Annotated in this window: 45 protein-coding genes, 1 pseudogene and 1 riboswitch (1 of these 47 cut by a window edge); of the genes and pseudogenes, 37 read left to right on the top strand and 9 right to left on the bottom strand. The window is 70.5% G+C overall.

What is annotated here, in order from left to right; all coding sequences use genetic code 11:
* The 14 genes from FHW73_RS01420 to FHW73_RS01355 all read left to right on the top strand — a co-directional run.
* A protein-coding gene (locus FHW73_RS01420; protein ID WP_183424923.1) for a TonB-dependent receptor crosses the window boundary here: on the top strand, positions 1-1,377 show its 3' portion. The gene continues 846 nt to the left of window position 1, outside the view; the window shows 1,377 of its 2,223 coding nt (coding positions 847-2,223); the start codon falls outside the window, past its left edge; its stop codon occupies positions 1,375-1,377.
* Positions 1,378-1,417: 40 nt separating this feature from the next.
* The gene (locus tag FHW73_RS01415) at positions 1,418-2,695 is read left to right on the top strand and encodes a serine hydrolase domain-containing protein (protein WP_183424922.1); all 1,278 of its coding nucleotides are present in this window, start codon (positions 1,418-1,420) and stop codon (positions 2,693-2,695) included.
* Positions 2,688-3,641: a ribokinase gene (locus FHW73_RS01410; RefSeq protein WP_183424921.1), complete on the top strand. Its 954-nt coding sequence runs from the start codon at positions 2,688-2,690 to the stop codon at positions 3,639-3,641. The genes FHW73_RS01415 and FHW73_RS01410 overlap by 8 nt, the downstream gene beginning before the upstream one ends.
* 28 nt (positions 3,642-3,669) lie before the next feature.
* Positions 3,670-5,871: a formylglycine-generating enzyme family protein gene (locus FHW73_RS01405; RefSeq protein WP_183424920.1), complete on the top strand. Its 2,202-nt coding sequence runs from the start codon at positions 3,670-3,672 to the stop codon at positions 5,869-5,871.
* On the top strand, positions 5,864-7,780 hold the full coding sequence (locus FHW73_RS01400; protein WP_183424919.1) for a beta-L-arabinofuranosidase domain-containing protein: 1,917 nt from the start codon (positions 5,864-5,866) through the stop codon (positions 7,778-7,780). The genes FHW73_RS01405 and FHW73_RS01400 overlap by 8 nt, the downstream gene beginning before the upstream one ends.
* Positions 7,781-7,908: 128 nt before the next feature.
* Complete coding sequence (locus tag FHW73_RS01395) at positions 7,909-9,099, top strand: CoA transferase (RefSeq protein WP_183424918.1); 1,191 nt, start codon at positions 7,909-7,911, stop codon at positions 9,097-9,099.
* A gap of 31 nt (positions 9,100-9,130) precedes the next feature.
* Positions 9,131-10,099, top strand: coding sequence for a transaldolase (locus FHW73_RS01390; protein ID WP_183424917.1), 969 nt, complete (start codon positions 9,131-9,133; stop codon positions 10,097-10,099).
* Position 10,100: 1 nt separating this feature from the next.
* The gene (locus FHW73_RS01385) at positions 10,101-10,940 is read left to right on the top strand and encodes a phosphatase PAP2 family protein (RefSeq protein ID WP_183424916.1); all 840 of its coding nucleotides are present in this window, start codon (positions 10,101-10,103) and stop codon (positions 10,938-10,940) included.
* A 31-nt stretch (positions 10,941-10,971) separates the two neighbouring features.
* Entirely contained in the window at positions 10,972-11,151 is a 180-nt protein-coding gene (locus FHW73_RS01380; protein ID WP_183424915.1) for an oxidoreductase-like domain-containing protein, read from the top strand.
* Between the two features lie 107 nt (positions 11,152-11,258).
* Entirely contained in the window at positions 11,259-12,146 is an 888-nt protein-coding gene (locus FHW73_RS01375; protein ID WP_183424914.1) for a LysR family transcriptional regulator, read from the top strand.
* 115 nt (positions 12,147-12,261) lie between these two features.
* Positions 12,262-13,041: an aldolase gene (locus FHW73_RS01370; protein ID WP_183424913.1), complete on the top strand. Its 780-nt coding sequence runs from the start codon at positions 12,262-12,264 to the stop codon at positions 13,039-13,041.
* A gap of 105 nt (positions 13,042-13,146) precedes the next feature.
* Positions 13,147-14,406 (top strand): MFS transporter, encoded by a 1,260-nt coding sequence (locus tag FHW73_RS01365; RefSeq protein ID WP_221187387.1) that lies wholly within the window; start codon positions 13,147-13,149, stop codon positions 14,404-14,406.
* Positions 14,403-15,008 (top strand): 2-hydroxychromene-2-carboxylate isomerase, encoded by a 606-nt coding sequence (locus FHW73_RS01360; RefSeq protein WP_183424911.1) that lies wholly within the window; start codon positions 14,403-14,405, stop codon positions 15,006-15,008. The genes FHW73_RS01365 and FHW73_RS01360 overlap by 4 nt, the downstream gene beginning before the upstream one ends.
* A 149-nt stretch (positions 15,009-15,157) precedes the next feature.
* Positions 15,158-16,561, top strand: a complete 1,404-nt coding sequence (locus FHW73_RS01355) for a DcaP family trimeric outer membrane transporter (protein WP_183424910.1) — start codon at positions 15,158-15,160, stop codon at positions 16,559-16,561.
* On the opposite strand, the gene FHW73_RS01350 is transcribed toward FHW73_RS01355, so the two are convergent.
* Complete coding sequence (locus FHW73_RS01350; RefSeq protein ID WP_183424909.1) at positions 16,558-17,505, bottom strand: LysR substrate-binding domain-containing protein; 948 nt, start codon at positions 17,503-17,505, stop codon at positions 16,558-16,560. The two genes, FHW73_RS01355 and FHW73_RS01350, sit on opposite strands and share 4 nt — an antisense overlap.
* A gap of 112 nt (positions 17,506-17,617) precedes the next feature.
* Between FHW73_RS01350 and FHW73_RS01345 the strand changes: the two genes are divergently transcribed.
* Positions 17,618-18,325 (top strand): NAD(P)H-dependent oxidoreductase, encoded by a 708-nt coding sequence (locus tag FHW73_RS01345; protein WP_183424908.1) that lies wholly within the window; start codon positions 17,618-17,620, stop codon positions 18,323-18,325.
* Positions 18,326-18,343: 18 nt separating this feature from the next.
* Positions 18,344-18,576: riboswitch (cobalamin riboswitch) on the top strand.
* A 209-nt stretch (positions 18,577-18,785) separates the two neighbouring features.
* Positions 18,786-21,104: a 5-methyltetrahydropteroyltriglutamate--homocysteine S-methyltransferase gene (gene metE, locus FHW73_RS01340; protein WP_183424907.1), complete on the top strand. Its 2,319-nt coding sequence runs from the start codon at positions 18,786-18,788 to the stop codon at positions 21,102-21,104.
* A 36-nt stretch (positions 21,105-21,140) separates the two neighbouring features.
* Here metE and FHW73_RS01335 read toward each other — a convergent pair whose 3' ends face one another.
* Together FHW73_RS01335 and FHW73_RS01330 are read right to left on the bottom strand one after the other, a co-directional pair.
* Complete coding sequence (locus FHW73_RS01335; RefSeq protein WP_183424906.1) at positions 21,141-22,211, bottom strand: FecR domain-containing protein; 1,071 nt, start codon at positions 22,209-22,211, stop codon at positions 21,141-21,143.
* Positions 22,208-22,768: an RNA polymerase sigma factor gene (locus FHW73_RS01330; protein WP_183424905.1), complete on the bottom strand. Its 561-nt coding sequence runs from the start codon at positions 22,766-22,768 to the stop codon at positions 22,208-22,210. Before FHW73_RS01330 ends, FHW73_RS01335 begins: the two co-directional genes overlap by 4 nt.
* A gap of 169 nt (positions 22,769-22,937) precedes the next feature.
* Here FHW73_RS01330 and FHW73_RS01325 point away from each other — a divergent pair, with 169 nt between their 5' ends.
* Positions 22,938-25,967 carry a TonB-dependent receptor gene (locus FHW73_RS01325; RefSeq protein ID WP_221187386.1) on the top strand — a complete coding sequence of 1,010 codons (3,030 nt, stop codon included), beginning with the start codon at positions 22,938-22,940 and terminating at the stop codon, positions 25,965-25,967.
* A gap of 34 nt (positions 25,968-26,001) precedes the next feature.
* The gene (locus FHW73_RS01320) at positions 26,002-27,945 is read left to right on the top strand and encodes a prolyl oligopeptidase family serine peptidase (protein ID WP_183424904.1); all 1,944 of its coding nucleotides are present in this window, start codon (positions 26,002-26,004) and stop codon (positions 27,943-27,945) included.
* A 141-nt stretch (positions 27,946-28,086) separates the two neighbouring features.
* Here FHW73_RS01320 and FHW73_RS01315 read toward each other — a convergent pair whose 3' ends face one another.
* Positions 28,087-29,442: a short-chain fatty acyl-CoA regulator family protein gene (locus tag FHW73_RS01315; RefSeq protein WP_183424903.1), complete on the bottom strand. Its 1,356-nt coding sequence runs from the start codon at positions 29,440-29,442 to the stop codon at positions 28,087-28,089.
* Positions 29,443-29,562: 120 nt separating this feature from the next.
* Between FHW73_RS01315 and FHW73_RS01310 the strand changes: the two genes are divergently transcribed.
* The 8 genes from FHW73_RS01310 to FHW73_RS01275 all read left to right on the top strand — a co-directional run bounded on the left by FHW73_RS01310 (position 29,563) and on the right by FHW73_RS01275 (position 42,415).
* On the top strand, positions 29,563-31,071 hold the full coding sequence (locus tag FHW73_RS01310) for a CoA-acylating methylmalonate-semialdehyde dehydrogenase (RefSeq protein ID WP_183424902.1): 1,509 nt from the start codon (positions 29,563-29,565) through the stop codon (positions 31,069-31,071).
* Between the two features lies 1 nt (position 31,072).
* Positions 31,073-32,260, top strand: a complete 1,188-nt coding sequence (locus FHW73_RS01305; RefSeq protein WP_183424901.1) for an acyl-CoA dehydrogenase family protein — start codon at positions 31,073-31,075, stop codon at positions 32,258-32,260.
* The gene (locus FHW73_RS01300; RefSeq protein WP_183424900.1) at positions 32,257-33,066 is read left to right on the top strand and encodes an enoyl-CoA hydratase; all 810 of its coding nucleotides are present in this window, start codon (positions 32,257-32,259) and stop codon (positions 33,064-33,066) included. Before FHW73_RS01305 ends, FHW73_RS01300 begins: the two co-directional genes overlap by 4 nt.
* Positions 33,063-34,223 carry an enoyl-CoA hydratase/isomerase family protein gene (locus FHW73_RS01295; protein ID WP_183424899.1) on the top strand — a complete coding sequence of 387 codons (1,161 nt, stop codon included), beginning with the start codon at positions 33,063-33,065 and terminating at the stop codon, positions 34,221-34,223. Before FHW73_RS01300 ends, FHW73_RS01295 begins: the two co-directional genes overlap by 4 nt.
* Positions 34,224-34,275: 52 nt before the next feature.
* The gene (gene mmsB / locus FHW73_RS01290; RefSeq protein WP_183424898.1) at positions 34,276-35,163 is read left to right on the top strand and encodes a 3-hydroxyisobutyrate dehydrogenase; all 888 of its coding nucleotides are present in this window, start codon (positions 34,276-34,278) and stop codon (positions 35,161-35,163) included.
* A 310-nt stretch (positions 35,164-35,473) separates the two neighbouring features.
* Entirely contained in the window at positions 35,474-38,845 is a 3,372-nt protein-coding gene (locus tag FHW73_RS01285) for a S41 family peptidase (RefSeq protein WP_183424897.1), read from the top strand.
* Between the two features lie 161 nt (positions 38,846-39,006).
* Positions 39,007-40,707: a gamma-glutamyltransferase gene (gene ggt / locus FHW73_RS01280; RefSeq protein ID WP_183424896.1), complete on the top strand. Its 1,701-nt coding sequence runs from the start codon at positions 39,007-39,009 to the stop codon at positions 40,705-40,707.
* A 643-nt stretch (positions 40,708-41,350) separates the two neighbouring features.
* A complete protein-coding gene (locus tag FHW73_RS01275; RefSeq protein ID WP_183424895.1) occupies positions 41,351-42,415 on the top strand; it encodes a hypothetical protein in 1,065 nt (354 codons plus the stop codon).
* Between the two features lie 21 nt (positions 42,416-42,436).
* On the opposite strand, the gene FHW73_RS01270 is transcribed toward FHW73_RS01275, so the two are convergent.
* From FHW73_RS01270 to FHW73_RS01260, 3 genes are all read right to left on the bottom strand, one after another.
* Complete coding sequence (locus tag FHW73_RS01270; protein ID WP_183424894.1) at positions 42,437-42,967, bottom strand: hypothetical protein; 531 nt, start codon at positions 42,965-42,967, stop codon at positions 42,437-42,439.
* A gap of 230 nt (positions 42,968-43,197) precedes the next feature.
* Positions 43,198-45,039 (bottom strand): M56 family metallopeptidase, encoded by a 1,842-nt coding sequence (locus tag FHW73_RS01265; protein ID WP_183424893.1) that lies wholly within the window; start codon positions 45,037-45,039, stop codon positions 43,198-43,200.
* Positions 45,040-45,041: 2 nt separating this feature from the next.
* Positions 45,042-45,428 (bottom strand): BlaI/MecI/CopY family transcriptional regulator, encoded by a 387-nt coding sequence (locus FHW73_RS01260; RefSeq protein ID WP_183424892.1) that lies wholly within the window; start codon positions 45,426-45,428, stop codon positions 45,042-45,044.
* Between the two features lie 192 nt (positions 45,429-45,620).
* Between FHW73_RS01260 and FHW73_RS01255 the strand changes: the two genes are divergently transcribed.
* The 11 genes and pseudogenes from FHW73_RS01255 (at position 45,621) to FHW73_RS01205 (ending at position 55,634) form a co-directional block, all read left to right on the top strand.
* The gene (locus FHW73_RS01255; RefSeq protein ID WP_183424891.1) at positions 45,621-46,253 is read left to right on the top strand and encodes a ParA family protein; all 633 of its coding nucleotides are present in this window, start codon (positions 45,621-45,623) and stop codon (positions 46,251-46,253) included.
* A 42-nt stretch (positions 46,254-46,295) separates the two neighbouring features.
* Complete coding sequence (locus tag FHW73_RS01250) at positions 46,296-46,772, top strand: histidine phosphatase family protein (protein ID WP_183424890.1); 477 nt, start codon at positions 46,296-46,298, stop codon at positions 46,770-46,772.
* Positions 46,773-46,789: 17 nt separating this feature from the next.
* Positions 46,790-47,413: a YceI family protein gene (locus tag FHW73_RS01245; RefSeq protein WP_255492537.1), complete on the top strand. Its 624-nt coding sequence runs from the start codon at positions 46,790-46,792 to the stop codon at positions 47,411-47,413.
* On the top strand, positions 47,413-49,359 hold the full coding sequence (locus FHW73_RS01240) for a phospholipase D family protein (RefSeq protein WP_183424888.1): 1,947 nt from the start codon (positions 47,413-47,415) through the stop codon (positions 49,357-49,359). Before FHW73_RS01245 ends, FHW73_RS01240 begins: the two co-directional genes overlap by 1 nt.
* Positions 49,360-49,891: 532 nt before the next feature.
* A complete protein-coding gene (locus FHW73_RS01235; protein WP_183424887.1) occupies positions 49,892-50,038 on the top strand; it encodes a hypothetical protein in 147 nt (48 codons plus the stop codon).
* A gap of 34 nt (positions 50,039-50,072) precedes the next feature.
* Complete coding sequence (locus tag FHW73_RS01230) at positions 50,073-50,231, top strand: hypothetical protein (protein WP_183424886.1); 159 nt, start codon at positions 50,073-50,075, stop codon at positions 50,229-50,231.
* 141 nt (positions 50,232-50,372) lie between these two features.
* A complete protein-coding gene (locus FHW73_RS01225; RefSeq protein WP_183424885.1) occupies positions 50,373-50,789 on the top strand; it encodes a hotdog fold thioesterase in 417 nt (138 codons plus the stop codon).
* Between the two features lie 55 nt (positions 50,790-50,844).
* Positions 50,845-51,648, top strand: coding sequence for a lysophospholipid acyltransferase family protein (locus tag FHW73_RS01220; protein ID WP_183424884.1), 804 nt, complete (start codon positions 50,845-50,847; stop codon positions 51,646-51,648).
* A gap of 59 nt (positions 51,649-51,707) precedes the next feature.
* A pseudogene (locus FHW73_RS01215) lies at positions 51,708-52,682 on the top strand (alpha/beta fold hydrolase); the annotation flags it as partial.
* A gap of 226 nt (positions 52,683-52,908) precedes the next feature.
* Positions 52,909-54,978: a tetratricopeptide repeat protein gene (locus FHW73_RS01210; protein ID WP_183424883.1), complete on the top strand. Its 2,070-nt coding sequence runs from the start codon at positions 52,909-52,911 to the stop codon at positions 54,976-54,978.
* 38 nt (positions 54,979-55,016) lie between these two features.
* Positions 55,017-55,634, top strand: coding sequence for a YbhB/YbcL family Raf kinase inhibitor-like protein (locus FHW73_RS01205; RefSeq protein WP_183424882.1), 618 nt, complete (start codon positions 55,017-55,019; stop codon positions 55,632-55,634).
* 57 nt (positions 55,635-55,691) lie between these two features.
* Here FHW73_RS01205 and FHW73_RS01200 read toward each other — a convergent pair whose 3' ends face one another.
* On the bottom strand, positions 55,692-56,519 hold the full coding sequence (locus FHW73_RS01200) for an META and DUF4377 domain-containing protein (RefSeq protein ID WP_183424881.1): 828 nt from the start codon (positions 56,517-56,519) through the stop codon (positions 55,692-55,694).
* Between the two features lie 281 nt (positions 56,520-56,800).
* A complete protein-coding gene (locus FHW73_RS01195) occupies positions 56,801-57,595 on the bottom strand; it encodes an undecaprenyl-diphosphate phosphatase (RefSeq protein WP_183424880.1) in 795 nt (264 codons plus the stop codon).
* Positions 57,596-57,671: the final 76 nt, after the last annotated feature.

The raw sequence follows: 57,671 nt of genomic DNA, 5'->3' as shown, positions 1-57,671 counted from the left end.
GAGTGCCCGATTCCGAGCACCAACACCTCCGAGCGCGGCCAGATCGCAGGCTCGCTGACCGAGTTCAACGACTTCCAGCAGGCCGCGCTCAACTACAGCCACGGCGACCTGTTCGGCGGCACGTTCACTGCCGACGTCTACTGGGCCGACCAGGCGATGCGCTATCTGCCCGAGGACGGCGACGACCGCCAGCTGGTGAAGGTCGATGACAACTTCGACGAGAGCAAGCGCATCTACGACCAGTCGGAGATCGTGTCCAAGAAGCGCGGTCTGCGCACCAGCTGGACCCGCGGTGATCTGTTCGGCGTGCCGGGGCTGCAGCTGCGCACCGGCGTCGACGTGGTCGAGGACGAGGCCGCCCAGCGGCTGGCGCTGACCAACCGTGTGTGGGTGCCGCCGATGGAGTACAGCAGCGTTGCGCCGTACGCGCAGCTGACCTGGGACGTGGGCCCGGTGACGCTCAGCGGCGGCCTGCGCCGCGAGGATGGCGAGTTGCATGTCGACAGCTACACCACCACCGCCTATCGCAACAGCGTGTTCGTGCAGGGCGGCGGGCTGGAGTACACCGAGACGATGAAGAACCTCGGTGCGATCTGGCGCATCACCGACACCTGGTCGGTGTTCGCGTCCTACGGCGAGGGCTTCGGCCTGGCCAACATCGGCATCCCGCTGCGCAACATCAACGTGCCGGGCCAGTCGGTCGATCGCATCGCCGATCTGGATCCGATCATCGTCACCAACAAGGAAGTCGGCTTCAACTGGCGCGGCGACTCGGCGGCGTTCGGCGCGTCCTACTACGACTCCAAGTCGCCGTTCGGTTCGACGCTGTCGGTCGATCCGGTCAGCAACGACTTCGTGATGGCGCGCGCCCCGGTGCGCATCCGCGGCTTCGAGGCCAACGGCGAGTACCGTTTCAACCCGCAGTGGAAGGTGTCCGGCATCTATTCGCGGATCCGCGGCAAGACCGCGTTCTGGGCCGAGGCGGCCGACGGCAGCTACGGCGCCGGTGGTCTCAACAAGCCGATGGGCGTGCTCGATGCCAACCCCGACAAGCTCGCGGTCTCGGTGACCTGGAACTTCGCCCCCGATGCCGACCTGACGCTGGGTGCGACCAAGTTGTTCGACCGTCATCTGTCGGGCAGCGACGTGCGCGAGTACGACGGCAGGGCCTTCACCTACGAAGAGAACACCAAGGGCTACACCCTGGTCGACCTCGGCGTGAACTACGACACCGGCCGCTACGGCAAGCTCACGCTCGGCATCGAGAACCTGTTCGACAAGCAGTACATCCTCAGCTGGTCGCAGGTTCCCGGTTGGCAGAACTACTGGGCCGGTCGCGGGCGCATGGTGTCGCTCACCCATACGATCGCGTTCTGATCGAAACGAGGGCGGGGCGTAGGTCATGCGGGAAGTGCGGGTGCAGCGGGACACTGGGCGGCGGCCCATCGCCGGCGCGCGACGCGGTGTCGCCTGGGCGGCCGCACTGGCGCTGCTGGCGGCGATCGCGCCGGTCTGGGCCGGCGGCGATGCCGCCGCGTCCCAGGCCACGCGCTGGCAGCCGCTCGACCGGTTCCTCGATGCCGCCGTGGCCGATGCCGGCTACGTCGGCGTCGTGGCGACGGTGTGGCAGGACGGCCGGCCGCCGCATACCCACGTCGCCGGCCATCTGGATCTCGCGCAGCGCAGGCCGATACGCGCCGATGCGATCTTCCGCATCTACTCGATGACCAAGCCAGTGGTGTCGGTGGCGGTGCTGATGCTCTGCGACGACGGCAGGATCGGCCTGGACGACGACATCGCCCGGCATCTGCCCGAGTTCGCCGATCTGCGCGTGCTCCAGGCCGACGGCACGCGGCGCGCGCCGGCGCGTGCGCTGACCATCCGCCATCTGTTGACCCACACCAGCGGCATTGCGATCGGCGACGGCCCGGTGCTGCAGCTGCGCGAGGCCGCCGACCTGCACGGCGCGCCCGACCTGGCCGGCTATGTGCAGCGGCTGGCGGCGTTGCCGCTGCAGCACGATCCGGGCACGACGTTCGCCTATGACGGCGCCGCGACCGAGGTGCTGGCGCGGCTGGTCGAGGTGGTGTCGGGGCAATCGCTGGACACCTTCCTGCGCACGCGCCTGTTCCAGCCGCTGGACATGCCCGACACCGGCTTTTCGGTGCCGGCCGAGGCGCGCGGCCGCGTGGTCGACATCACCACGCTGGGCGACGACGGCCGCCTGCGCCTGGCCGATGGCCCCAGCGCGACGACGCCGGGCGCATCGCTCAATCCCTACACCAGTGGTGCCGGCGGCCTGTACTCGACCGCGGCCGATTACCTGCGGTTGTGCCGCATGCTGCTCGGCGGCGGCGTGCTCGACGGCCGCCGTTATCTGCGCGAAGAGACGGTCGCGGCGATGCTGCGGAACCAACTCGGCCATCTGGCGCAGCCGCATACGCAGTTCAGTCCGGCCGAGGGCTTCGGCCTGGGGCTGGCGGTGCAGCTCGACCCGGCCGCACGCGGACGCCTCGGCGCGCCGGGCCAGGTCGGCTGGTCGGGCGCGGCGTCGACGCACTTCGTCATCGACCCGTCCCAGCACGCGATCGCGATCCTGCTCGCCCAGCACCTGCCGCGCGAGGTCCCCGGCGACCTGCCGCGGCTGGCCACCCCGTTCTACAACCTCGTCCAGCAAGGGCTTTCGCATGACTGAGTCGCCGGCCGCCGCTGCGGTCCTCGTCGCCGGTTCGGCCAACCTCGATTTCGTCGTACGCGCCGCGCACATTCCGGCGCCTGGCGAGACCGTGCTCGGCCGCGACTTCCGCACCTTCCCGGGCGGCAAGGGTGCCAACCAGGCGGTCGCGGCCGCACGCGCCGGCGGTGCGCCGACCCGGATGCTGCTGGCGCTCGGCGACGATGCGCACGCCCGCCCATTGGAGGATTCGCTGCGCGCGGCCGGCGTGTCGCTGGACATCCGCCGCCAGGCCGCACTGCCGACCGGCGTGGCCTTCATCTGCCTGGCCGATGGTGCCGAGAACGCGATCACCGTCGCGCCGGGCGCGAATGCCGCGCTGGCGCCGGACGACCTGCCTGCGCTGGACGGCGTGGGCTATCTGCTGCTGCAGCTCGAAACGCCGCTCGACAGCGTGGCCGCCTACGCCGCGCGCGCGCAGGCGGCCGGCGTGCGGGTCGTGCTCAACGCCGCGCCGGCGCAGGCGTTGCCCGAGGCCTTGCTGCGCCTAATCGACGTGCTGGTGGTCAACGAGGGCGAACTGGCAATGCTGGTCGGCGACGATGGCGACCTCATCGCCGCGCTCGCGCGGCTGCCGGTGCCCTGCGCGGTGGTGACCCTGGGCGCGGCCGGTTGCATGGCGCGTGAGGGCGAGGCCTTGCATCTGCAGCCGGCGTTTCCGGTCGAGGCGGTGGACACCACCGGCGCCGGCGACACTTTCTGCGGCGCGCTGGTCGCCGCGCTCGCCCGCGGCGATGCCTTGCCGGTCGCGCTGCGCGATGCGGCGGCCGCCTCGGCGCTGGCCTGCAGCGCGCTCGGCGCGCAGTCGAGCGTGCCGGCCCGCGCGCAGGTGCAGGCGCTGCTGGCCGGCGCCGGCGATGCGCCCGGCCGCGCCGCACTGGCGGCACGCTGCGGCCTGGCCGCCTGATCCCCCATTCTTTGACGAGACGCCCCCCATGACCGCCTCCCCTTACGAGACGCTCGACGACGCCGACAGCGCCGACCACGGTCCGGCACCGCTGCGCAGCGAGTACAAGTTCTCGCACGTCACCACCGGCCGCTACCTGCCCACGCCGGGCAAGGCACCGGGCTGGCCGTTCGCCGACATCGGCGGCTGGATGATCGATGCCAACGAGAGCGCGGCCGACTGGCTGGCCGAGCTGCGCGATTGGCGCCGCGAGCATCTGGTGCGCATCGGCTATGACGACGCCAACTACCGCCGGCCCGAACTGCTGTGGGCGCAGCGCAACTTCGTGCACGCGCAGATGATGGTCGAGGACCGCTACTTCTATGACGCCGAGCGCGCCGAGTACACGGTCGACCGCTATCTCGACGATCTGATCGCGCGCTTTGGCGGCATCGATTCGGTGCTGATCTGGTACGTCTATCCCAACATCGGCATCGACGACCGCAACCAGTTCGATCTCGCGCACGATCTGCCCGGCGGACTCGACGGTCTGCGCCGTGCGGTGCAGGCGTTCCAGGCCCGCGGGGTGCGGGTGTTCCTGCCGGCCAAGCCCTGGGATCACGGCACCCGCGATCCGGGCACCAGCCACTGGGAGGGCCTGGCGGAGATCGTCGCGGCGGTCGGTGCCGACGGCATCAACGGCGACACGTTCAACGGCGTGCCGCGCGCGTTCCTCGATGCCTGCGAGCGCCATGGCCGGCCGGTCGTGCTGCAGCCCGAATCGACGATCAGCTCCGAAGAGCAGCTGATCTGGAACGTGCAGAGCTGGGGCAAGAAGGCGCCCGACGGTCCGGTGCCGCCGGTGTCGAAGTGGAAGTGGCTCGAGCCGCGGCACATGGTCAATTACGAGAACCGCTGGGGCCGCGACCGCACGCACGACCTCCAGTACTGCTTCTTCAACGGCATCGGCTACAACGCCTGGGAAAACATCTGGGGCATCTGGAACCAGTTCACCCCGCGCAATGCCGAGGTCCTGCGGCGCATCGCGACGATCTACCGTGCGTTCCCCGAGCTGGTGGTGAGCCTGGACTGGGCGCCGTACCAGCCCTGCCTGCAGCGCGGCGTGTTCGCCAGCCGCTTCCCGGGTGCAGACCGCGCGCTGTGGACGCTGATCAACCGCCACGAGTATCCGATCGACGGCGAGCAGCTCGCGCTGCCGCACGTCGACGGCACCCGCTACTACGACCTGTGGCGCGGCCAGCCGATTGCGCCGCGCGTGATCGACGGCGAGGCGGTGATCGAGCTGCCGCTCGAGGGGCGCGGTTTTGGCGCGTTGCTGGCACTGGCGCCGGGGGCCGACACCGATGGTCTCGACGCGATCCTGGCCACGCTCGCCGCGCAGGCCAGGACGCCGATCGGCGCGCACTCGGCCGCCTGGCAGCCGTTGCCGCAGGCCATCGTCGAGGTGGCGCCGACCGCGCCGCAGACCGCCGCGCCCGAGGGCATGGTGACGATCCCCGGCGGCGAATTCCTGTTCCGCGTCGGCGGCGTCGAGATCGAGGGCTTCGACTGGGCGGGCCTGGACGTGCAGTACCCGTGGGAATCGTGCCCGCGTCGGCACCATCGCCGCCGGATGATGCTGGCCACGTTCCACATCGACCGCCATCCGGTAACCAATGCGCAGTTCGCGCGGTTCCTGGCCGACAGCGGCTACGCGCCGCGCGATGCGCACAACTTCCTGCGGCACTGGGTCGACGGCGCGCCGCGCCCGGGCTGGGCCCACAAGCCGGTGACCTGGGTGTCGCTGGAGGATGCGCGCGCCTACGCGCAGTGGGCAGGCAAGCGCCTGCCGCGCGAATGGGAATGGCAGTACGCAGCGCAAGGCCACGACGGCCGCCGCTATCCCTGGGGCGACACCTGGCACGACACCTGCGTGCCGCGGGTCAACCGCGGCCGTCGCCTGCTGCCGCCGGCCGATGTCGGCGCGCATCCGCAGGGCGCCTCGCCGTTCGGGGTCGAGGACCTGATCGGTCACGTCTGGCAATGGACCGACGAGTACATCGATACACATACGCGCGCGGCGATCCTGCGCGGCGGCAGCAGCTACCAGCCGCAGACCTCGCACTGGTATTTCCCGCAGGCCTACCGGCTCGATCAGCACGGCAAGTACCTGCTGATGGCGCCGGGCAAGGACCGCTCGGGGACGGTGGGCTTCCGCTGCGTGGTCGATGCGGAGCGTGGGCATGGCTGAGCCGCTGGACATCGCCGCTGGCGACGCGCAGCGCCCGACCGCGCCTGCGCAGGTACGCCTGCGCGGGCTGCTGGGCGAGGCGCTGGACGCCAATCGCCGTGGGCGCCTGTCGCACTTCGTCACCGCGCCCGACAGTCCGGCGATCGCGATCTTCGCTCCGACGCACCGCGCCGGTAACGAGGAGGGCGACTGGTACGGCGAGCACGCCGGCAAGTGGCTGGCGGCCGCAGCCAAGGCCGCCGCGCGCAGTGGCGACACCGCGCTGGAAGACAGCGTGCGCGCCGTCGCGGCGTACCTGGCCCAGGTGCAGGAAGACGACGGCTACCTGGGGACCTACGCGCCGCATCGGCGCTTCATGGTGCCGCAGCCGCCCAAGCCGGAGAGCTGGAACGGCGAGCCGGCGCTGCGCACCTGGGACGTGTGGACCCATGCCTATCTGCTGCTGGGCCTGCTCGAAGTGCACCGGCGGTTCCCGGAGGCCGGTGCGCTGGAGACCGCGCGCCGGATCGGCCTGCTGTGCTGGCGCACGTTCTGCATCGAAGGTCTGGACATCACCACGGTCGGCAACCACCACGGCATGTCGGCGACGGTGCTGCTCGATCCGGTCATGGACCTGCACGCCGCGACCGGCGATGCGCGCTTCCTCGAACTGGCCCGGCGCATCCTCGCCCAGGCCGATGCCAACCCGCGGCTGGCATTGCTTGAGCGCGCGCTGGCCGGCGCCGATCCGTCGGAGATCGCCACCGGCAAGGCCTACCAGCTGTGCTGGAACCTGGTCGGGCTGGCGAAGCTGGCGCGGGCCAGCGGCGATCCGCGCCATCGTCAGGCGCTCGATGCGCAGTGGCAGGCGATCCGCGATCACCACCTGAGCCTGGGCGGGGGCCCGTTCGGTGGCATCGGCCACCGCTCGCGCGAAGTGTTCAATCCCGCGTTCGTGTTCGACCCGCACGCGTACGTGGAGACCTGCTCGATCCTCGCTTGGCTGCAGCTCAACCGCGAACTGCTGGCGATCACCGGGCAGGCGCGGTATGCCGAGGAGATCGAACGCACCGCCTACAACGACCTGCTCGGCGCGCAGGCGCCCGACGGCGAGGGCTGGTGCTATTACTCCTACGCCAACGGCCGCCGTATCCACACCAACTACTGGCGCTGCTGCAAGTCCAGCGGCGCGATGGCGATCGAGGAACTGCCGGCGCTCGCGTACGCGACCGATGACGAGGGCATCGTCGTCAACCTGCTGGGGCCCGGCGAGGCGACGTGCACGCTGCCCGCTGCGGGCGATGTGACCGTGATCCAGGACACGCGCTATCCGTTCGACGGCGACATCGGCCTGCAACTGCGTCTGGCGCAGCCGGCGCATTTCGCGCTGCGCGTGCGCATTCCTGCCTGGGCACAGGAGGCCACGCTCACCGTCGCCGGCACGCCGTGGCCGGGGCCCGTGGTTGCTGGCGACTATGTGCGCATCGAGCGGACCTGGGCCGATGGCGACGAGGTCGCGCTGACCCTGCCACTGCGTCCGCGCATCCACCGACGCGTCTACCGCAACGTGCAGGAATCGCGTGCGCCCGACGGCTCGCCGGTGCGCCAGCAGGTGCTGCGTCAGGACTACATCGCCTTCGGCCGTGGCCCGCTGGTCTACGCGACCGGGTTGATCGACGGCTATCGCACTGCCGAGACCGTGCGCTTGCCCGACGACGATGCGCAGATCCGGATCGAGGAGCTGCCGCCTGCGGGCGACGGCGATGCGGCGGCGGTGGGCCTGCGCCTGCACCTGGACGAGCGCGCGCCGATCGATTTCGCGCCCTACTACGGCATCGGCGCGCGTCGCGACCGCATCTGGCGCACCACCTGGCTCGGCCTGGCGCCGTCGGCCGACGGTGCCGATGCTGGCGATTGCGGCGCCCTTTGAATGCAGCGACGGATGCGCAAGCAAGTTTCTGTGGCGGGAGAACATAGGCCGAGCGCATGGCTCGCGGCGTACGCGTCGCGCAGACTGCCCCGGACCTGCGCTGTCGCGTTGAATGGATATCGGACGAGATGACGGATTCCCCCTTCGCCCATGACCGCGGCGGCGCGCCCGGCCCGCTGAGCGGCATCCGCGTGCTGGACCTGAGTGCCTACATCGCCGGCCCCTACGGCTGTGCGCTGCTGGCCGACCAGGGCGCGGATGTGATCAAGGTCGAGCCGCCCGACGGCGACAACCTGCGCAACTACCCCTCCACGCTGGCCGCCGAGAGCCGTGCGTTTCTCGGCATCAACCGCAGCAAGCGCGGCGTCACTCTCAACCTCAAGGCCGAGGACGACCGCGCGGTGCTCTACCGGCTGGTGCGCGAGGCCGACGTGCTGGTGCACAACTTCCGGCCCGGTGTGCCCGAGCGGCTGGCGATCGACTTTCCGACGCTGTCGGCGATGAACCCGCGGCTGATCTATTGCGCGGTCACCGGCTACGGCGAAACTGGCCCGTTGAAGGACAAGGCCGGTTACGACCAGGTGCTGCAGACGATGACCGGCATCTGCACGCTGCAGGGCAAGCGCGGCGGCCCGCCGGAGCTGGTCTACGGCTCGGTGGTGGACTACTACGCGGCTGCGCTGCTGGCGGCCGGCGTGTCGTCAGCACTGTACGAGCGCGAACGCAGTGGGGAAGGCCAGTTTGTCGGCGTCTCGCTGCTGCGCAGTGCGCTGGCGATGCAGTCCGCGCGGATGGTCTGGGCCGAGGGCGAGGCGCTCGATATCGGCCGCGACATGCGCTCGGGCGGGGTGACCGGGCTGCATCCCACGCGTGCGGGCTGGCTCTACATCTCGGCCAACACGCCGCGGTTCTGGCAGGCGCTGTGTGCGCTGACCGGGCTCGAGGCGCTGGCCGCTGACCCGCGCTACGACACGGTGCGCAAGCGCGCCGAGCATGCCGATGAGATCCTGCCGCAGTTGCACGCGGCGCTAGCCGCGCGCGATGCGCTGGACTGGGAGACGCGCTTCGGCGATGCGGTGCCGTGCGCGGCCGCGCGCGCGGTCGAGGACATGTTCGAACATCCCCAGGTGCTGGCCGAGGGCATCGTCACCACGATCCCGCATCCGACCCTGGGCAGCTACCGCGGCGTCGCCCAGGCGATCCGCTTCGGCCGTACGCCGGGACCCGCTCCGTTCGCCGCGCCCACGCTGGGCCAGCACTCCGATGCGGTCAGGGTGGCCCTGGACGCCGACGGACGCGACAATGGCAGTTCCGCCTGAGCGGCGGTCCACGTCCCAACCCGAGGTGTCCATGTCCGCTGCCGCATCCAAGCTCGACCAACTGCGCACGATGTCCGTCGTCGTCGCCGACACCGGCGATGCCGACGCGATCGCGCGGCTCAAGCCGGTCGATTGCACGACCAACCCGACCCTGGTGCGCAAGGCGCTGGACCTGCCGATCTATGCCGAGCTGATCGAGCATGAGCTCGAGCGCGCACGCGGGCTCGATGGCGATGCCGACGCGGTGGTCCGGCAGGTCGTCGACCGGCTGACGATCGGTGTCGGCCGCAAGCTCGCCGGCCTGGTGCCGGGCCGGGTCTCGACCGAGGTCGATGCCGACCTGTCGCACGACACCGAGGCCACGCTCGCCAAGGCGCGCCAGTTCATCGACATGTACGAGGATGCCGGCGTCGGCCGCGAGCGCGTGCTGATCAAGATCGCTGCGACCTGGGAAGGCATCCGCGCCGCGCAGCAGCTGCAGCGCGAGGACATCGACTGCAACCTCACGCTGATCTTCAACCGCAGCCAGGCGATCGCCTGCGCCGAGGCGGGCGTGTTCCTGATCTCGCCGTTCGTCGGCCGCATTCTCGACTGGCACGTCGCCCGCGGCGAGGTGCCGGCGACGATCGACGACGATCCGGGCGTGCGCTTCGTGCGCGACGTCTACACCGAGTTCAAGCGTCGCGGCTCGCCGACTGTGGTCATGGGCGCTTCGTTCCGCTCGACCGCGCAGATCGAAGCGCTGGCCGGCTGCGACCGGCTGACGATCTCGCCCGACCTGCTCGAAGCGCTGGATGCCGAGCACGGCCCGCTGGTGCGCGCGCTGACGCCGGGCAAGGGCGATGGCCGGATCGACCCGCCGGTCGACGCCGCGCAGTTCGCGCGTGACCTCAAGGCCGATGCGATGGCCGACGAAAAGCTGCGCGACGGCATCGCCGCGTTTGCCAAGGATCTCGCTGCGCTGCGCCAGACGATCGCCCAGCGCCTGCAGGCCGGCTGAGATGCGCGTCCGGCACGCCGTGGGCGTGCTGGCGGCGCTGCTGGTCGTCGGGTGCGCCGGCGGCCCGCGCTCCACCGCGGCCGCACCGGTCCTCGTGCCCGAGCAGCGCCCGGGTGTCAGTGTCGGCTACCTCGATGCGCCCGGCTTCGACAGCCGGGCCCTGTTGCCCGCACCGCCCGCGCCAGAGTCGGCCGCGCGGGCCCTCGATGAGGCCATCGCCGCTCGCGCGCTGGCCCTGCGCGAAACCCCGCGTTGGCAGCAGGCGGCGATCGATGCCGACCTCGACTTCCCGCAGGCCGCTGACCTCTACGCCTGCGCGCTCGGCGTGCCGATCGATACGACCCACACCCCGCACCTGGTGCGGCTGCTGCGCCGCAGCCTCGCCGACGCCGCGATCGACAGCCGCGCCGCCAAGCTGCACTGGCAGCGCCGCCGACCATTCCTGGCCAACGGCGCGCCGGTCTGCACGCCGGACGATGTCGAACAGCTGCGCGACAGCGGCTCGTACCCGTCGGGCCACGCCGCGATCGGCTGGACCTGGGCGCTGGCGTTGACCGCCATCGCGCCCGACCGCGCCGATCCGCTGCTGCAGCGCGGGCGCAGCTTCGGCGAGAGCCGACTGGTCTGCAATGTGCACTGGTACAGCGACATCGTGCAGGGCCAAGTCGTGGGCGCGGGGACGTTCGCACGGCTGCAGGCCGAACCGGCGTACCTCGCCGATCTGGCGGCGGCGCGCGACGAAGTCGCCGCCCAGCGCGCGCGCGGCGCGCAGCCCGAGGGCTGCGACGCACAGACCGCCGCGCTGCGCCTGTCGCCGCTACCGGCCGCCGACGACCGCTGAGCCCGGCGTGCTGCGCGACAATGGCCGCGCAATGACCACGACGCCTGTCCCCGACCCCGATCCGCGGCCCGAGCCGCCCGAAGCACCGCTGCCGAGCGACTGCTGCGACAGCGGCTGCCCGATCTGCGTCTACGACCTGCATGCCGACGCGATGGCCGACTACCGTGCCCGGCTGTCCGCATGGCGCGCGCGGCATCCTGGTGCAGATTGAGTTGAAGCGTCTGCGCGGCGGGGGCGCCGGATCCTCACCTGCCATGCCTACAATTTCGACGTGTCTTGCAGTTGCAGGACAGCCCCTGGCAGATGGGAGCATCGGGCATGTTGAGCGGAACCATCGATCGAGCGCTTCGCTACTTTCTGTGCATTGCGGAGCTCGGCTCGCTGTCCAAGGCGTCCGAAGTGCTGGGCCAGACCCAGTCGGGGCTGAGCAAGCAGCTCGCCGCGCTCGAGGCGAAGGTGGGCGTCGCGCTGTTCGTGCGCACAGGGCGGGGCGTCGAGCTGACCGAGGTGGGCGCGCGCCTGTACAGCGCGCTCAAGTCGCCGTTCCGCGCGATCGATCAGGCGTTGGAGACCGTATCGCAGCAAGTGGCCACGCACGGCACGGTGCGCCTGGCGACCGTGCACACGCTCAGCTACTACTACGCGGCTGATGTGGTGGCCAAGTTCGTCAGCAGCCGGCCGCACGCGAACCTGTCCTTGCTGGGACGCAGTTCGCCGGAAGTGGTGGAGCTGGTCAACTCGGGCAAGGCCGACCTGGGCTTCGTCTACGACGTGGCAGTGGACGTGGGCACGCTGCGTTCGCAGCCGCTGTTCGAAGACCGGATGAGCCTGATCGTGCGCCAGTCCAATCCCTTGGCCGACAGTGCGGCCGCATCGCCGGACGACCTCAAGCTGATCGGCTTTCCCCCGCACTACGCGCTCCGTCGGATGCTGCACAGCGCAGGGCTGAATGCGAGTTACGTGGCCGAGGCCGAGACCATCGACGCCATGCTCAAGCTGGTCTCGTCGGGCATCGGCAATTGCGTGCTGCCCTCGCGCATCCCCGGCAAGCTGCTCGAGGACTACGAGCTGCGTAGCGTCCCGATCACCGATCCACCATTGTCCCGGTGGGTGGTGGTCATCACGCCGGCGGACAAGCCGATGTCCGGTCTCACCAACGAGTTCCTGCGCTGCAGCCTGGAGGTCGCGAAAGGTCTTGAGACCTGAGGTTCTGGAATATCTCGTATGAGTGCCAATTCATAGCGGTCATTGATTTGAGTCAATGACAATGCGGTCACTGGGTCTGAGCACACGCCAGGCATTGCATGCTGAGGAGCACCGCATGAATACCCCGCTACGAGAAAAGTCCTACTTCGACCAGCGCGCGACGCAGGACATGGCCAAGCATCTGCACGATGCCAAGCGCAGCCGTGCAGAGACGATGGCCTACGCATGCCGCATCCTGGCGATGACCGAGCAGGAGGCCGGCCTTGCTGGTCAGATCAGCGTGCGCTCCGATCGCCCAGGCGCTTACTGGACACTGCGGTTCGGTCTGGGCTTCGACGAGGCCAAGCCCGAGGACTTCATCGAAGTCGATCGCGACCTCAACACGCTGACCGGCGAAGGCATGGCCAATCCGGCCACGCGCTTCCACCTGTGGGTCTACGACGCGCGTCCCGACGTCAATGCCATCATCCATACGCATTCGCCCTGGGCATCGGCGTTGGCTGCTGCGCGCCAGCCGTTGGTGATTGCGCAGATGGACATGACGCCGCTGCACGACGACTGTGCCTTTCTGGGCGAATGGCCAGGTGTGCCGATTGCAGATCAGGAAGGCGTGATCATCTCCGAAGCGCTGGGCAACAAGCGCGCGATCATCTTGGCGCATCACGGCTACCTGACGGCCGGCGCCACGTGCGAGGAAGCGACCTACCTGTCGGTCTACCTCGAACGCGCCGCCAGGCTGCAGGTCCGTGCACAGGCCTTCGGCCCGCTGACCCCGGTCGACGACACGCTGGCCAAGGAAGCGCACGACTATCTGCTCAAGAAGTCGATCGTCAACGCCACCTTCGATTACTGGTCCCGCCAAACCCACGGCGTCCCGCCGCTCGCAACGCGCTGAAATTCCGGCTTCCCCCACCTTTATCAGGAAGTCCACATGAGCAAGACAGACCACAAGGCGCCGCGTCCGCGGCGCCAGTACGTCACCGCGGGCATCGCCAGCATGATGGGGACCACGATCGAGTGGTACGACTTTTTCCTCTACGGCACCGCCGCGGCACTGATCTTCAACAAGATCTTCTTCCCCGAGTTCGATCCGCTCGCCGGCACGCTTGCCGCGTTCGCGACCTACTCGGTCGGCTTCTTCGCCCGCCCACTGGGCGGCGTGATCTTCGGCCACTACGGCGACAAGATCGGCCGCAAGTCCATGTTGCTGATCACGCTGTTCCTGATGGGCGTGCCGACCATCCTGATCGGCCTGATTCCTTCCTATGAATCGATCGGGTACTGGGCTGCGGTGTTGCTGGTGACCATGCGCTTTTTGCAGGGCATTGCGGTCGGCGGCGAATGGGGCGGCGCGGTGTTGATGGCGGTCGAGCACGCCCCGGAGGGCAAGAAGGGCTTCTTTGGCAGCTTGCCGCAGGCCGGTGTCGCCCCTGGCCTGATTCTGTCCTCGCTCGCGATGGGCGCAGTCGCCGCGCTTCCCGAAGACCAGATGCTCAGCTGGGGCTGGCGCATCCCATTCCTGGCCAGTGTCGTGCTTCTGCTGGTGGGGTGGTTCATTCGGGTCAAGGTCGCCGAGTCGCCGGACTTCGAACACATGAAGAGCAAGGGCGACAAGGTCGAAATGCCGGCCAAGGTCGTGCTCAAAAAGTACCCCCGGGAAGTGATGACCGTGGTGGGCGCGCGTCTGGCCGAAGTGACCTGGTTCTACACCGTCGTGACGTTTGCCCTCGCTTACGCCACCGGAACGCTGGGGGTCCCGCGCGCGGTGATGCTCGATGCCACGGTGTGGGGCGCCCTGGTGGCGCTGTTCACCATGCCCCTGTGCGGCATGCTCGGCGACCGCGTGGGCTTCAAGCGGATGTTCATGGTCGGGGCGGTGGGCATCCTGGCGTTCTCGGCGATGTTCTTCGCGCTGCTCGGCACGCTGGATCCCGGCTCGATCACGCTGGCGGTGTGCATCGCGATTGGCGTGATCTACGCGGCGCTGTACGGGCCCGAGGGGAGCCTGTTTTCCGCCCAGTTCCCGCCCGAGGTTCGATACAGCGGTATCTCGATCGCCGTCCAGGTGTCGGGTGCCATCGGCGGCGGCCTCGCGCCGATCGTCGCCACCGCCCTGCTTGCGTACGGCGATGGCGATCCGAAATTCATTGTCTGGTACCTCAGCGCCCTGGGCGTCGTGGCGATCGTCAGCACGTACTTCATGCATGGTCCGAACAAGTTCGCCGCGCCCGAGGTGGCGCCGGTCGGAGCACGCGGATGAGCCGGGGCACGATCGACTACTACCTCTGGTTGAACTCGGATTGGGCCTACCTCGGCGCAGATCGGCTCGAGGCCATCGCCACACGCCTGGACGTGCGGATCGCCTACAAGCCGGTCGATCTGCCGGACGTGTACGCGCGCACGGGCGGGGTGCTCTTGCCCCAGCGGTCGCCCGAACGCCAGGCCTATCGCGTCACCGAACTCAAGCGCTGGTGCGCAAGGCTCGGGATCGACGTCAATCCGACGCCCAGGTACATGTGCCCCAATGCCGATCAGGCCTCGCGGCTGGTGATCGCGGCCGATGAAATGGGCTTGGATGTGGCGTCGCTGTACAAGGCGATCCTGCGGGCGCAATGGGTCGAGGAGCGCGATGTGTCCTGCGAGCAGACCTTGCAGGAGATCCTGGAAGCGCAACGGATCGATCTCACTGCCGTCTGGGCGCGTTCCCGGTCCGCGGACGTCGAGGCGACCTATCGACGCTTCACTGACGAGGCGGTTGCCGCTGGCGTCTTCGGCTCGCCTTCCTATGTGTACCGGGGCGAGGTGTTCTGGGGTCAGGATCGGCTCGACATGCTCGAAGAGACGATCCGCAGCTGCATGTAACGCCAATGCTCGCCTGCGTGTTTGAGGCGAGCGTGGGTCACGGTACGCCCGCCACATACCCCGCGTGTCCTCTGGCGCCACGGCGCTGGATCGGACGCCTGTTGCCCGCGCCACCATGGCGCGCGCGTTGCCCTGGGAGGGGCGCCATCATGAAGAAGACAGCATTGGGCCTGCGCCCGTTGGTGCTTGCGCTGGCGGTCGCCGCCTGCGTGCCGGCCGCCGCACAGGAGCTCGATGTGGCTGCGATCCATCTGCGGCTGACGCAGATGGAAGACGAGATGCAGGCATTGCGCGCACTGCTGGCCGAGCATGCCCAGGCGACTGGCACTGCGGCAGGTGCGTCCCCGCACGCCACTGCGGCGTCACCTGCAGCGCTGGCGCCGGCGACCGTCTCGACGTCGGGCGCGTCGCGGTCCGCAGTCGTGCCTGCCGCGACGCCAACAGGGGCAGGCAGCGGCCGTCCGGCCGGGACGACCTTCGAGTTCGGCGGCTTCATCAAGTTCGACGCGATGACCACCACGACCAGTGACGGCAAGATCGCCGACGGGACTCCGGGTCGTCTGTTCTACTTCCCTGGTGCAACGCCGGTCGCCGAGTCGGGCCAGGCGCGGCGCAGCACCTACAGCGACTTGCACGCGCAGTTCTCGCGTTTTTCGTTCGCGACCGACACCACCACCGACAACGGCAACACCATCAAGGCCTACATCGAGGCCGACATGTACGGCGGTGGCAGCAATGCATTCGCTGGCAATGAGACCATCACCAACACCTACGCGCTGACCCTGCGCCATGCGTATGTGCGTTACGGGCACTGGCTGGCGGGCCAGACCTGGTCGAACTTCCAGGACACCGCCGCGTTGCCCGACATGGTCGACTTCACCGGACCGTCCGAGGGCACAGTGTTCAACCGCCAGGCCCAGCTGCGCTACACGCAAGGGCCGTGGTCGTTCTCGGTCGAGAATCCCCAGACGACGGTGACGCCCTACCTGTCGCGGTCGGCCCGCTTCAACAGCGGCGACAACCGCTTGCCCGACATCACGGCCCGTTGGCTGACCCAAGGCGATTGGGGGCATTTCACGGTGGCCGGCCTGGCCCGACAGTTCCGCTACGGCGCCGACACGGCCGCCGGTGGCGCACTCAGCGTGTCGGGTCGCCTCAGCCTCGGCCAGAACGACGACATTCGCTACATGCTCAGCGGCGGAAGCGGCATCGGCCGCTATCTGGGCTTTGCGCTCGCCAGCGATACCGTGCTCGATGCGGATGGCGATATGCACGCGCTGCGTGGTTACGGCGGCTTCGTGGCATGGCGCCATGCGTTCACACCCAAGCTGCGAGGCAATCTCGCCTACTCGGTCGCGGCCTTCGACAACGATGCAATGCGAACCGGCGGCCTGGTGACGCGGACCTCGCAGTCGTTCCGGATCAACATGATCTATTCGCCCGCGCCCAGGTTCGATGTCGGCGGCGAGATCAGTTGGGCGCAGCGCCGTCTGGAGAACGGGCTCGAGGGCGACTTGCAGCGCATCCACACGCATGTGAAGTACAGCTTCTAGTCGTCCCGGGCGTCGCGTGATGCGGCGTCGAAGCGCGCGGCATGCCGCGCCAGGAATGCCTCGGCTTCGGCGCGCAGCCAACTGCCCACGGCGACCACCGCAGGCGTCTGTGCGGCGTCGGGTGCGGCCAGCAGCCGGAAGTCGTGGCCGTCGAGTGCCGGGCCGAACGGGATCTGCAGCACGCCGTCTTCCAGCGCGTCGGCGACCAGGGCGACGCTCGCCAGGGCGATGCCCTGGCCGGCGATCGCGGCCTGGATCGCATGCGCTTCGTCCGAGAATCCGAGCTCGCCGCCGTGCGTATCCGGCAGGCCGGCGGCCCGGCACCAGCGCGGCCAGTCGGGGGTGTGGGCGTCCTGCAGCCGCCAGGCGTAGCGCAGCCGCGGCACGGTCGCCAGCGCGTCCATGCCGGCCAGCGCCAGGCCGGGGGCGCAGACCGGAATGAACCGTCCGGGCAGCAGCGGCCAGGCCTCGACCTGTGAACCCGGTGCGGGGCCGTAGCGGATCGCCAGGTCCGCGCCGCCGGCGGCCAACCGGACCGGGTCGTCGGCCGCGTGCAGGTGCAGGTCGACCTCGGGCGCCGCGGCGGCGAGCGCGGGCAGGCGCGGCAGCAGCCAGCGCGCGGCGAAGCCTCGGGTCGTGCTCAGCGTCACGGCGGGCCGGCGCGTCTGCCGTTGCAGGTCGGCGATGGCGGCGGCGATGCCGTCGAAGCCGCCACGCACGCTCGGGTACAGGCGTTGCCCGGCTTCGGTCAGCCGCACCTGACGCACCTGTCGTGTGAACAGCCGCAGGCCCAGCCACTCTTCGAGCTGGCGGATGCGGTGACTGACGGCGGTCGGCGTCAGCGACAACTCCTCGGCCGCGGCCTTGAAGCTCTGTCGCCGCGCGGCGGCCTCGAACGCGCGCAGCGCGCTCAGCGGGGGCAGGCGGGCGGGAGGCGCGTGCATGAAAGCAGTTCATCCATCAGACGAGAAAACATCGTTTGTCGGGGTTCTGGCTGGCGCCAATCATGCCAGGGCGCTTCGGTGCGCATTCTCTCCCAGGTTCGACAGGTGAATCATGCTCAGCTTGCTGCATCTCGACGGCAGTGCCCGCCCCGGTTGTTCGGGCGAGGTCCCGCACGGCTCCCACACCCGCCGCCTCGGCGCCCGCTTCGTCGCGCGCTGGCGGCAACGCCGCCCTGGCGATCGCATCGTCTATCGCGATCTGGGCCTGACGCCGCCGGCGCATGTCGACGGCCGTTGGATCCATGCCGCGTTCACGCCGCCGGCGCAGCGGGTGCCGTGGATGATCGAGCGGCTGGCGCAGAGCGATGCGCTGATCGACGAACTGCTTGGCAGCCCGCTCGTGGTGATGGGGGTGCCGATGTACAACTTCGGCATGCCGGCGCCGGTCAAGGCCTGGATCGACAACGTCGTGCGCGTGGGTCGCACCTTCGGTTTCGATCGCGCGCGCACCGGCGCGCCGTACTGGCCGATGCTCGCCGATCAGGGCCGCCGCGCCGTGCTGCTGGGCGCGCGCGGCGATCACGACTACGACCCCGGCGGTCGCAACGCCGGCGACAACCTGGTCGAGCAGGGTGTCATGACGCCGCTGCGCTACATGGGCATCACCGCGTTCGACCGGGTCGCGGTGGAGTACGACGAGTTCGCCGATGCCCGGCTGGCGGCGTCGATCGCGCGCGCCGAGGCCGCGGTCGATGCGCTGGTCGATCGCCTGGCCGATGAGGCCGACGCGCGTGAGGCGGCTGTGGTGGCGCCTGCTTGACCGCTCGTGCGGCCGGGGCTACGGTGTCGCCGCCAAGGTTTATCTCTTCATGCGAATGAAGCGATGATTAAAAGGGAAGCCGGTGCGCCGCGATGCGGCAATTCCGGCGCTGCCCCGCAGCGGTAACTGGAAACGACCTCCGTCAACGCACTGGCGCCCGTTCGGGCCGGGAAGCGACGGACAGTAGGCCCGCCACCTCGCAGGTGGCCCGTCCATGAGCCCGAAGACCTGCCTTGGCCGTCCGCGTCGACAGGCGCGGACGTACGACCTGGGGCCTCCGCGGGGAGGTGCACGGGCATCGCGCCGCGCCCGTCGCGGCCGGTCCCGCACGTCCGCACGCAGGCCCCGGTTCGCCCGAGGGGGCGAAGGTCGGCCGTGTGGCAGGCGGGCGCGCGCAGGCGCGGTGCACACCATGCGGACCCTTCGTTCCTCAATCCCACGCATTGAGGACGCATCCACCATGACCGGCATCACCAATCTCGGATTTCCCCGCATCGGCCGCAAACGCGAGCTCAAGCGCGCCGTCGAACGTCATTGGCGCGGCGAGGCCGACGCCGCGCAGCTGCAGGCAGTGGCGCGCGAACTGCGCCTGCGCCATTGGCGCCTGCAGCGCGAGGCCGGTGTCGCCACGCCGCCGAGCAACGACTTTTCGCTCTACGACCAGGTGCTCGACGCCGCCTTCGGCGTCGACGCGATCCCCGAGCGCTACCGCGCGCTGGCCGACGCCGACCCGCTGGCCGGCTACTTCGCACTGGCGCGCGGTCACCAGCAGGATGGCATCGACCTGCATGCGCTGGAGATGACCAAGTGGTTCGACACCAACTACCACTACCTGGTCCCCGAACTGCAGGCCGGCCAGCGCTTCGCGCTGCGCGACGACAAGCCGGTGCGCGAGTATCTGGAAGCCAAGGCCGAAGGCATCGAGACCCGGCCGGTGCTGCTCGGCCCGGTCACCCTGCTGTGGCTGTCGAAGACTGTCGACGGCAGCGATCGTTTCGCGCTGCTCGATGCGCTGCTGCCGGTGTACGCCGAGTTGCTGGCGCGGCTGCAGGCCGCCGGCGCGGCCTGGGTGCAGATCGACGAGCCGGCGCTGGTGCTCGACCTCGATCCGGCGGTGCGTGCGGCCTACGGCCGTGCCTACGCGGCGCTTGCCGAGGGCGCGCGGCCGAAGCTGCTGCTGACGACCTACTTCGGCCCGCTCGACGACAACCTGGCGCTGGCCGCGTCCTTGCCGGTCGACGGCCTGCACGTCGATCTGGTGCGCGGGCGCGAACAGCTCGACGCGGTACTCGGTGCGTTACCGGCCGGACGCGTGCTGTCGCTGGGGCTGGTCGACGGCCGCAACCTCTGGCGCACGCGGCTGGACGATGCGCTGGTGCTGGCGCGCTATGCGATCAGTGCGCGCGGCGACGATCCGGTGTGGCTGGCGCCGTCGTGTTCGTTGCTGCACGTGCCGGTGGACCTGACGGACGAGACCGCGCTGGATGACGAGCTGCGCAGCTGGCTGGCCTTCGCCCGGCAGAAGCTCGACGAACTGCGCCTGCTGGCCGATGCCCTGGCCGACCCCGACGCCGCCGAGCCGGCGCTGGCCAAGGCGCGCGACGCGATCGCCGCGCGGCGTGCCTCACCGCGCGTGCACCGGCCCGATGTCGCGGCGCGGGTGGCCACGCTCGAAGCGTCGGCCTCGCGCCGCAGCGCGCCCTATGCCGCGCGCCGGGCCGCCCAGGACGCGTTGCGCCCGCTGCCGCCGTGGCCCACGACCACGATCGGTTCGTTCCCGCAGACGCTCGAGGTGCGGCAGGCGCGTGCGGCGCACAAGTCCGGCAAGCTGAGCCAGGCCGACTACGATGCGTTCATCGCCGAGCAGATCGCGCACTGCGTGCGCGTGCAGGAAGAGCTCGACCTGGATGTGCTGGTCCACGGCGAGTTCGAGCGCAACGACATGGTCGAGTACTTCGGCGAACAGCTCGACGGTTTCGCGTTCACCAAGAATGGCTGGGTGCAGAGCTACGGCTCGCGCTGCGTGAAGCCGCCGGTGATCTACGGCGATGTCGCGCGTCCGGCGCCGATGACTGTGCGCTGGTCGCGCTACGCGCAGTCGCTGACCTCGCGCCCGATGAAGGGCATGCTGACCGGCCCGGTGACGGTGCTGCAGTGGTCGTTCGTGCGCGACGATCAGTCGCGTGCCGACACCTGCCGGCAGATCGCGCTGGCCTTGCGCGACGAGGTGACCGACCTGGAGGCGGCCGGCATCGGCGTGATCCAGATCGACGAACCGGCGCTGCGCGAGGGGCTGCCGTTGCGACGCGCCGACTGGGCGGCGTATCTGGACTGGGCGGTCGAGAGCTTCCGCATCAGTGCCTCGGGCGTGGCCGACACCACCCAGATCCATACCCACATGTGCTACTCGGAGTTCAACGACATCATCGAAGCGGTCGCGGCGATGGATGCCGACGTGATCTCGATCGAGACCTCGCGCTCGCGCATGGAACTGCTCGATGCCTTCGTCCGGTTCCGCTATCCCAACGGCATCGGCCCAGGCGTCTACGACATCCATTCCCCGCGTGTGCCCGGTGTCGAGGAGATGACCGCATTGCTGCGCCGGGCGGCCGCGTCGATCCCGGTCGCCCAGTTGTGGGTCAATCCCGATTGCGGGCTCAAGACCCGCGGTTGGCCGGAAACGCGCGCAGCGCTGGCGGCGCTGGTGGCAGCCGCGCGCGCCTTGCGTGCGCAGGCGCAGCGCAGTCCGGCCGAGCCGGTTGCGGCCGTACCCGCTTAGCGCGCGGATCGAGGTCGGGTGCCGCGCGCGGCGTCGTCAGTGCTGGGCGACGGCGCGGCGCCCGGTCTGGCCGGGGGTGTGGCTCGCATGGCGGTCCGGGTCGTGGCGCAAGCGCAGGCGGCCCGGCGTGCTGGCGTCGGCCACGATCGGATAGGCCTCGCACAGCGCACCGACGAAGGCCAACGGGGCATCGCTGCGGAACACGCCGGTGACGCGCAGTTCTGTCAGCGACGCGTCGTCGATGACGATGCGCGCGTGGCTGTAGCGGTTGAACTCGGCCACGACCTCGGCCAGCGTCGCGTCCTCGAACACCAGCCGGCCCGACAGCCAGGCCGGTGCGGTGGGCTTGCGCAGGGTGCCGATCTGCGGCGTGTCGAGATCGCGGCTGAGCCGCGCGGTCTGGCCAGCGACCAGGCCCAGCAACGGGGCGGGGCGGTCGTTGCGGCCGTCATCGAGCGGCAGCAGCACGACCTCGCCTTCGATCAGGGCGACGTCCAGTGCATCGGCGCGTCGATTCAGTTCGAACTCGGTGCCGACCACGCGCAGTCCGCCGTGCGCGGTATGCACGGTCAGTGGCCGGCGCTCGCGGGCGACGCGGAAGAACGCGCGGCCGCGGTCGAGCACCACCGTGCGCGCGCGCGGCCCGAAGGCGACGTGCAGCCGGCTGTCGGTGTCCAGAGTGATGCGGGTGCCGTCCTCGAGTGCCAGCTCGCGCCGCTCGCCGACGCCGGTGGCGTAGACACGCTCGGTCGGTGCGGCCGGCACCAGCAGCTGCCAGGCGCCGAGCAGCGCCAGGGCGAGGGTGGCGGCCAGACCCGCAGCGACCGGCCAGCGACGACGGGGACGCGTGCGCTCGCCGCGATCGGCTGGCGCGACCGCGTCCAGGCGGCGCGCGATCTCCGGATGCGGCGCGTGCGTGCCCAGCCCGGTCCACAGCCGCTCCAGGCGTTCGTAGGCGGCGCGATGGCGGGGATCGGCGTCGATCCAGTCCTGCCAGGCGCGCAGGTCGGCGCCGCTCACGTCGTCAGCGCGCAGGCGTGCGAACCACGCGGCTGCGCGGCGCCGGATCGGGTCGCCGCCTTCGATCAGCTCGAGCTCAGGCTTCATGCCTCGTCCAGGGTCGCATCCAGGTGCATCAGGGCCCGCATCATGTGCTTCTCCACCGCGCTCACGCTGATGCCAAGCCGCTTGGCGACCGCGCTGTAGGTCAGCCCATCATATCGCTGCAGCAAGAAGACCTCGCGGCAGCGCGGCGGCAAGGCATCGAGCGCCTGCAGGAACTGCTGCAGACGCGCCTTGTCTGCGTAGACGCACTCGCAGGACGGTTCCTCACTCTGCCAGGCCGCAGCGACCGCCTCGATCGGCACGTGGTCGGAGGCGCGGTGGCTGCGGTCGCGGCGGAAGCGGTCGCGCAGCAGGTTGGAGGCGATGCGCATCAGGAAGGCTTCGACATTCGCCAGCCCGGCCAGGCGGTGGCCCGGCTGCTGGCTCAGTCGCGCCAGCGTGTCCTGGGTCAGGTCCTCGGCGTCCTCCGCGCTCGACAGGTGTCGCGAGAAATAGCGCAGCAGCGCCGGCCGGTAGTGCTGGGCCAGACGGGTGACGTTCCGCTCGTCCGGCTGCGGCGAGGCAGCCTCGGACGCCTTGCCGGGGGCGGGCGCAGTCATGAGGTGTGGAAGGAGAACACGACGCATGTCGTCTTCGAACCCTATGTGACCGGCGTGTGATGAGCAAGCTGAGGAATTGTTGCGCTCGTGCGTCTACATCGAGGACAGGGGCGTCATGACCATGCGTCATGGACCGGCGGGGACCGATCACGACTTTCGAGGGGATTTCATGGCAAAGGGTTTGAAGGCACGCGGCGCGCGTCGCCATTCGTTGCATCCGCTGGTGCCGGCACTGGCGATCGCGCTGGGTTGCATGGTCGGTGCGGTGGTTCCGGCTTCGGCGCAGGAGGCACAACGCGAGTTCGCGGTGCAGAGCCAGCCGCTGGGCGCGGCGCTCAATCAACTGGCGCTCAGCGCCGAGCGCGAGATCATCGTGGCGCCGGAGCTGGTGCGCGGCCTGACCGCGCCTGCGGTCTCCGGCCGTCACAGCCTCGGCGAAGCGCTGGACCTGATGCTGGCCGGCACCGGGCTGACCTATCGCGAGAGCGACGGCCGGGTGATCATCGTGGCCGACGAGACCGCGCCGCAGGCCGCGGCGTCGCCGGCGGTGTCCGGTGCGCGCACGGCGGTCGGGGGACCGTCGGGCGATGCGGTCAGCCTGGACACCGTCCGGGTATCGGCCTCGCGCATCGATCGGCCTGATTTCGTCTCGCCGACGCCGATCCTGCCGATCAGCGCCGAGGAGTTGAACCTCGACATGCGCACCAACATCGGGGCCGCGCTCAACGACCTGCCGCAGTTCCGTGCGACCAGCTCGCCGCAGACCACCGGCTCCAACACCGGCGCCGGCAACGCGCCGGTCGACCTGCGCGGCCTGGGCATCAGCCGGACCCTGGTGCTGCTCGATGGGCGCCGTGTTTCGGGCGACAACGACCTCAACACCGTGCCCTCGGTGCTGGTGAAGTACGTGGACGTGGTGACCGGCGGTGCATCGGCGGCCTGGGGCTCGGGCGCGGTCGGCGGCGTGGTCAACATCACCCTCGATCACGACTTCGAGGGCGTGAAGTTCGGCGCGCAGGCCGGGCGCTCGACCTATTCGGACGGCGACGAAAAGCGCTTCGAGGGCGCCTGGGGCACGCGGTTTTCGGGCGATCGCGGCCATCTGCTGGTCGGCGGCGAGTTTCTCGACAACGACGGCATCGTGCCGCGCAGTGCCCGGCCGCGGGCCGGCCGCTGGTCGACGCTGCGGATCGACGGCCAACCGACGCTGATGCCTGATGTGGGCTTCGCCGATGCCGCGATCGGCGGCCTGATCGTCGGCGCCCGCGATGCGAGCGGCAATGCGGTGAGCGGCTTCTCGCTGACCGGCCAGGCGTTCAACCCCGACGGTTCGCTGCGCCCCTTCGATTACGGCACCGTGGTCGGCGCGCTGATGAGCGGCGGCGAGGGCCCGTCGAACGACGACTACAGCCCGCTGAGCGCGCCGCAGAAGCGCTATTCGACGCTGGCCAGTGTGCGCTACGACCTCACCGACACGGTCCGGATGAGCGCCGACGTGCGTCACTCGCGCATGTACAACCACTACATCTGGTTCGGCGACCACAACCGCGGCAACCTGTCGATCGGGTTGGACAACGCATTCCTGCCCGGCACGGTCCGCGACGAGATGATCGCCGCCGGCGCCAGCACGCTGACGCTCGGCCGGTTCAACAACGACATCAACTATCCACGGATCGACTTCGAGCGCCGGACCACCCAGGCCACACTGGCCTTCGACGGCTATGCCGGCGACTGGCGCTGGAGCACCTACTACTCGCATGGCGAGGCCGAGCAGAACTTCGACACGCCCGGGTTCGTGCTGCGGCAGGAGTGGGCGAACGCGATCGACTCGGTTATCGACCCGGTGACCGGTGCTCCGGTGTGCCGGGTGACGCTCGCCGATCCCAGCGTCGCCTGCGTGCCGATCAACGTGTTCGGCGAAGGCGCACCGTCGCAGGCCGCGGCCGACTACGTGACCGGCACGCCCAGCCAGCGCTCGACGTCCAAGCTCGACACCTTCGGCGCGAGCCTGCGCGGCGAACCGTTCCAGATGCCGGCCGGCGCCGCGTCGGTGGCGGTGGGCGTGGAAGCGCGGCGTGAGTCGATCGACCAGCGCGTCGGCGCGCTCGATGCGGCCAAGGCCTTCCGCTCCTTCAGCTTCAACCCGATGCAGGGCAGCTTCACGGTCAAGGAACTGTTCGGCGAGGTGCTGTTGCCGATCGCCAAGGACCGCGGCCTGCTGCACGACTTCGGCGTCAACGCCGCCGCGCGTGTGTCCGACTACTCCACCACCGGGGCGATCTGGTCGTGGAAGCTGGGCGCGACCAACGAGTTCTTTCCGGGCTTTCGTGGCCGCATCGCGCGCTCGCGCGACATCCGGTCGGCGAATCTGAGCGAACTGTTCACCACCAGCACCACCGGTTGGAGCTACGTGCTTGACCCGGTCACCGGTCAGACGGTGTACGCGCTGAGCAACGGCGGCGGCAATCCGGCGCTGGTGCCCGAGACCGCGGACACGCTCACGGTTGGTCTGACCTGGTCGCCGCAGTCGGTCGAGGGGCTGGACCTGTCGGTGGACTACTTCGACATCCAGATCCAGGACGTCATCACCACGGTGGGCCTGCAGGACATCCTCAACCGCTGCGCGGCGGGGAACCCTGCGATGTGCGCACGCGTGGAGCGCGATGCCGGCGGCAACATCACCCGCATCGTCTCCACCTACACCAACCTGTCGGAGTACAAGACCGACGGCGTGGACATCGAGCTGGCCTACAAGCGGCCGACGACACTGTTCGGTGTGGGCGGGACGCTGACCACGCGCACCCTGGCCAGTTGGATCAACAGCCTGACCACCGACGACGGGATCAACAACATCGAGTACGTCGGCTCGCAGGGCTATGCGTTCGGCCTGGGCGTGCCGCGCTGGCGCGCGGTCAGCAGCCTGACGTTCAACAGCGACCGGTTCTCGGCCAACGTCCGTGCCCGTTACATCTCGTCCGGGCAGTACGACCGCAACCAGGCGATCGTCAACGGCGCGATCGGCAGCTACGTCTACTACGACCTGGGCGCGAGCACGCGGCTGGGCGAGGGTGGGCAGCTGGAACTGTATGGCGCGATCAACAACGTCACCAACAAGCAGGCGCCGATCGGCTCGACGTTCTCGCCGTACTACGACGTGATGGGCCGCTACTACACCGCCGGCGTTCGCCTGAAGTTCTGAGCACGCAGCTCCCCGACACGAAGGTATGACCTCCATGAAGACCGCACACCAGGCGCTCTTCGGTCTCACATTGCTGGTGGCAGCGACGGTCGCATCCGCGACCGTCGCCGTGCCGCCGGCGGTGCTGGCCGATGGCGTTCCCGAGATTCCCGACGACACCGCAACGCGGACGCGTCCCTACCTGGAGTTCCGCAGCGCGCAGTTCCTGGGCTGGAACACCGCCGATCGTTCGATGCTCATCAAGACCCGCTTCGGCAGCACCGATCAGCTGTTCGAGGTCGCCCGGCCCGACGGCGCGCGTCGGCAGATCAGCTTCGAGGCCGAGCCGACCCCGTTCGCTACCCATGCACCGGCCGGTGCGCCGGCGCTGGTGGTACAGAAGGACGTCGGCGGCGATGAGTTCTTCCAGCTCTACCGGCTCGACGAAGGCCGGCTGACGCTGCTGACCGACGGCAAGAGCCGCAATGCGTTCGGCGCCTGGAGCCGCGATGGGCGCTGGGTGGGCTATTCGTCGACGCGTCGCAACGGCACCGATGCCGATCTGTACGTGATCGATCCGCGCGACCCGGCGACCGACCGTCGGGTGGCGACGGTCATCGGTGGCGGCTGGAACATCAGCGACTTCTCCGCCGATGGCCGTCGCGCGCTGGCGATCAATCGCTTGTCGATCAACCAGGCGGTGATTGCCGAGATCGACCTGCGCAGTGGCCGCATGACCTCGCTGACCGACCCGGCGCAGGCTGCCTCGTACGCCGACGCACGCTACGCGGCCGACGGCAGCATCTGGACACTGTCGAACCGCGATGCGGACGTGGTGCGTCTGGGCAAGCTCGATCGTCGCAGCGGCGCGTTCACGGCATTGAGCCCCGAAACGCCATGGGATGTGACCGATTACGCGGTCGCCGACGACGAGCGCTTCGTCGTCTATGCGATCAACGATGCCGGCGTGTCGCGGCTGCGCGTGCTCGATCCGGCCAGCGGACAGGTCCGCAATGTCGACGGCCTGCCTGACGGCGTGCTGCACTGGAGCTTCGGCCACCTGCTGCAGATCGCGCCCTGGGGCGAGATCGGTCTGAGCCTGTCGGCCTTCGATGTGCCCGGCGATGCGTTCTCGATCGATCCCGACACGCTCGCGGTCCGTCGCTGGACCCGCAGCGAGGCGGGCGGGCTGGATCTGGCGCGCAACCGGGCGCCGGAACGGGTCGAAATCCGCAGCTTCGATGGCGAGGCGATGTCGGGCTTTCTGTATCGTCCGGACCCGGCGAAGTTCCCCGGCAAGCGGCCGTTGATCATCGACATCCACGGCGGCCCCGAAGGCCAGAGCCGGCCGGGGTTCCTGGGCACCGACAACTACCTGGTCAATGAGCTGGGTATCGCGATCTTCCTGCCCAATGTGCGTGGCTCGTCGGGCTATGGGCGCCGGTTCCTCGACCTCGACAACGGGCCGTGGAAGCGTGAGGACTCGGTGCGCGACATCGGCGCGTTCCTCGATGCGCTGGAGCAGGACGCGGCGCTCGACCCGGCGCGGTTCGCGGTCTACGGATTCTCCTACGGCGGCTACATGTGCTACGCCTCGGCGGTGCACTACAGCGACCGCCTGCGCGCGGCCAGCTGCGCGGTGGCGATCTCCGACTTCGTGACGTTCCTGGAGAACACCCAGTCCTATCGCCAGGACCTGCGGCGGGTCGAGTACGGCGACGAGCGCATCCCCGAGCAGCGCGCCAAGCTCGCCGAGATCTCGCCGCTGCGCAATGTCGACCGCATCCGCGTGCCGCTGATGGTCGCCACCGGCGGCAACGACCCGCGCGTGCCGCCGTCGGAAGCCGAACAGATCGTCGCCGCCGTGCGCGCCAACGGCGGCCGCGCCTGGCATGTCCTCGCGCGCAACGAAGGCCACGGCTTCCACAAGCGCGAGAACCGCGACTACATTTTCTGGGCCGGCGTCACCTTCTGGCAGGACACCCTGCTCGACGACTGAAAACCGGGGGCAGAGTGCAATGTCCCCACACGACGGGAGCGACGCCCCGATGGCGTCGCTCCCGTCGTACGGGCATCGTCGTTCGCACGCCATCGCCAGCATGCGAGCACGCGCCGACGCCCCCGGATCGACCCCGGTGTTCTAGAGCGGGGGGAGGCGGAGGGGCGGGAAGGCGCGCTGGACGCAGTCGGTGCGTTCGCAGACCTTGCAGCCCGGGCCGATCGGGGTGGCGGTGGCGAGGTCGTCGAGGTCGAGGCCGCGCGAGTAGGTCAGGCGGTCGGCGTGGCGCAGGTCGCAGCCCAGGCTCACCGCGAAGGTCTTGCGCTGGCGGCCGTAGCCGGTCGGGCCGCTCTCGACCTGGCGGGCCAGCCAGAAGTGGCGGCGGCCGTCGGGCATGCGCGCAACCTGGGTCAGGATGCGGCCGGGCTGGTTGAAGGCCTCGTAGACGATCCACAGCGGGCAGGCGCCGCCGACGTGGGAGAAGTGGAAGTCGGTCGCCGAGTGGCGCTTGGAGATGTTGCCGGCGCGGTCGACGCGCACGAAGAAGAACGGCAGGCCCGGCCGGCCTGGGCGGGCGAGCGTGCTCAGGCGATGGCAGACGGCTTCGAAGCCGACACCGAAGCGGTGGGCGAGGCGATCGATGTCGTAGCGCTCGGCCTGGGCGGCATCGAGGAAGGCGCCGTAGGGCATCACCAGCGCGCCGGCGTAGTAGTTCGACAGGCCGATGCGCGCCTGTGCGGCGCGTTCGAGGTCGGCAAAGCCGGCCTGGGCGACCAGGGCGTCGATCAGCGCGCCGTGTTCGCGCAGCGCGAGTTCGGCCGCCATCTGGAACGCCTGCTGGCCGGGCTGCAGCCAGTCGGACAGCCACAGCGTGCGGGTGCCGGGGTCGAAGCGGCGCTTGTCGTCGAGGCCGTCGCCCAGCGCCACGGTGATGCCGTGGGCCTCGCGCAGCCGCTGGCGCAGCCGCGGGGCGACCTGGCCGGCGACGAGCCCGTGCGCGCCGAACGCCGCCTCGGCGATGTCGTCGAGTTCGGCAACGTGGTTGCGGCGGCGGTTGAAGTAGTCGCGCACCGGGTCGCCGTCGGGCCCGGCGAGCTCGACCTCGCCCAGTTGCGCGGCGAGCACGTCGGCGCGTTCGCGGATCGCGCGCTGGCGTCGGTGCAGGTCCAGCAGCACGCGGGCGATGCCGGGCAGGTCGCCGGCCAGCGTCTCCAACTCCTCGGGCGTGGCGGCGGTCTCGCCGAGTTCGGCCAATGCCTCGCGCAGTTCGCCGACCAGCGCAGCCGGGCCGGCGTCGTCGAACAGGGTCGGCTGCGGGCCGAGCAGCGCCTCGAGCCGCGCCTGCACCGCCGGCGTCAGTGGGCGCTGGTCGCGCTCGATCTGGTTGAGATAGCTCGGCGACAGCGCCAGCGCCTGGGCCAGCGCGGCCTGGGCCAGGCCGTGTTGCTGGCGTAGGCGGCGCAGCCGGGCGCCGACGAAGCGCTTGGGACGGGCCATGAGTTCGCAATCTTCGCAGGAATGTCGGCGATGTTCGCACGATACGCGGGCGTGAACAGGCGTCGGCCGTGCCGATCCTGCGAATAATGCGAATCCCGTCCCGCCCCGCAGGCCTGCCCCATGTCGAATGCCCCGCACTCCGTCCCGCTGCTGATCGACGGCGAGTTCGTCCAGTCCCAGACCCGCGAATGGCGCGATGTGGTCAACCCGGCCACGCAGGCGGTGCTGGCGCGCGTGCCGTTCGCGACCGCAGCGGAAGTCGACGCGGCCGTTGCCGCTGCGCAGAGGGCGTTCAAGACCTGGCGCAAGACCCCGATCGGCACGCGTGCGCGGATCTTCCTCAAGTACCAGCAGCTGATCCGCGAGCACATGAGCGAGCTGGCCGCGATCCTGACCAGCGAGCAGGGAAAGACCCTGCCCGATGCCGAGGGCGATGTGTTCCGCGGCCTGGAGGTGGTCGAGCACGCCGCGGCGATCGGCAACCTGCAGCTGGGCGAACTGGCCAACAATGTCGCCAACGGCGTGGACACCTACACGCTGCTGCAGCCGCTGGGCGTGTGCGCCGGCATCACACCGTTCAACTTCCCCGCGATGATTCCGCTGTGGATGTTCCCGATGGCGATCGCGACCGGCAACACCTTCGTGCTCAAGCCGTCCGAGCAGGACCCGCTGGTGACGATGCGTCTGGTCGAGCTGGCGCTTGAGGCCGGCATTCCCAAGGGCGTGCTCAATGTCGTGCACGGCGGCCCGGACGTGGTCAACGCGATCTGCGACCACGCCGACATCAAGGCGGTCTCGTTCGTCGGCTCGACCAAGGTCGGCACCCACGTCTACAACCGCGCCTCGCTCGCCGGCAAGCGCGTGCAATGCATGATGGGCGCGAAGAACCACGCGATCCTGCTGCCCGACGCCAACAAGGAGCAGACCCTCAACGCGATGGCCGGCGCCGCGTTCGGCGCGGCCGGCCAACGCTGCATGGCCGCCAGCACCGCGGTGCTGGTCGGCGAGGCGCAGGCCTGGATTCCCGACCTGGTCGCCAAGGCCAGGACACTGAAGGTCGGCGGCGGCACCGAGGCCGGCACCGATGTCGGACCGGTGATCTCATGTGCGGCACGTGAGCGGATCGAAGCGTTGATCGCCTCGGGCATCGAGGAGGGCGCGACGCTGGAGCTCGACGGCCGCAATCCCCAGCTGGGCGGCGACTACGCCAAGGGCAACTTCGTCGGTCCGACGATCTTCTCCGGGGTCAAGCCGGGCATGCGCATCTACGACGAAGAGATCTTCGGGCCGGTGCTGGTGATCCTGTCGGCCGAATCGCTCGACGAGGCGATCGCGATCGTCAACGCCAACCCGAATGGCAACGGCGTCGCGGTGTTCACCCAGTCGGGCGCGGCCGCGCGCAAGTTCCAGGAGGAGATCGATGTCGGCCAGGTCGGCATCAATGTGCCGATCCCGGTGCCGGTGCCGCTGTTCTCGTTCACCGGCTCGCGCGCGTCCAAGCTCGGCGACCTCGGCCCCTATGGCAAGCAGGTGGTGACGTTCTACACCCAGACCAAGACGGTGACCGCGCGCTGGTTCGACGACGAGACGCTGGGCCACGGCGTCAACACCACGATCAGCCTGAAGTGACATGAGCACGATCGACGCCACGACCGCCACTGCTGCCGATTTCGGCCTGACCGAAGAGCAGACCGCGTTCCGCGAGGCCGCGCGCGATTTCGCCGCCGCGCAACTCGCGCCGCAGGCCGCGCACTGGGATGCGGAGGGCATCTTCCCGCGCGAGGTGATCGCCGGCGCCGGTGCGCTCGGCTTCTGCGGCATCTACACGCCCGAGGACGCCGGCGGCATCGGGCTGTCGCGGCTGGACGCAGCGCTGATCTTCGAGGAACTGGCAGCGGCCGATCCCTCGACCGCGGCCTACATCAGCATCCACAACATGGCGACCTGGATGCTCGCGTCCTGGGCCGGCTCGCGCGTGCGTGAGCAGTGGGCCGCGGCGATGGCCAGCGGCGACAAGCTCGGTTCCTACTGCCTGACCGAGCCCGGCGCCGGCTCCGATGCCGCTTCGCTCAAGACCCGTGCGGTACGTGACGGCGACGACTACGTCATCGACGGCAGCAAGGCCTTCATCTCCGGCGCCGGTGCCACCGACATGCTGATCGTCATGGCCCGCACCGGCGGCGAGGGCGCGCGCGGGATCAGCGCGTTCGCAGTGCCGGCCGACCTGCCGGGCATCGAGTACGGCAAGAAGGAAGAGAAGATGGGCTGGAACAGCCAGCCCACCCGCACGATCAGCTTCACCGGCGTGCGCGTGCCGGCCGATCATCTGCTCGGCGCGGAGGGCGAAGGCTTCAAGATCGCGATGAAGGGCCTCGACGGCGGCCGCATCAACATCGCCGCCTGCTCGCTGGGCGCCGCCCAGGGCGCGCTCGACGCTGCGCGCGGTTACCTGCGCGAGCGCAAGCAGTTCGGCAAGGCGATCGGCGAGTTCCAGGCGTTGCAGTTCAAGCTCGCCGACATGGCCACGCAGCTCGTCGCCGCACGGCAGATGGTGCACACCGCCGCGCGCAAGCTCGATGCCGGCAGCGGCGATGCCACGGTGTGGTGCGCGATGGCCAAGCGCTTCGCGACCGATGCCGGCTTTGCCGTGTGCAACGATGCGCTGCAGTTGCACGGTGGCTACGGCTACATCCGCGAGTATCCGGTCGAGCGCCTGTTGCGCGACAGCCGCGTGCACCAGATCCTGGAAGGCACCAACGAGATCATGCGCGTGATCGTCGCGCGCCATCTGCTCAACACCGAGGAGGACCTGCGATGAGCCAAACCGCCCACGACTACCGCACGCGCGACTGGACCGGGCTGGGGCTTACGATCGACGGCCATACCGCGATCGTCACGCTGCGCAATCCGCCCGCCAACACCTGGACCGTGCACAGCCTGGCGGCACTGCGCGACCTGGTCGCCGCGCTCGATGGCGACCGCGACATCTATGCGCTGGTGATCACCGGCGAGGGCGAGAAGTTCTTCTCGGCCGGCGCCGATCTCAAGCAGTTCGCGTCGGGCGACAAGGCCGCTGCGCGCGAGGCCGCGCGTCGCTTCGGCGAGGCCTTCGAGGCGTTGAGCGCGTTCCGCGGCGTATCGATCGCCGCGATCAACGGCTATGCGATGGGCGGCGGGCTCGAGTGCGCGCTGGCCTGCGACCTGCGCATCGCCGAGGCGCACGCGCAGCTCGCGCTGCCCGAAGCGACGGTGGGTCTGTTGCCGTGCGCGGGCGGCACGCAGAACCTCACCCGCCTGGCCGGCGAGGGTTGGGCCAAGCGCATGATCCTGCTTGGCGAGCGCATCGACGCGGCGACCGCGCTGCGCATCGGTGTGGTCGAGGAGGTCGTGGAGCGCGGCGAAGCGAAGGCGCGCGCGCTGGACTGGGCGGCCAAGGCCGCCAAGCAATCGCCGACCAGCGTCGCGGCGTGCAAGCGGCTGGTGCAGACCACGCGCAGCCAGCCGGCGGTCGCCGGCCTGATCGCCGAGCGTGAGCTGTTCGTCGACCTGTTCGACACCGCCGACCAGAAGGAAGGCGTCGCCGCATTCCTGGAAAAGCGCAGTCCCGTGTGGACCAACGCATGAGCGCGGCCGATCCCGCTGCGGTGCTGTTCGAAGAGCGCGCCGCCGCTGGCGGCCGCCGCGTGGGCATCGCCACGCTCAACCGGCCCAAGACCCTCAATGGCCTGTCGCTGGAGATGGCGCGGCTGCTCGATGCGCAACTGGTGGCCTGGGCGAAGGACGAGGCGATCGCCCTGGTCGTGCTGCAGGGCGCCGGCGAAAAAGCGTTCTGCGCCGGCGGCGACCTGCATGCGCTGTACGAGAGCATGACCGCCTATCGCGCAGCGGGCGCCACCGACGTGCGCGACAACGCCTACGCCGCCGAGTTCTTCGAGGTCGAGTACCGCCTCGATCACCGCATCCATACCTATCCCAAGCCGGTGCTGGTCTGGGGCCACGGCATCGTCATGGGCGGCGGCATCGGGCTGATGGCCGGCGCCAGCCACCGCGTGGTGACCGAGCGTTCAAAGCTGGCGTTCCCGGAAATCACCGTGGGCCTGTTCCCGGACGTGGGCGGCAGCTGGCTGCTGGCCCGTGTGCCCGACCGCGCCGGCGTGTTCCTCGCGCTGACCGGCGCACTGCTGGGGCCGAGCGATGCGATCCACGCGCAGTTGGCCGACGTGCATCTGGCCGAGGCCGATCGCGAGGCGGTGTACGACGCCATCGCCGCCGAGATCTGGGCGCGCGACGATCGCGACAACCACGCGCGGCTGGATGCGCTGCTGCAGCGCTTCGTCGCCCCGGTCGAGGCCGGCCCGCTGCAGCGGCACGCGCAGACCGTGGCGGCGGTCTGCGCCCACGCGCGGCTGGAGGACATCGTCGAGGCGATCGCCGCACTCGAGGCTGGCGACGACGCCTGGCTCACCGCGGCGCAGAAGACGCTCGCCGCAGGCGCGCCCGGATCGGCACGACTGGGCTTCGAACTGCAGCGTCGCGCCGCCGAGCTGTCGCTGGCCGAGGTGTTCCGCATGGAGTACGTCGCCGCGCTGCATTGCGCCGCGCATGGCGACTTCGCCGAAGGCATCCGTGCGCTGCTGATCGACAAGGACCGCAACCCGCGTTGGGAACCGGCGACACTGGCCGCCGCGACACCGGCCTGGGCGCAGACCTTCCTCGTCGCACCCGACTGGCCGGGCGGCGCGCATCCGCTGGCCGACCTGGCCGCGCCGCGCGCCGCGTGATGTGTCGGCCGTCGAAGACCGCACGCCCCATCCGTATCACCTGGAGAACCACATGACTCGCATCGCTTTCATCGGACTGGGCAATATGGGCGGGCCGATGGCCGCCAACCTCGCCAAGGCCGGCCACGCCGTGCGCGCCTTCGACCTCAATACCGACGCGATCGCCCCGGTCGTGCAGGCCGGCGCGACCGCCGCCGCCAGCGCCGCCGATGCGGTGGTCGAGGCGGAGGTCGTGATCTCGATGTTGCCGGCCAGCCGCCACGTCGAAGGCCTGTACCTGGGCGACGACGGCCTGATGGCAACGCTGCCCGCAGGTGCGCTGGTGATCGACTGCAGCACGATCGCGCCGGCTTCGGCGCAGAAGGTCGCCGCCGCGGCCCAGGCACGCGGTCTGCAGATGATCGACGCGCCGGTCTCCGGCGGCACCGCCGGCGCCCAGGCCGGCACGCTGACCTTCATCGTCGGCGGCAGTGCGGACGCGCTTGAGCGTGCCCGCCCCGTGCTCGAGGCGATGGGCAAGAACATCTTCCACATGGGCGAGGCCGGTGCCGGCCAGGTCGCCAAGCTGTGCAACAACATGGCGCTGGGCGTGATCATGGCCGCGACCGGCGAGGCGATCGCGCTCGGTGCCGCGCATGGCCTGGACCCGAAGGTGCTGTCGCAGATGATGGCGGTCAGCACCAGCCGCAGCTGGGCGACCGAGGTCTGCAATCCGTGGCCCGGCGTGCTCGAGAACGCACCGGCATCGCGCGGCTACACCGGCGGCTTCGGCAACGACCTGATGCTCAAGGATCTGGGGCTGGCCGCGGAGGCTGCGATGGGCACGGGCGCGGCGGTGCCGCTGGGCGAGCTGGCGCGCAACCTGTACGCGATGAACAGCCAGGCCGGTAACGGCGGGCTGGATTTCTCGAGCGTGGTGACGCTGCTGCAGCGGCGCTGATCTGGACACCCGCCCGGTATCGCCGGGCGGGTGTCCGTGCGGGACCGTCACGCGCGGCGCTCGGGGGCATCGAGGGGCGCGGCTGCCGTTGCGTCGGGCTGCCTTGCGTCCGCTCTCCCGGCGTCGGGCGCGCCGTGTCTGTCGAGCTGGGGGATGCGCGGCGATCCCCGCATGTCTGCCGAAGAATGCGACGGCGGGCACATGGGCGCAGACCTGCGCATGACTTCCGGCGCCTGCGCGATCGTCGCCCGCTGCTTAAGCTCGCGGACTGGGTCGCCCGTGTGGCGACGCGTCTGTCTGGGGACTTCTGATGACTTCACCGTCGCTGCGCGCGCGGGCCCTGCGCCTGCGATCCTGGTGCCTGCTGCCCTTGCTCGGCCTGCTGCTGTGCGGGCCGGCGTCGGCGGTGACTGGCTATTACCGCGATCCCGCCCTGCACGGTGCGCATCTGGTGTTCGCCTCCGAAGGCGATCTGTGGCTGTCGGGCATCGACGGTGGCCAGGCCCGGCGCTTGACCAGCCATCCGGCCAACGAAACGCAGCCGTCGATCTCCGCCGACGGCACCCGGCTGGCCTATGCGGCCGATTACGACGGCGCCACCGAGGCCTATGTGATGCCGCTGGTCGGTGGCGTGCCCAAGCGCCTGAGCTTCGAGGGCGGGCGCGTGCTGGTGCAGGGCTGGACGCCGCAGGGCGAGGTGCTCTACGCCACCGACCAACGGGTGGGGCCGACCTGGTCGTGGACCCTACATGCGGTGCACCCCGACACGCTGGCCCGGCGCGAACTGCCGCTGGCCGATGCGCGCGAGGCGACGTACGACGACCAGGGGCGGCTGTACTTCATCCGCTTCGGCCTGGCCGTGACCCAGGACAACGCCCGCGAGTACCGCGGTGGCGCACGCGGGCAGCTGTGGCGTTTCGATCCCGGCGCTGCCGAAGCCGTACGCCTGGCCGCCGATCACGTCGGCACGCTGGCGCGGCCGATGTGGTGGCAGGGCCGGCTGTACGTCACCAGCGATGCCGACGGCGTGCCCAATCTGTGGTCCTTCGATGCCGATGGCGGCGATCCGCGCCAACTCACGGCGCATCGCGATTTCGAGGTGCGCGGTGCGCAGCTGCGCGATGGGCGCATCGTCTACCAGCGCGGCGCCGACATCGCCCGCTACGACATCGCCAGCGGCGACGATCGCGTGCTCGCGCTGACACTGGCGACCGACACCGCGTCGCGACGCACGCGCTGGCTGGACCGGCCGCTGGCCTTTCTCGACAGTGCGCGCGTCTCGGCCGATGGCAGTCGTGTGGCGCTGACCGCACGCGGGCGCGTCGCACTGGCCGGCACCGGCGCACTGCGGCGGATCGAGCCGGCGTTGCCGGACGGCAGCCGTGCGCGCAATGCCGTCCTCAGCCCCGACGGGCGCTGGCTCTACGCCATCGGCGATGCCACTGGCGAGCACGAGATCTGGCGCTTTCCCGCCGATGGCAGCGGCCCCGGTGAGGCCCTGACGCACGACGGCCGGACCCAGCGCTTCGACCTGGCGCCGTCGCCCGATGGCCGCTGGCTGGCGCACAGCGATTTCAGCGGCGCGCTGTGGCTGCTGGACCTGCGCAGCGGACAGAACCGCCGCATCGACCAGAGCCCGGTGCGTGCGTACGAGGGCGTCGTGTGGGCGCCCGACAGCCGCGCGCTGGCCGTGGTGCGACCCGATACCAGCTATCAGCGCGAGCAGATCGTGCTCTACACCGTCGCCGACGGCCAGCGCCATGTGCTGACCAGCGACCGCTACAACAGCCATTCGCCTGCGTTCACCGCCGATGGCCGTTGGCTGTACTTCCTGTCCGAACGCGAATTCCGGGCGACCCCGGGCGCGCCCTGGGGCGACCGCAACATGGGGCCGATGTTCGACCGGCGCACCCGTCTCTATGCGCTGGCGCTGCAGCCGGGCAACCGGTTCGCGTTCCAGCCGCCGACCGAACTGCGCGCGGTCGATCCGGCCATCGATGCCGACACCCCCGAGCGCGAGGCCGAGAAGGCCGAGGACGCGAAAGAGGCCGCGGCCGGCGCGTTGCCGCGGATCGTCACCGCCGGGCTGTCGTCGCGGCTGTACGAGGTGCCGGTCGAGGCCGGCAACTATCGCGCGCTGGCTGCCGGTCACAAGCAGCTGTTCGTGCTCGATCAGCCCTCGCAGGCCGACGCCACGCCTGTGTTGCGCAGCCTCGCCTATCGCGCCGAGCGCGCGCACATCGAGACCTTCGCCGAGCATGTCGCCGAGTTCGGCCTGTCCGCCGATGCCAAGACGCTGTTCTACCGCACCGCCGAGCGCGATGGCCCGGGCGCGATGTACCTGGTCCCGGTCGCCGACAAGCTGCCCGATGACCTCGAGCCCTACCAGGTCCGGATCGGCGACTGGCGCCTGGCGGTGGAGCCGACGCGCGAATGGGCGCAGATGTTCGACGATGCCTGGCGCATGCAACGCGACTACCTGTTCGACCCCGGCCTGCGCGGCCAGGACTGGGTGGCGATCGGCAACAAGTACCGCCCATTGCTGCCGCGCGTGGGCGAGCGCACCGAACTCGACGACCTGCTGCGGCAGATGGTGGCCGAGCTGGGCGTGCTGCATTCGCAGGTGCGCGGCGGCGAGTACCGCCAGGACCCTGAGCGTCCGGTGCCGGCCTCGCTCGGCGGCGTGTACGAGGCCCACGCCGACGGCGTGCGCCTGCGCCATGTCTATCGCAGCGATCCGGAACTGCCCGATGCGCGCGCGCCGCTGGCGCAGCCCGGCACCGGGCTGCGCGTGGGCGACGTGATCACCGCGATCAACGGCCAGCCGGTGCGCACGCCGGCCGATGTCGCCTTGCGCCTCGAGCACCAGGCCGGTCAGCAGGTGCGCCTCGACTATCGCCGCGACGGCGCTGCGCGCAGCACCGTCGCGGTGCCGGTGACGATGGAGCGCGATGCCCAGCTGCGCTACGACGACTGGGTGCAATCGCGCCGCGAGCATGTCGAGCAGGCGACCGACGGCCGCATCGGCTACCTGCATCTGTACGCGATGGGCGCCAACGACATCGCCGCGTTCGCGCGCGAGTTCTACGCCAACGTCGACCGCGAAGGTCTGGTCATCGACGTGCGCCGCAACCGCGGCGGCAACATCGACAGCTGGGTGCTGGGCACGCTGTTGCGCCGCGCCTGGGCGTTCTGGGCGCCGCCGGGCTCGGCGCCGTACTGGAACATGCAGCAGAGCTTCCGCGGCCACCTGGTGGTGCTGAGCGATGCGCTGACCTATTCCGACGGCGAGACCTTCTCCGCCGGCGTGCAGGCGCTGGGGCTGGGCCCGGTGATCGGGCAGCGCACGGCCGGTGCCGGGGTGTGGCTGAGCGACAGCAATCGGCTGGTCGACCGCGGGGTGATGCGCGCGGCGCAGAACGCGCAGTTCGACCGCGACGGGCGTTGGCTGATCGAGGGGCGCGGCGTCGAACCGGACATCGCGGTCGACAACCTGCCACACGCAGCGTGGCGCGGTGAGGATGCGCAGCTCGACCGTGGCATCAGCGAACTGCTGCGCCGGCTGGAGGACGCGCCGGTGCCGCGGCCGCAACCGCAGCCGTTCCCGATCCGTGGCCGCTTCGACGACGGGCAGCCGCCCGCCGTCGATGCTGCGCCGGGCGCGGAGATGTCCACGCCGTAACGGCTCCGCGTCTTCCGACGCAGGGCCTGTCGCGCTCGACGCACGCGCGCAGCGCAGCCGCACCCTGTGCAGTCCAGGCAATGCCGAGGACTGCGATGCACGGCGGCGCGCGCGGCCGCCGCGATACGTTACTGTCGCCGATCACCCGAAGGAGACCCGCCATGCGCCTCGTCCTGGCCGCCTGCGCCGCCCTGGCCATCGCGCTGCCCGCCGCCGCCGCCGACCGCATCACCGGCCGTGCGTTCGCGACCCGCAGCGAAGTGCTCGCACCGCACGCGATGGCTGCGACCTCGCACCCGCTGGCGACCCAGATCGCACTCGACACGATGCGCGCCGGCGGTTCGGCGGTCGATGCCGCGATCGCCGCCAACGCCGCGCTCGGGTTGATGGAGCCGACCGGCAACGGTATCGGCGGCGACCTGTTTGCGATCGTCTGGGACCCGAAGACACGGCGCCTGTACGGATACGACGGCTCCGGCCGTTCGCCGCAGTCGCTGACCCTGGCCGAGTTCGCACGCCGCGGGCTGACCGACATCCCCTCGCACGGCCCGTTGCCGGTCACCGTGCCCGGTGCGGTCGACGGCTGGTTCGCGCTGCATGGTCGCTTCGGCCGGCGCGCGATGGCCGACAATCTCGCGCCGGCGATCCGCTACGCACGCGAGGGTCACCCCGTGCATGAGGTCATCGCCTACTACTGGGACCGGTCGGTGCCGCGGCTGTCGCAATGGCCGGGCTTCACCGAGCAGTTCACGATTGACGGCCGCGCGCCGCGCAAGGGCGAGACCTGGCGCAATCCGAACCTCGCCAACACCTTGCAGGCGATCGCCGAAGGCGGCCGCGATGCGTTCTACAAGGGCCAGATCGCGCGCACGATCGGCGACTACTTCGCCGCCAATGACGGCTTCCTCTCGTACGAGGACCTGGCCGCGCACACCGGCACCTGGGTCGAGCCGGTGTCGACGAACTATCGCGGCGTCGATGTCTGGGAACTGCCGCCCAGCGGGCAGGGCATCGCCGCGCTGCAGATCCTCAACCTGCTCGAGCCCTACGACCTGGCGTCCTACGGCTTCGGCAGTCCCGAGCACGTGCACCTGTTCACCGAGGCCAAGAAGCTGGCCTTCGCCGACCGCGCGCGCTGGTACGCCGACCCGGCCTTCCACCCTGCGCCGGTCGCGCGGCTGATCTCCAAGGACTACGCGCGCGAGCGCGGGCAGCTGATCTCGATGGACCGCGCGCTGCGCGAGGTGCAGCCGGGCACGCCGGCGCAGCTCGACGAAGGCGACACGATCTACCTGACCACGGCCGATGCCGACGGCATGATGGTCTCGCTGATCCAGTCCAACTACCGCGGCATGGGCAGCGGCATGGCGCCGCCGGGGCTGGGCTTCATCCTGCAGGACCGCGGCGAGCAGTTCGTGCTCAAGGCCGACCACCCCAACGGCTACGCGCCGGGCAAGCGGCCATTCCACACGATCATTCCCGCATTCGCGACCCGCGACGGCGAGCCGTGGCTGAGCTTCGGCGTGATGGGCGGCGCGATGCAACCGCAAGGCCATGTGCAGATCCTGATCAACATGATCGACTTCGGCATGAACCTGCAGGAAGCCGGCGATGCGCCGCGGATCCAGCACGATGGCTCGACCGAGCCGACCGGCCAGAACACCGCGATGACCGACGGCGGCGAACTCGATCTGGAAAGCGGCTTCTCGTACGAGACCGTGCGCGCGCTGATGATGAAGGGCCATTCGGTGCGCTTCTCGCACGGCCCCTACGGCGGCTACCAGGCGATCATGAAAAACCCGCACGGCGGCTGGATCGGCGCCAGCGAATCGCGCAAGGACGGCCAGGCCGCCGGTTACTGAGCGGCGGTCGACGCCCATACCTCCCCCGCGTGCGGGGCGAGGTCGCCGCGCGCAGCGCGGCGGGTGGGGGCTGGGGCTGTTCCGATTTCCGAACGAGGTGCCTCTCCGCCGATCGCCCCCACCCCAGCCCTCCACCCGTGAAGGGCGCAATGCCCCGCGTGCGGGGGAGGGAGCGCAGCACTGCGCGGCTGAAGGCGCAATGCGCAGTGGCAGGCACACCGCGCTGCAATCCATCACTCGCCCGCAGATCTCCACACCTCCCCCGCTTGCGGGGCGAGGTCGACGCGCGCAGCGCGGCGGGTGGGGGCTGGGGCTTTACCGACATCCAAACAAACGTGCCCTCGGCCGATGGCCCCCACCCCAGCCCTCCACCCGTGAAGGGCGCAATGCCCCGTGTGCGGGGGAGGGAGCGCAGCGCGGCCGCGGCCGAAGGGAGTGTGCCGCGTCGTAAGTACAGCACTGCAATCCATCACTCGCCCGAAGATCGCGCACCTCCCCCGCGTGCGGGGCGAGGTCGACGCGCGCAGCGCGTCGGGTGGGGGCGGTTTCACGGCGGGAACGTGCGCCCATCCCGCTTTTCACCCATGAGGGGCGCAATGTCCCCGCGAGGCGGGGGCAAGGGAACACCGCGTATCCTGCCCCGATGACCGACATCCGGAAGTCCCCGATGCGCCCCATGCTGCTCGCCGTCCTGATCGCGACGTTCGCGATTCCCGCCGCCCAAGCCCAGGCGCCGTACACGCGCTTCGACGAGGCGCCGCAGGCCGAGGCGCCCTCGCAGGCCGAACAGCGCGCCTGGACCGACTGGCTGCAGCGCAGCGCCGCCGCGGTTGCCGAACGCGGGCAGCCGCGCGATCTCGCTCTGGCGGCGATGCTGCGCTCGGCGACCACGATGGCCGGCCATACACCGCGCGATGACGACGCACCGTCGTCGGCGGCGCCGGCCGACGCGCAAGCCGACGCCTGGCGGCGCAGCGCGGCGGACAAGGCCGGTGACGATGCGCTCGCCAATGCGCTGCTGATGGCCGGCGGCGACGCCCCGCTTCGCCTGCGCGCGGCGCAGCGCTGGCTCGGCGCCGACCCGGAGAACCTTGCACCGCTGCTGTATCGGGGCGGCCGTATCGACACGCTGCTGGCCGATGCGCGCGCTGCGCGCCGCTTCGACCTGGGCATGCTCGAGCAGGTCCGCTGGATCCAGGCTGCGCTGCTGCGCCACCCGCCGACCGCGACCGAACGTGCGGCCCTCGCCGATGCGGGTGACTACATCGCCGATGAGCACGCGGCGACGATTGCGATGACGCTGTGGGCCGCGTTCCCGCCGCCGGGCCTGGCGCCGATGCTGCAGGCTTGCACGCCGGATGCGCTGCGCGGCGATGCCGCCCGTCTGCGCGATTGCCGCCATATCGGCACGCTGATGGCCGACACCGCCGATACGCAGCTTGGCCGCATGCTCGGTCTCGAACTGCTGGCGCGCACCGCATCGACCGCGGCCGAGCGGCGCGATGCGCAGTCGCGCCAGCGCACGCTCGACTGGCAGATGCTCGAATGGGGGCGCATCGCCGGGTCGCAGCCGCGCGACGGCGCCGCGCAACTCGTGCGTCTGCTCGCCGACCCGTCGATCCGCAGCGAGGTCGCGCTGGTCGAGCGCGTGCTGCAGGAGGCGGGCGTGCCGGTGACGCCGCCGGCGGACTGGCAACCGATGCGCTGATCCGTCGCGTTGCGTGCGTGGTCAGTCGCGTCTGATCGCACGCCCGCGCACGGTGTGTGCGTCGAACACGAACGCGTAGGTCAGACGCACCGGCACGGCGACGGCGACCGCGTCGTCGCCGCGACAGTCCGGATCGCCGTCGGCGGCCGCCGCGTCTGGAAAGGTACAGATCGCCGCCGCAATGAACGACCAACGCGTCAATGCGGCGTCCACCGCGTGAGCGAACGGCGCGATACCGGGCGTGTCGCCGCGATCGCAGCCTGCCAGGGCCGGCTCGATGACGATATCGCGCACCGCGCCGTCGACATCGACGGTGAACGACGCGCACAGCCGTAGCGGGGGTTCGGCGAGGCCATCGGTCGGAAATGCCGGCATCGGATCGTCGAGCGCCGTCGCCATCAGGAACCGCTGTGTCGACGTCGTCGTGTAGGTGGCCGCGCCCAGCGGCAGCAGCAGCTGTCGATCGACATGGTGACTGCGGTGCGTGCAGCCGCTGGCCAGCAGCAGTGCGATCCCGGCCGCGCCGAATGCGAGTTTGCTCGTCCGTGTCATCCCACTCCTGGCGCACAGTGCCTCGTCGCCGGCCCATCTGCCGGGTCGCGGCATCGTACGTCGTCAGTGAGGGGCCGACACTGCGTGCGTCGTGGACACGCTGTTGCTCCCAGCCGGCCGCTGCGCAAGGCCCTCCCTCGCTTGCGAGGGCGGGTTGGGTGGGGGCGTGGAGGCCAGAGGATGCTGGCCTTCCGCAAGCGGGCGGTTTCTCTCTCGCCAGGGACGGACCGTTACAGCCGCTGCGCCTTGCCGGCGGCCAGTGCGTCGTCGAGCAGGCGCGGCAGCGCCGCTTCGACCTGGCGGCTGGCCTCGGCCTGGCGCTCCCCGAGCGCGCCCTGTTGGCGGCCCAGTTCGGCCTGCTGCTGGCCCAGCGCACGTTGACGGTCGCCGAGCTCGCGCTGGCGGGCGGCGATCTCGTCGAGGTCGCGCTGTTCGCTGGCCGGCACGTCGCCGTCGCCGGCCAGTGCGCGCTGCGCGGCGGCGGTGGCCAGGCGGGCCTGCCGCTGGCCCAGAACGCCCTGCTCGGCGCCGAGCCGGCCTTGCTCCCCGCCCAGCCGACCTTGCTGCTTGCCCAGCTCGCCCTGCTCGCGGCCGAGGCGGGCGACGGGTTCGAACAGCGTGTCGAAGCGGCGCAGGGTGGCGGGGTCGCGGATCAGATAGCGGTCGTTGCCGCGTCGCAGCCACAGCGCATCGCCGCTGCCGGTCTGGCGCTTGGCCTCTTCGAAATCCTCCGTCGACCCACTCATGGCGAAATCGGCGCCGCCGCGGCTCCGCACATAGGCCTGGGACGTGCGGCCGGAGATCTGGATCTGGCGGTTGCCGACCGTCGTCGCCGAGGCGACCGACGAGGCGATCGCGGGTGCGGCGGCGGCCAGGGCTTCGGACGTCGCGGCGGCCGTGATCGCGGCGATGTCGACCGACCTGATTGCGGCCTCGGCCTCTTGCGCCGCGGCGGCAGCGATCTCGGCGACCTCTTCCGCGCTGAGCGCGGCGGCCACCGCTGCGGTGACTGCCGGGCGTGCAGGCGCTGCCGGCGCCACCGGCAGCACCGGGCGGTTGGGGGTCGCGGCTGCGGCCGGCACCGGGGGCACGGCGGAGGCGGCGGGCGCTGCGACCAACCGTAGCGGCAGCACGCCGGCGACGGCGACCCCGAGCAGCAGCAGCGATGCGCCCAGGCGCGAGGAGGAATGCGTGGTCTGCAGCATGGTCAGTCTCCGCTTGAGGCTCAGGAAGGTGGGCGATGCACTGGCCAGGCAGGCGGGCCGGCCAGGTGTGACGCCCAGGCGCACCAGCAGGCGGCCGTAGCCGTGCCGGCAGCGATGGTCGCCGGCGACCACCGCGGCGTCGCAGGCGGCCTCGCGGGCGATGCCGTACTCGCGCACGGCCAGATGCACCAGGGGATGGAAGAACAGCAGGTGACGCGCCAGCGTCGGGACCCAGCCCAGCCACAGGTCGCCACGGCGCAGATGGACCAGTTCGTGGGTCAGCGCCATGTCCAGCTCGTCGCTGTCGAGCGCGGTGCGCTCGGGCAGCAGCAGGGTCGGGCGCAGGGCACCGACCAGTTGCGGCGATGCAATGCGGGGGGAGATTCGCAGTGTCGGGGTGTGGCGCAGGCCGTGGGCCTCGCAGGCCAGCGCCAGCGCCTGGGTCAGCGAGGCATCGGTGCAGGGTCGCGCGTTGCGGACCAGAGTGCGGGCGTCGCGCCAGCCGCGCAGCGTGCCGATGGTCATCACCAGGACACCGGCGGCCCACAGGGCTGCGATCGCGATCGGCCACAGCGGTGCGGCGACCTGCGGCGCCTGCACGGCGACGATGGCGACGTCGCTGGCCGGCAGCGCCAGTGCCGGCATCGGCGGCGGTGGGACGGCCGCGGGCAGCCACGCCAGTTCCATCGGGCCGACGGCCAGGCCCAGCACGGCCTGCAGGCCCACCAGCCACCACAGCCAGCATTGGCTGGCGGCGGGCAGCCGCGGCAGCCAGCGGCACAGGCCCCAGACCACGGTGGCGAGCACCAAGGTATGCAGGCTGGTCGTGGTCAGGCGCTCGAGCAGCATCGCGATCGTGGTGTCCATGCTCAGTCCTCCCGGCGTTCAGATTGCAGGCGTTCGACCAGCGCTTCGAGTTCGGCCAGTTCGTCGTCGCTGACCTTGCCGCGCTTGGACATGAACGCCACGAACGGGCTGACCGAGCCCTGCAGGGTCTTCTCCACGAAGGCCGCGACCGCGCCCTGCACCACGTCGTCCTCGCCGCGCGTGGCGGCATAGCGATAGACGCCGTCGACGCGGTGGCGCCGCAGATAGCCCTTGGCGCGCAGCCGCTCCATCATTGTGAGTACGGTCGAGCGCGCCAGGCCGCGCGCCTCGCCGAAGTCGGCGGCGACCTCGCCGACCGTCGCATCGCCTTGCTGTCCGATCGACTGGAGCAAGGCGAGCTCCTGGTCTCCGATCGTGGATCTGGCCATCGTGGTGTCCCGGGTTGACTACAGATGTCGTCAGGCTAGGCGTGACGACAGTTGTCGTCAACCATGACCGATGGCATGGGTATGGCGACCGATGCGCCGCAATCGACTGCGTTCGGGCCTGGCCGGGGCTCCACACACGCCCGTCCGCTCGCCGGTGTACGCTGGCATCGACCGGACCTGCGGAAGACTTCGATGAAGACCGTGCTGGTGGCCAGTTCCAAGGGCGGCGTCGGCAAGACCACGATCGCCACCCATCTCGCCGCGCACGCGGCGCTGGCGGGCGAGTCGACCGTGCTGGTCGATGCCGACCCGCAGCACTCGTCCACGCGCTGGGCCGAACGCCGCGCCGGGCTCGACAGCGCGGTGTTGCCGATCGACGGCAGCGCGCGGCACCGCAAGGTGCTGGCGGCGATCCCCGAGGGCACGACGCGGTTGGTCATCGATGCCGCCGCCGGTGCGATGGCCGACGATCTCGACGCCTATCTGGAAGCCGCCGACGCGATCGTGGTGCCGGTGCTGCCGTCGGCGCTCGACATCGATGCGACGGTGGGCTTCCTCAACACGCTCGCCCGCCACGCGCGAGTGCGCCGCGGCAATACCCGCGTGGGCCTGGTCGCCAATCGGCTGCGGCCGTGGACCAACGCCTCGCAGCAGGCGCTCGATCTGCTCGCGCAATGGCCGTATCCGGTGGTCGCGCAGCTGCGCGACAGCCAGGCCTACGTCATGCTCGTGGGGCTGGGCCGCAGCCTGTTCGACTACCATTCGGCGCAGGTGCGCGAGCATCAGGATGACTGGACGCCGCTGCTGAAGTGGCTGAAGAAGTAATCGCGCACCCGATCCCGACCCGACGACGAGACCGCCACGCTCATGCGCGAACTGATCCTGCTCCGCCACGCCCACGCCGACCCTGCGCTGCCCGGACAGGCGGACATCGACCGTCCGCTGTCGGCCGAGGGCCTGGCCGAGGCCGAGGCCGCCGGGCGCTGGCTGCGCGACAAGGCGCTGATCCCCGACTGCGTGCTCTGCTCGCCGGCCAGGCGCACGCGCGAAACGCTCGAAGCGGTGCTGGGCGTGGTCGGCTACGTCGATCAGCGCCTGGAACCTGCGATCTACGAAGCCACGCCCGGCACGCTGGCCGGCCTGGTCGACGACCATCGCGAGGTCGGGCGGCTGCTGCTGGTCGGCCACAACCCCGGCCTTGAGCGGCTCGCGGCGCTGCTGCACAGCGGCCAGTCGGGCGATTACCGCGGCATGCCGCCCGGCGGCATCGCGGTGTTGAGCCTGCGCGACGATGCCGCGGTCGAGCCGGGTGTCGCCGACCTGTCGGCGTTCTGGTGGCCCTGAGCGTCACGTTCGGGACGATGTCCACGACACGGGGACGCAGTGCGCGCGCAGGCCGCGGGCCTTCGCCTGGTATGCCGTGGCTGCTGGCGGCCGGCCTGTGGTTGGCGGCGGTCCCGGCCGCGCCGGTGCTGGCGAGTGAGACCCGCGCGCTGGTGCTCGACACCGCGCGCTCCGACATCGGCTTCCAACTGCGCACGCGCTGGGGCCAGCAGCTCGAAGGCCGGTTCGACGATTGGCACGGCGAGATCGTGGTGCTGCCCGACGGGCGTCATCAGGTGCGCTTGACGCTGCCCACCGGCGGGGTGGAGATCGTCGGCAGCCGCAGCTACACCCGCATCACCCGGGGCGCCGGCTTCTTCGATGTCGAGCGCCATCCCGAAGTGCGGTTCGTGTCCGATCCCTATCCGGCGACGCTCGCGCGCGAGGGCGGTGCGATGACTGGCGTGCTGAGCATTCGCGGCATTGCTCAGCGCGAGACGTTCCGGATCGCGCCGGCGCAGTGCACGCGTCCGGCCGTGGATTGCGACGTCGTGGGCGAAGGCGATGTGCGCAGAAGTCGTTATGCGATGGACCGTTGGGGCTACGCCTTGTCCGACCAGGTCCGCTTCACGCTGCGGATCCGGGCGGTGGAGTCGCACTGATGCGCTGGATCGGACGAGTCCTGCTGCTGGCGGCCACGCTGGCCACTGGCGCCTGTAGCACGCTCACGTCCGCGCAGCGCGAACGTGCGGCGCAGATCGCGATCGAGGCGCGCGACACCACCATCGTGTGCGAGCGTGCCGACGCCTGTGCGACGCCGTCGCCGTTGCGCGAGCTGGGCGTGCGCGCCTTCGCACGCAGCGCGCCCGAGGCGCCGCGTCACTCGGCGCTGTTGCTCGAGTACGGCCAGGATGCGCTGATCGCGCGGCTGGATCTGATCCGCGGCGCGCAGCACACGCTCGATGTGCAGACCTACATCTTCGATGAGGACGATTCGGGCCATCTGGTGCTCGAGGAACTGTTGGCCGCCGCCCGTCGCGGCGTGCGCGTGCGCCTGCTGGTCGACCAGCTCTCGGCGCTGCGCACCGTCGAGACCCTGACCGCACTGGCGGGCGCGCATGTCGGTTTCGAGCTGCGCATCTACAACCCGGTGCTCGGTCGCGCACGCATCAGTTATCCGCGCTATGCGCTGGCGGCGGCGTGTTGCTGGCGCCGGCTCAATCAGCGCATGCACAGCAAGGCGCTGCTGGTCGACGGCCTGGTCGGCATCACCGGCGGCCGCAACTACCAGGACGACTATTTCGACTGGAACGACAGCTTCAATTTCCGCGACCGCGACGTCCTGGTTGCCGGTCCGGTGGTGGCCGACATGGCCGAGAACTTCGAGGCGTTCTGGCAGTCGTCACTGAGCACGCCGGTCGAGCAACTCACCGACGTCGGCCGCCAGTTGCTGCGCGGCGGTGTGCCCGACGTGTCGTTTCTGGACTATGCGCGGCCCGAGCGCGTGGCCTCGGTTTCGGCCGACGCCAGCGATGCGGTGCTGGTGCAGCAGCGTCTGGCCGCGGCCGCGCTCGAGGTGGGCGAGGTGGACTTCATCGGCGACCTGCCGGCCAAGCACAAGCGCGACCACGAGCGCGCGCAGGACGCCACCGCCGCCACGCCGCGGCTGCGCGAACTGATCGAATCGGCCGACCACGACGTGCTGCTGCAGACCCCGTATCTGGTGCTGTCCAAACCGGCCGAGCAGATGTTTGCGGACCTGCGCGAGCGGCCCGATCCGCCGCAGGTCACCGTGTCGACCAACAGCCTGGCGGCAACCGATTCGTTCATCACCTACGCGCTGTCCTACAAGTACAAGCGCCGGCATCTGCGCGATTTCGGCTTCCATATCTACGAGTACAAGCCGTTTCCCGAGGACGCGCCGATCGACCTGGAGGCGACCGGCGCGGTCGGCATTTCCTGGAATGCCGATGGCAGCGTCAACATCGAGGAGAGCGGGGCGGAGGGCGTGGCGACGACGCGCGAGGCCGCGCTTGCGGCCCGGCCCGAGAGCGCACCGCCGCTCACGCGCGAGTACTCGGCGCTGCGCTACGCCGGCATCGGCGTGAACCGGCGCGTGCCGCTCAACCGCGCCGGCGTGCGCGTCGGGCTGCATGCCAAGTCGATGGTGATCGACGACCGGGTCGGCGTCGTCGGCACGCACAACTTCGATCCGCGCGGCGACACGCTCAACACCGAAAGTGCGATCGTCATCGCCGACCCTGCCTTCGCACGCCGGCTGGCGGCGAGCATCCATCGCGACATCGCGCCGGCGAACTCGTGGACCATCGCCCGGCGCGACAAGCCGCCGTTCTTCTCCGGCATCGACTACACGATGGCGAAGATCTCCGAGCGATTGCCGGTGTTCGACCTGTGGCCCACACGCTATGCGACCAGCTACGAGTTCCGGCCCGGGCCCGATTGCCCGGCGCCGCTGTCACCCGACGATCCCGGCTTTCGTGCCTGCTACGTGCCGGTCGGCGACTTCCCCGAGGTCAGCCTCGGTTGGCGCAGCCTGCTGACCCGGATCTCGACCGCCTTCGGCGCGGGCCTGGTGCCGATCCTGTAGCGAACGCAGCACCACTGCACGCCGTGGTCTTGTACGCGGCGCGGGCGTGGCTTGCGTAGTCCCCCGGTTCGTGAGGAATGGCCCTTCCGCGTGACGGGCACTGCGCTCTTCGCGGACGGAAGATGTGGCCGGCAAGGCCCGTGCCCCCACCCGGCGCGCTGGGCGCGCCGGCCTCCCCCGCAGGCGGGGGGAGGCACTCACGCGCGGTCCTGCCTTCCAGCCCCTCCGTCTTGTGAGGGGCAGTCACTGACGTGCGCCTGCCTTTCGGCGCTTCGTTGTTGCGGTGTCGTCACACTCGCGCGGCCCTGCTTTCCGCGATCCCCGCCTGCAGGCATGGCGCCCTTTACGGGTGAAAGGCCGGGATGGGGCACTTCTCGCGCAAAGCCGTAGCCAGGCGGGAAATTTCATTGATGAACAGTAAATGAACAAATGGAGGGGTGTTCGCCGATATGACCTCCGGCACATGGTGTTCTCGAGCGGTGGTGTTGTAGTCTACCAACACACCGAAGCACAACCACACCGGAGCACGACCATGCAGACCCAGACCGCCCCCGCCCAGACCGCCCCCAACGCAGCCTATGTCCGTCCGTTCGGCGTCGGCTACGGCCGCAGCAGCGGCTACGGCACGCCGCGCAGCTACAGCCAGTCGTCGGTGCCCAGCCGCTTCCGCGTCGCCTGATCATCCCTTCAGCCCTCTCGCTCGGACCTTCGCCATGACCCGCATGCTCGCCATCGTTCACGCTGCAGCCCGTCTTGTCCCGATGTCTTCGCTGCCGCGCGAAACCGGCCGTGCGCAGGCCGCCCGCCGCCGAACCGGCGGTGCCCGTGGCCGCGATACCGGGGCCTTGCCGCCGCGGTTCCGTTTCGCCTGATCCCTCCACCGGCCGCGACGGCCAGGGCCCGTTCGAGGCTGCCCCGTCGCTGACGCCCGGCCGCACCGCAACGCACCGGTGCATGCGCCACGTCGACGAACGGCCTAAGCTGGCGCGTTCCCGCCCGGAGTTCCGCGCCGCATGTTCCGCAGCGACACCACGGTCGAACAGCTCAATGCGCTGTCGGCCAATACCGCGATCGCCACCCTCGGCATCGTCTTCACCGAGATCGGCCCCGATTACCTGCGCGCGACCATGCCGGTCGATGCGCGGACCCATCAGCCCTATGGGCTGCTGCACGGCGGCGCGTCTGCGCTGCTGGCCGAGACGATCGGCAGCACTGCCGGCGGTCTGGCCGCGCCCGAGGGCTGCGGCGTCGTCGGCATCGAGATCAACGCCAACCACCTGCGCGGCGTGCGCAGCGGCACGGTCACCGGCACCGCGCGCGCGCTGCACGTGGGCCGCAGCACGCAGGTCTGGGACATCCGCATCGAGGATGCCGGCGGTCGGCTGGTCTGCGCCTCGCGGCTGACGTTGGCGGTGATCCCCAAGCCGTGAGCGCGTCCTCGTCAGGCAGTGGCGCGCGCGTGACCGGTTTGGGTATGGTGCGCGCATGACGTCCTCCCCCATTCATGCCAGCACTGGCGGCCCGCCGGTGCGCGCCTTGCGCTATGCGTATCGCGTGCCGATGCTGCTGTGGCACGTCTTCGTGCACCTGCCGCTGGTGCTGTTGTCGATGGTGCCGCCGATCGGCGCGCGCACGCTGCCCAGCGGTGAGCGGATCGACCACCGGATGATTCGCTGGTGGCAGGGCGGCCTGATGCGGGTGTTCGGCTTCCGCATGCGCCGGATCGGCACGCCGTTGCCCGGCGCGACGCTGTTCGTCGCCAACCATGTGAGCTGGGTCGATATCGTCGCGCTGCACAGCCAGCGGATGATGGGCTTCGTCGCCAAGCGCGAGATCGCCGGCTGGCCGGTCGTGGGCTGGCTGGCCGCGCGCGGGGAGACCATCTTCCACCAGCGCGGCAGCCAGGAATCGCTGGGCGGGGTGCTGCAGGAAATGCTCGCGCGGCTGCGCGCCGGGCGCCCGGTCGCGGTGTTTCCCGAAGGGCGCACACGCGGCGGCACGCATGTCGGGCCGTTCCATGCGCGCATCTTCCTGGCCGCGGTCGAGGCCAATGTCGCGGTGCAGCCGGTTGCCCTGCGCTACGGCATCGGCGGCGCGGCGCAGACGATCGTGGCGTTCCGCGAGCGCGAATCGTTCTTCGGCAATTTCCTGCGCTTGCTGGGCGAGGCGCCGCGGCAGGCCGACGTGATCTTCCTCGAGCCGATCCTGCCGGGCGAGGGCGAAGGCCGGCGCCGGATCGCCGATGTCTCGCGCGAGCGCATCGTCGCGGCGCTGGAGGCGGTGGGATGACCGCGGCGCATCCGTCGGCGACGGCGGATGCCCACCGGCTGCCGGGCGCCGATGGCGGCCTGCGCGGCAGCGACTATGCGCCGCCGGCCTGGCTGCGCAGTCCGCACGTGCAGACCGTGCTCGGCAGCAGCCCCTGGCGACGCCGACGCGGCGCGCGGCTGCTCGCGGCGACCGGCGCGGTGACCACCGAGCATCTGGTCGACGGCGGCGAGGGCGTGCGCCTGCACGGCCTGCATTCGGTGGTGCCCGGCACGGCGTCGCGCGGGCTGGCCCTGCTGCTGCACGGCTGGGAGGGCAGCACCGAATCGAGCTACATGCGCTTGACCGCGGCGCGGATGCTCGAGCGCGGCTACGAGGTGTTCCGGCTGAACTTCCGCGATCACGGCGGCAGCCATCACCTCAACGAGGCGATCTTCCACTCCAACCGCATCGACGAGGTCGTGCACGCCGCGCTCGACGTGGCGCGGCGCTTTCCGGCCCGGCCGATGGTCGCGGCCGGGTACTCGCTCGGCGGCAACTTCGTCCTGCGTCTGGCGCTGCGCGCGCCGGCGGTCGGCCTGCAGCTGGCCGGCGTGGCCTCGGTGTGTCCGGTGGTCGATCCGGCGCGCACGATGGTGTACATGGAGCGCGGGCACCGACTGTATCTGCGCCACTTCGAACGCACCTGGCGCGCGTCGCTGCGGCGCAAGCGCGACCTGTTTCCCGATCGCCACGCCTTCGACGATGCGACCCTGCGACTGGGCATGCGCGAGCTGACCGAGTGGCTGGTCCAGACCCACACCGATTTCGGCACGCTCGACAATTATTTCGATGGCTACTCGGTCGCCGGCGACCGCCTGGCCGGCCTGCAGGTGCCGACCGACATCCTGATGGCCGCCGACGATCCGGTGATCCCGCTCGATGCATTCCACACCCTGGCATTGCCGGCGCATGCGCGCATCGAGCTCAGTCGTTGGGGCGGACACTGCGGGTTCCTGCTCGACGCCCACCTCGACGGGTTCGCCGAGCGCTGGGTCGCCGCGCGACTCGACGCGCATGCCGACGCGGCGCGCGAGGCGGGCACCCGCACTCGGCTGGCGAGCGCGATCGGCAGCGACCTGGCGCCGGGCGCAGGCTGAGCGGCGCGCACAGATCATCCCCGACCTCGCGGCGAGGTCCGCACGCGACGCGCGACGGGTCAGACATGAGCTCCGGTGGGCCGGCAGCGGCCCGCTACAATGACCGGCCCAGCCAGACGGACGGCGTTACGCCGGCACCAGCATGCAGCAACAGATCCTCGATGCCCTGCGCCGCGGCGCCCATGATGACGCCGCCGCGCTCGCGCGTCAGGCCCTGGTCGATGCACCCCGCGATGTCGGCCTGCTGCGCGCCGCCGCGCTTGCGCTGCGCACGGCCGGCGATCGCGACGGTGCGCTGGCGACGATCGATGCCGCGCTCGCCGATGCGCCCGACGAGGCCGAGCTGCACTTCCTGCGTGCGGGCATGCTGCTCGACGCGCGCGACCTGGAGGCCGCGCAGGCGGCGTTGTCGCAGACCGTCGCGCTCGATCCCAACCAGTTCGGCGCCTATGTGATGCGCGCGCAGATGGCGATCGGCCGCGGCGACCTGGACGAGGCCGAGCAGCAGCAGAAGCTGGCCGAGCGCGTGGCGCCCGAGCACCCGTGGACGACGATGCTTGCCGGCGCGATCGCCTCGCGCCGTGGCGACCACGACCGCGCGCTGGGCCTGCTGTCGCACGCCTCCAGCCAGGCGCCCGAGGATCTGCAGGTGCTGCACGCGCTGGCCTTCGGCTATCTCGCGGCCGGCCACCTGGCGTTCGCCGAGCAGGCGTTCCGCCGGGTGATCGAGCAGACCGGCCAGGCGCCGCTGCGCGGCTTGCTGGCGCAGATCGTGCTGCAGCAGGGCCGTCCGGCCGATGCCGCCGACGTGATCGCCGAGATCCTGGCCGATCCGGCCCAGGTCACCCCGGCGTGGCAGACGCTCGGCGGCGAGCTCGAACTGGAGGCCGGGCGTCCCGAACGCGCCGCGCCGTTGCTGCATGCCGCGTTCGCTGCGCATCCCGAGTCGCGCCGCGCGACCAATGCGCTGGTCCAGCTGTGGAGCCGGACCGACGCTGCGGATGATGCCCGCAGCACGCTCGACGCCGCGCTCGCCGCCGCGCCCGAGCACGATCACCTGTGGCTTGCGCGGTTGGCGTTCGAGCCGTTCGCCGGCGAAGCCGCGCGCGGCATCGTCGAGCGCTGGAACGCACGCCGTCCCGATCACCTGCCGGCGCTGCAGGCACGCCTGTCGCTGGAGACCGGGGCCGGCGATATGGAGGCGGCCGAAGCGGTCGCGCGTGCGGTCACCGCGCTGCAGCCCGGCCACGCCGCGGCCAACGAATTCCTGTTCAACCAGTTGCTCACGCGCGACCCGGACGCGGCGGTGAGCTTTGCCGAAGGCCTGCAGGCGACCGCACACGACGCCGCGCGCCTGATGCTGCGCCGCTGGGTCGGCCTGGCCCAGGACGCCGCCGGCCGCCACGCCGATGCGGTCGCGACCTGGACCGCGGTCAGCGTCGAGACCAGCGCCGCGGCGAGCGCACCGCCAGAGCCGACCGCCGCACCGGCGCAGTGGCCGCCGGTCGCCGAGTCCCTGGCGCCGCAACCGCCGGCGGTGTTCCTCTACGGACCGCCCGGCGCCCAGGTCGATCGTGTCGCCGGTCTGCTGCGGCAGGCGGTGCGCCAGTTCCGCGCCGACCGCTTCGCCGGTCCGGTCGCCGATGCCTTCCAGGACACGCGCGTGCCCGCCCGGCTCGCCGCGGGCGAGTTCACCGCGCGCCAGATCGTCGACAGCTGGCGCACCCAGTTGCCGGCACGCGATGCCGGCGACGGCGCGATCGTCGACTGGCTGCCGTGGTGGGACAACGCCTGGCTGCTGGCGCTGCGCCCCGAGCTGCCGCAGGCACGCTTGCTGCTGGCACTGCGCGATCCGCGCGACATGCTGCTCGAATGGCTGGCGTTCGGCACCGCGTTGACCATGCGCATCGAAGACGCGCAGGGCGCGGCCGACTGGTTGGCCCGCCACCTGGCGCAGTTCGCCGAGCTCATCGAGCAGCAGTTGATGCCGGTCACGATCGTGCGCACCGACGCGCCGGCTGCCGATCCGATGGCGGTGTCTGCCGCGCTGGGCGAGGCCCTGGCGCTCGACGGTTTCCCGGTGCCGCCGCCGCAGGCGCTCGGCCCCGATCGCCTGCCGGCCGGACGCTGGCGTGCGTATACCGACGCGCTGGCCGGCCCGATCGCGGCCTTGACCCCGGTCGCGGTGCGCCTGGGCTACCCGCAGGCCTGACCGCTGCCCCGACTTCCGCGCCTTGAGGAGACGACACGATGCGCATCCACAGCGACAGCTTCGCGCCCGGCCAGCCGATTCCCGCGGCGTTCGCGGCGGGCACGCCCGACAGCTTCGGCGGCAACCGCAACCCGCACCTGGCCTGGGACGAGGTCCCGGCCGGCACGCGTTCGTTCGCATTGCTGTGCCTGGATCCCGATGCCCCGACCGACCCGTCGCTGGCCGGCCGCGATGATGTCGAGATCCCGGTCGCGCATCCGCGCGGCACGTTCGTGCACTGGGCGGTGGTCGACCTGCCGGCCGAGTTGCGCGCAATCGAGGCTGGCAGCGCCAGCGATGGCGTGACCCCCGGCGGCAAGCGGCGACCGCCGGGCCCGGCCGGCGCGCGCCAGGGCCTGAACGACTACACCGGCTGGTTCGCAGGCGATGCCGACCTGGCCGGCGACTGGTTCGGCTATGACGGTCCGTACCCGCCGCCCAACGACCTGCGTACGCATCGCTATTTCTTCCGCCTGTTCGCCCTGGATGTCGAACGTCTCGACGTGCCCGAGCGCTTCACCGCCGGCGATGTGCAGCGTGCGATGCAGGGCCATGTGCTGGCCGAAGCCACCGTGTGGGGCAGCTACGCGCTGCATCCGGGCGCCACGCCGGCCTGAGGCCCGCGGCGCGCGCGTCGTTGCGCGCGCGCCTCATGCGGTCGCGCGAGGTCGGGCTCAGCGCGCGACCGTCTCCGACTCGACCACCATGTCGAGCACATACGCCTGCGCCGGCGCATCGGCCGGTGGGTCGGTCACATCGAAGCGTTGCACGCGCACGACATTGCGGGTGCCGTCCTCGTGGGTGAAGCCCTCGATCTCCTGGTACAGCGGCGTCCACGGCGCGTTGCCGGCCACGCGGACGCCGTCGGCGTCGTAGCGCACCTCGCGCACCTGCAGGCAGCGGTGATCGGGGATCAGCGGATGACTGCAGGCCACGCGTTCGGGCGCGATCTCCAGGAACACCTGCTCGCCGGCGCTGCCGTAGCGCGTGGCGGGCGTGGGCGTGCCCTCGAACGTCAGCACGTCGCCGCTCTCGGTCTGCAGCGTCAGCCGTGGGGCCTCGCCCTCTGCGATGGTGATGCGATGGGTGCCGGGCAGGCGCTGGCCGATCTCGCGCTCGAGCGTCTGCAGCCGTGCGTCTTGGCACGCCATCATGGTCGAGATCACCTGGTCGACGGTCATGCGGTCGTCGTCGAGGGCGACGTTCGCGCTCATGTTGTTGCAGGCATTGCGGACCTGGACACCGCCATCGCGGAAATCCAGCTGCAGCGGCGCGCCGCCTTCCGCGAGCAATCCGTCGATCCGGGCCCCCGTGCCCGAACGCGCGTCCACCAGACGCCAGTGATAGGCCCCGAGCGTGGCCGTGTGGTCCGCCGGCGCGGCGTCGGGCAGGTCGGCGGCCGTCGCCTGCGCATCCGGCGTCGCAGCGCCATCGGGCGGCGAGGTGGCCGGCGAGCAGGCGATCAGGGCGAACGGCAGCAGCAGCGGCAGTGCACGACGCATCGGGAGTCTCCTTGTCGGACGAACGAATGCGCTCAAGCTTAACCGGCTCGCCTGTACGCCCCCCGTGGACGCCGACGCCCGCAAGCCCGCGGTTCAAACATCGCATCGGAGCACCGCTCGACCGATATCACTTCCCCCGCCTGCGGGAGAACCAAATCGCGCGTACTACCTCCCGCGCCTGCGGGAGAGTCAAATCGCGCGTACCACCTCCCCCGCCCGCGGGGGAGGTCGGCGCGCCCCGCACGCCGGGTGGGGGCACGGGCCCTCCCGAAAGCCCCGCCTCAGACCCCAGACGGCATCAACAGCAGCAGGCCCAGGCCGAGCGCGATGCGGTAGAGCGCGAAGCCGGTGAAACGATGGCGCTTGATGTAGCCCAGCAGCCACTTGACCACGATGAAGCCGGTCACCATCGCGGCGACGAAGGCGATCGCGACGTCGCCCCAGGCTTCCTCGCCCAGACCCTGGTCCAGCCACAACTCCAGGAACGCATAGCCGCTGGCCGCGAACATGGTCGGGATGCCGACCAGGAACACGAACTCGGTCGCCGCCGAGCGCCGGCTCAGGCCGGCCAGCATCGCGATGAAGATCGCTGCCGCCGAGCGCGAGGTGCCAGGGAACACACCCGCCAGCACCTGCGCCAGGCCCACCAGCACCGCGACCGTCCAGGTGACATCGCTGCGGTCGGGCCTGCGCTCGGCCAGCCGCTCGGCGACGATCATCCACAGCCCGCCGATCACCAGCGCCCAGGCCACCGGTGTGACGGTCTCGGGCAGCTCCCAGCCGGCCATGCGCACGGGCAGGCCGACCAGCGCGGTGACCAGGAACGCCAGCGCCAGCTTCATCGCGTAGTCGCGGTTGGCGCGTTCGCCAAGGCCGGTGGTCAGGCTCCAGATCCGCTGGCGGAACACCAGCGTGATCGCGACGATCGCGCCGGCCTGGATGATGATGTTGAAGAAATCCGAGCGCGCGCCGAGCCAGTGCTGGGCGATCAGCAGGTGGCCGGTGCTGGAGATGGGCAGGAACTCGCTGAGCCCCTCGATGATGCCGAGCAGCAGTGCGGAAATCGGGTCGGACACAGGGACTCACGGTGCAGCGGTGGGGGCGGGCAGCATACGCGCCCGGTCCGGGCGGGGCCAAACCCGCGGCGCACCG

This window comes from Luteimonas sp. RC10, from assembly GCF_014192745.1.
In the GTDB taxonomy this organism is placed as follows: Bacteria; Pseudomonadota; Gammaproteobacteria; order Xanthomonadales; family Xanthomonadaceae; genus Luteimonas.
The sequence above is the reverse complement of the archived record's forward strand: the minus strand, read 5'-3'. Positions and strand labels throughout refer to the sequence as shown.

Excerpts from the sequence above, each read along its gene's own strand:
- FHW73_RS01410 (WP_183424921.1), top strand. The coding sequence starts at position 2,688 with ATGACTGAGTCGCCGGCCGCCGCTGCGGTCCTCGTCGCCGGTTCGGCC.
- FHW73_RS01405 (WP_183424920.1), top strand. The coding sequence starts at position 3,670 with ATGACCGCCTCCCCTTACGAGACGCTCGACGACGCCGACAGCGCCGAC.
- FHW73_RS01400 (WP_183424919.1), top strand. The coding sequence starts at position 5,864 with ATGGCTGAGCCGCTGGACATCGCCGCTGGCGACGCGCAGCGCCCGACC.
- FHW73_RS01395 (WP_183424918.1), top strand. The coding sequence starts at position 7,909 with ATGACGGATTCCCCCTTCGCCCATGACCGCGGCGGCGCGCCCGGCCCG.
- FHW73_RS01390 (WP_183424917.1), top strand. The coding sequence starts at position 9,131 with ATGTCCGCTGCCGCATCCAAGCTCGACCAACTGCGCACGATGTCCGTC.
- FHW73_RS01385 (WP_183424916.1), top strand. The coding sequence starts at position 10,101 with ATGCGCGTCCGGCACGCCGTGGGCGTGCTGGCGGCGCTGCTGGTCGTC.
- FHW73_RS01380 (WP_183424915.1), top strand. The coding sequence starts at position 10,972 with ATGACCACGACGCCTGTCCCCGACCCCGATCCGCGGCCCGAGCCGCCC.
- FHW73_RS01375 (WP_183424914.1), top strand. The coding sequence starts at position 11,259 with ATGTTGAGCGGAACCATCGATCGAGCGCTTCGCTACTTTCTGTGCATT.
- FHW73_RS01370 (WP_183424913.1), top strand. The coding sequence starts at position 12,262 with ATGAATACCCCGCTACGAGAAAAGTCCTACTTCGACCAGCGCGCGACG.
- FHW73_RS01365 (WP_221187387.1), top strand. The coding sequence starts at position 13,147 with ATGGGGACCACGATCGAGTGGTACGACTTTTTCCTCTACGGCACCGCC.
- FHW73_RS01360 (WP_183424911.1), top strand. The coding sequence starts at position 14,403 with ATGAGCCGGGGCACGATCGACTACTACCTCTGGTTGAACTCGGATTGG.
- FHW73_RS01355 (WP_183424910.1), top strand. The coding sequence starts at position 15,158 with ATGAAGAAGACAGCATTGGGCCTGCGCCCGTTGGTGCTTGCGCTGGCG.
- FHW73_RS01350 (WP_183424909.1), bottom strand. The coding sequence starts at position 17,505 with ATGCACGCGCCTCCCGCCCGCCTGCCCCCGCTGAGCGCGCTGCGCGCG.
- FHW73_RS01345 (WP_183424908.1), top strand. The coding sequence starts at position 17,618 with ATGCTCAGCTTGCTGCATCTCGACGGCAGTGCCCGCCCCGGTTGTTCG.
- metE (WP_183424907.1), top strand. The coding sequence starts at position 18,786 with ATGACCGGCATCACCAATCTCGGATTTCCCCGCATCGGCCGCAAACGC.
- FHW73_RS01335 (WP_183424906.1), bottom strand. The coding sequence starts at position 22,211 with ATGAAGCCTGAGCTCGAGCTGATCGAAGGCGGCGACCCGATCCGGCGC.
- FHW73_RS01330 (WP_183424905.1), bottom strand. The coding sequence starts at position 22,768 with ATGACTGCGCCCGCCCCCGGCAAGGCGTCCGAGGCTGCCTCGCCGCAG.
- FHW73_RS01325 (WP_221187386.1), top strand. The coding sequence starts at position 22,938 with ATGGCAAAGGGTTTGAAGGCACGCGGCGCGCGTCGCCATTCGTTGCAT.
- FHW73_RS01320 (WP_183424904.1), top strand. The coding sequence starts at position 26,002 with ATGAAGACCGCACACCAGGCGCTCTTCGGTCTCACATTGCTGGTGGCA.
- FHW73_RS01315 (WP_183424903.1), bottom strand. The coding sequence starts at position 29,442 with ATGGCCCGTCCCAAGCGCTTCGTCGGCGCCCGGCTGCGCCGCCTACGC.
- FHW73_RS01310 (WP_183424902.1), top strand. The coding sequence starts at position 29,563 with ATGTCGAATGCCCCGCACTCCGTCCCGCTGCTGATCGACGGCGAGTTC.
- FHW73_RS01305 (WP_183424901.1), top strand. The coding sequence starts at position 31,073 with ATGAGCACGATCGACGCCACGACCGCCACTGCTGCCGATTTCGGCCTG.
- FHW73_RS01300 (WP_183424900.1), top strand. The coding sequence starts at position 32,257 with ATGAGCCAAACCGCCCACGACTACCGCACGCGCGACTGGACCGGGCTG.
- FHW73_RS01295 (WP_183424899.1), top strand. The coding sequence starts at position 33,063 with ATGAGCGCGGCCGATCCCGCTGCGGTGCTGTTCGAAGAGCGCGCCGCC.
- mmsB (WP_183424898.1), top strand. The coding sequence starts at position 34,276 with ATGACTCGCATCGCTTTCATCGGACTGGGCAATATGGGCGGGCCGATG.
- FHW73_RS01285 (WP_183424897.1), top strand. The coding sequence starts at position 35,474 with ATGACTTCACCGTCGCTGCGCGCGCGGGCCCTGCGCCTGCGATCCTGG.
- ggt (WP_183424896.1), top strand. The coding sequence starts at position 39,007 with ATGCGCCTCGTCCTGGCCGCCTGCGCCGCCCTGGCCATCGCGCTGCCC.
- FHW73_RS01275 (WP_183424895.1), top strand. The coding sequence starts at position 41,351 with ATGACCGACATCCGGAAGTCCCCGATGCGCCCCATGCTGCTCGCCGTC.
- FHW73_RS01270 (WP_183424894.1), bottom strand. The coding sequence starts at position 42,967 with ATGACACGGACGAGCAAACTCGCATTCGGCGCGGCCGGGATCGCACTG.
- FHW73_RS01265 (WP_183424893.1), bottom strand. The coding sequence starts at position 45,039 with ATGGACACCACGATCGCGATGCTGCTCGAGCGCCTGACCACGACCAGC.
- FHW73_RS01260 (WP_183424892.1), bottom strand. The coding sequence starts at position 45,428 with ATGGCCAGATCCACGATCGGAGACCAGGAGCTCGCCTTGCTCCAGTCG.
- FHW73_RS01255 (WP_183424891.1), top strand. The coding sequence starts at position 45,621 with ATGAAGACCGTGCTGGTGGCCAGTTCCAAGGGCGGCGTCGGCAAGACC.
- FHW73_RS01250 (WP_183424890.1), top strand. The coding sequence starts at position 46,296 with ATGCGCGAACTGATCCTGCTCCGCCACGCCCACGCCGACCCTGCGCTG.
- FHW73_RS01245 (WP_255492537.1), top strand. The coding sequence starts at position 46,790 with ATGTCCACGACACGGGGACGCAGTGCGCGCGCAGGCCGCGGGCCTTCG.
- FHW73_RS01240 (WP_183424888.1), top strand. The coding sequence starts at position 47,413 with ATGCGCTGGATCGGACGAGTCCTGCTGCTGGCGGCCACGCTGGCCACT.
- FHW73_RS01235 (WP_183424887.1), top strand. The coding sequence starts at position 49,892 with ATGCAGACCCAGACCGCCCCCGCCCAGACCGCCCCCAACGCAGCCTAT.
- FHW73_RS01230 (WP_183424886.1), top strand. The coding sequence starts at position 50,073 with ATGACCCGCATGCTCGCCATCGTTCACGCTGCAGCCCGTCTTGTCCCG.
- FHW73_RS01225 (WP_183424885.1), top strand. The coding sequence starts at position 50,373 with ATGTTCCGCAGCGACACCACGGTCGAACAGCTCAATGCGCTGTCGGCC.
- FHW73_RS01220 (WP_183424884.1), top strand. The coding sequence starts at position 50,845 with ATGACGTCCTCCCCCATTCATGCCAGCACTGGCGGCCCGCCGGTGCGC.
- FHW73_RS01210 (WP_183424883.1), top strand. The coding sequence starts at position 52,909 with ATGCAGCAACAGATCCTCGATGCCCTGCGCCGCGGCGCCCATGATGAC.
- FHW73_RS01205 (WP_183424882.1), top strand. The coding sequence starts at position 55,017 with ATGCGCATCCACAGCGACAGCTTCGCGCCCGGCCAGCCGATTCCCGCG.
- FHW73_RS01200 (WP_183424881.1), bottom strand. The coding sequence starts at position 56,519 with ATGCGTCGTGCACTGCCGCTGCTGCTGCCGTTCGCCCTGATCGCCTGC.